Source organism: Actinobacillus lignieresii, assembly GCF_900444945.1.
Taxonomy (GTDB): domain Bacteria; phylum Pseudomonadota; class Gammaproteobacteria; order Enterobacterales; family Pasteurellaceae; genus Actinobacillus; species Actinobacillus lignieresii.
Map to the genome: position 1 here is coordinate 1,942,843 of NZ_UFRM01000001.1, position 54,709 is coordinate 1,997,551.

Annotated in this window: 70 protein-coding genes and 3 tRNA genes (2 of these 73 running past the window's edge); 49 read left to right on the forward strand and 24 right to left on the reverse strand. The window is 41.3% G+C overall.

The features are described from left to right. The 3 genes in view from nanA to nagA are tightly spaced (at most 51 nt apart) and all read left to right on the forward strand, a layout consistent with a single transcriptional unit that may run on beyond the window. Nucleotides 1–239 carry the end of an N-acetylneuraminate lyase gene (gene nanA / locus DY200_RS09095; protein WP_115587760.1) on the forward strand. Its footprint begins 640 nt before the window's first position, so the window shows 239 of its 879 coding nt (coding positions 641–879); its start codon lies off the left edge, out of view; it ends in the stop codon at nt 237–239. A 49-nt stretch (nt 240–288) separates the two neighbouring features. Continuing rightward, nucleotides 289–1,092, forward strand: a complete 804-nt coding sequence (gene nagB / locus DY200_RS09100; RefSeq protein ID WP_005599267.1) for a glucosamine-6-phosphate deaminase — start codon at nt 289–291, stop codon at nt 1,090–1,092. 51 nt (nt 1,093–1,143) lie between these two features. Then, nucleotides 1,144–2,289, forward strand: a complete 1,146-nt coding sequence (nagA, locus tag DY200_RS09105; protein ID WP_115587761.1) for an N-acetylglucosamine-6-phosphate deacetylase — start codon at nt 1,144–1,146, stop codon at nt 2,287–2,289. A 141-nt stretch (nt 2,290–2,430) separates the two neighbouring features. On the opposite strand, the gene fumC is transcribed toward nagA, so the two are convergent. Next, entirely contained in the window at nt 2,431–3,825 is a 1,395-nt protein-coding gene (gene fumC / locus DY200_RS09110; RefSeq protein WP_012263385.1) for a class II fumarate hydratase, read from the reverse strand. Nucleotides 3,826–3,980: 155 nt separating this feature from the next. Continuing rightward, nucleotides 3,981–4,643 carry a TfoX/Sxy family DNA transformation protein gene (locus tag DY200_RS09115; RefSeq protein ID WP_115587762.1) on the reverse strand — a complete coding sequence of 221 codons (663 nt, stop codon included), beginning with the start codon at nt 4,641–4,643 and terminating at the stop codon, nt 3,981–3,983. A 407-nt stretch (nt 4,644–5,050) separates the two neighbouring features. On the opposite strand from DY200_RS09115, the gene rpsJ reads away from it, so the two are divergent. From rpsJ to rplS, 32 genes are all read left to right on the forward strand, one after another. Continuing rightward, complete coding sequence (gene rpsJ / locus DY200_RS09120; protein ID WP_001181005.1) at nt 5,051–5,362, forward strand: 30S ribosomal protein S10; 312 nt, start codon at nt 5,051–5,053, stop codon at nt 5,360–5,362. 25 nt (nt 5,363–5,387) lie between these two features. Next, nucleotides 5,388–6,014: a 50S ribosomal protein L3 gene (gene rplC, locus DY200_RS09125; RefSeq protein WP_005599280.1), complete on the forward strand. Its 627-nt coding sequence runs from the start codon at nt 5,388–5,390 to the stop codon at nt 6,012–6,014. Between the two features lie 15 nt (nt 6,015–6,029). Continuing rightward, nucleotides 6,030–6,632, forward strand: a complete 603-nt coding sequence (rplD, locus tag DY200_RS09130; protein WP_005599282.1) for a 50S ribosomal protein L4 — start codon at nt 6,030–6,032, stop codon at nt 6,630–6,632. After that, a complete protein-coding gene (rplW, locus tag DY200_RS09135) occupies nt 6,629–6,934 on the forward strand; it encodes a 50S ribosomal protein L23 (protein WP_005711171.1) in 306 nt (101 codons plus the stop codon). Before rplD ends, rplW begins: the two co-directional genes overlap by 4 nt. A gap of 20 nt (nt 6,935–6,954) precedes the next feature. Beyond that, nucleotides 6,955–7,776 carry a 50S ribosomal protein L2 gene (gene rplB / locus DY200_RS09140; RefSeq protein ID WP_014992368.1) on the forward strand — a complete coding sequence of 274 codons (822 nt, stop codon included), beginning with the start codon at nt 6,955–6,957 and terminating at the stop codon, nt 7,774–7,776. A 27-nt stretch (nt 7,777–7,803) separates the two neighbouring features. Further along, nucleotides 7,804–8,079: a 30S ribosomal protein S19 gene (rpsS, locus tag DY200_RS09145; RefSeq protein ID WP_005539416.1), complete on the forward strand. Its 276-nt coding sequence runs from the start codon at nt 7,804–7,806 to the stop codon at nt 8,077–8,079. A 10-nt stretch (nt 8,080–8,089) separates the two neighbouring features. Beyond that, on the forward strand, nt 8,090–8,422 hold the full coding sequence (gene rplV, locus DY200_RS09150; RefSeq protein ID WP_010945717.1) for a 50S ribosomal protein L22: 333 nt from the start codon (nt 8,090–8,092) through the stop codon (nt 8,420–8,422). A gap of 18 nt (nt 8,423–8,440) precedes the next feature. After that, nucleotides 8,441–9,148, forward strand: coding sequence for a 30S ribosomal protein S3 (gene rpsC, locus DY200_RS09155; protein WP_005599293.1), 708 nt, complete (start codon nt 8,441–8,443; stop codon nt 9,146–9,148). Between the two features lie 13 nt (nt 9,149–9,161). Then, nucleotides 9,162–9,572 carry a 50S ribosomal protein L16 gene (gene rplP, locus DY200_RS09160; RefSeq protein ID WP_005599294.1) on the forward strand — a complete coding sequence of 137 codons (411 nt, stop codon included), beginning with the start codon at nt 9,162–9,164 and terminating at the stop codon, nt 9,570–9,572. Then, nucleotides 9,572–9,763, forward strand: coding sequence for a 50S ribosomal protein L29 (gene rpmC, locus DY200_RS09165; protein ID WP_005599295.1), 192 nt, complete (start codon nt 9,572–9,574; stop codon nt 9,761–9,763). The genes rplP and rpmC overlap by 1 nt, the downstream gene beginning before the upstream one ends. Further along, the gene (rpsQ, locus tag DY200_RS09170; protein WP_005599296.1) at nt 9,763–10,017 is read left to right on the forward strand and encodes a 30S ribosomal protein S17; all 255 of its coding nucleotides are present in this window, start codon (nt 9,763–9,765) and stop codon (nt 10,015–10,017) included. Before rpmC ends, rpsQ begins: the two co-directional genes overlap by 1 nt. Before the next feature lie 240 nt (nt 10,018–10,257). Next, nucleotides 10,258–10,629 carry a 50S ribosomal protein L14 gene (gene rplN / locus DY200_RS09175; protein WP_005619403.1) on the forward strand — a complete coding sequence of 124 codons (372 nt, stop codon included), beginning with the start codon at nt 10,258–10,260 and terminating at the stop codon, nt 10,627–10,629. Nucleotides 10,630–10,639: 10 nt separating this feature from the next. Continuing rightward, nucleotides 10,640–10,951: a 50S ribosomal protein L24 gene (rplX, locus tag DY200_RS09180; protein ID WP_005599300.1), complete on the forward strand. Its 312-nt coding sequence runs from the start codon at nt 10,640–10,642 to the stop codon at nt 10,949–10,951. Between the two features lie 17 nt (nt 10,952–10,968). Beyond that, complete coding sequence (gene rplE / locus DY200_RS09185) at nt 10,969–11,508, forward strand: 50S ribosomal protein L5 (RefSeq protein WP_005619405.1); 540 nt, start codon at nt 10,969–10,971, stop codon at nt 11,506–11,508. A gap of 11 nt (nt 11,509–11,519) precedes the next feature. Next, nucleotides 11,520–11,825 (forward strand): 30S ribosomal protein S14, encoded by a 306-nt coding sequence (rpsN, locus tag DY200_RS09190; RefSeq protein ID WP_005602614.1) that lies wholly within the window; start codon nt 11,520–11,522, stop codon nt 11,823–11,825. A gap of 36 nt (nt 11,826–11,861) precedes the next feature. Further along, entirely contained in the window at nt 11,862–12,254 is a 393-nt protein-coding gene (rpsH, locus tag DY200_RS09195) for a 30S ribosomal protein S8 (RefSeq protein WP_005619408.1), read from the forward strand. Between the two features lie 16 nt (nt 12,255–12,270). After that, the gene (gene rplF / locus DY200_RS09200; protein WP_014992364.1) at nt 12,271–12,804 is read left to right on the forward strand and encodes a 50S ribosomal protein L6; all 534 of its coding nucleotides are present in this window, start codon (nt 12,271–12,273) and stop codon (nt 12,802–12,804) included. Nucleotides 12,805–12,818: 14 nt separating this feature from the next. Then, nucleotides 12,819–13,172, forward strand: a complete 354-nt coding sequence (gene rplR / locus DY200_RS09205; protein ID WP_005599310.1) for a 50S ribosomal protein L18 — start codon at nt 12,819–12,821, stop codon at nt 13,170–13,172. A 14-nt stretch (nt 13,173–13,186) separates the two neighbouring features. Then, nucleotides 13,187–13,687, forward strand: coding sequence for a 30S ribosomal protein S5 (gene rpsE / locus DY200_RS09210; protein ID WP_005599314.1), 501 nt, complete (start codon nt 13,187–13,189; stop codon nt 13,685–13,687). A gap of 6 nt (nt 13,688–13,693) precedes the next feature. Then, on the forward strand, nt 13,694–13,873 hold the full coding sequence (gene rpmD, locus DY200_RS09215) for a 50S ribosomal protein L30 (protein WP_005599315.1): 180 nt from the start codon (nt 13,694–13,696) through the stop codon (nt 13,871–13,873). Nucleotides 13,874–13,877: 4 nt separating this feature from the next. Beyond that, nucleotides 13,878–14,312: a 50S ribosomal protein L15 gene (gene rplO, locus DY200_RS09220; RefSeq protein WP_005602615.1), complete on the forward strand. Its 435-nt coding sequence runs from the start codon at nt 13,878–13,880 to the stop codon at nt 14,310–14,312. Nucleotides 14,313–14,315: 3 nt separating this feature from the next. Further along, a complete protein-coding gene (secY, locus tag DY200_RS09225; protein WP_043991919.1) occupies nt 14,316–15,638 on the forward strand; it encodes a preprotein translocase subunit SecY in 1,323 nt (440 codons plus the stop codon). A 24-nt stretch (nt 15,639–15,662) separates the two neighbouring features. Beyond that, a complete protein-coding gene (gene rpmJ / locus DY200_RS09230; RefSeq protein WP_005599318.1) occupies nt 15,663–15,776 on the forward strand; it encodes a 50S ribosomal protein L36 in 114 nt (37 codons plus the stop codon). 136 nt (nt 15,777–15,912) lie between these two features. Next, a complete protein-coding gene (gene rpsM / locus DY200_RS09235) occupies nt 15,913–16,269 on the forward strand; it encodes a 30S ribosomal protein S13 (RefSeq protein WP_005599322.1) in 357 nt (118 codons plus the stop codon). Between the two features lie 16 nt (nt 16,270–16,285). Continuing rightward, nucleotides 16,286–16,675 (forward strand): 30S ribosomal protein S11, encoded by a 390-nt coding sequence (gene rpsK, locus DY200_RS09240; protein WP_005599323.1) that lies wholly within the window; start codon nt 16,286–16,288, stop codon nt 16,673–16,675. A gap of 28 nt (nt 16,676–16,703) precedes the next feature. After that, on the forward strand, nt 16,704–17,330 hold the full coding sequence (rpsD, locus tag DY200_RS09245) for a 30S ribosomal protein S4 (protein WP_005599325.1): 627 nt from the start codon (nt 16,704–16,706) through the stop codon (nt 17,328–17,330). A 65-nt stretch (nt 17,331–17,395) separates the two neighbouring features. Beyond that, nucleotides 17,396–18,385: a DNA-directed RNA polymerase subunit alpha gene (locus tag DY200_RS09250; RefSeq protein WP_005619415.1), complete on the forward strand. Its 990-nt coding sequence runs from the start codon at nt 17,396–17,398 to the stop codon at nt 18,383–18,385. A 35-nt stretch (nt 18,386–18,420) separates the two neighbouring features. Further along, entirely contained in the window at nt 18,421–18,804 is a 384-nt protein-coding gene (gene rplQ, locus DY200_RS09255) for a 50S ribosomal protein L17 (protein ID WP_115587763.1), read from the forward strand. A 236-nt stretch (nt 18,805–19,040) separates the two neighbouring features. Next, a complete protein-coding gene (gene rpsP / locus DY200_RS09260; RefSeq protein WP_005599334.1) occupies nt 19,041–19,289 on the forward strand; it encodes a 30S ribosomal protein S16 in 249 nt (82 codons plus the stop codon). 33 nt (nt 19,290–19,322) lie between these two features. Then, complete coding sequence (gene rimM, locus DY200_RS09265; RefSeq protein WP_005599336.1) at nt 19,323–19,850, forward strand: ribosome maturation factor RimM; 528 nt, start codon at nt 19,323–19,325, stop codon at nt 19,848–19,850. A 57-nt stretch (nt 19,851–19,907) separates the two neighbouring features. Continuing rightward, nucleotides 19,908–20,663: a tRNA (guanosine(37)-N1)-methyltransferase TrmD gene (gene trmD, locus DY200_RS09270; protein WP_005599344.1), complete on the forward strand. Its 756-nt coding sequence runs from the start codon at nt 19,908–19,910 to the stop codon at nt 20,661–20,663. A gap of 25 nt (nt 20,664–20,688) precedes the next feature. Continuing rightward, complete coding sequence (gene rplS, locus DY200_RS09275; protein WP_005599346.1) at nt 20,689–21,039, forward strand: 50S ribosomal protein L19; 351 nt, start codon at nt 20,689–20,691, stop codon at nt 21,037–21,039. A 170-nt stretch (nt 21,040–21,209) separates the two neighbouring features. Here the strand turns inward: rplS and DY200_RS09280 are convergent, their stop codons facing one another. Continuing rightward, on the reverse strand, nt 21,210–22,403 hold the full coding sequence (locus DY200_RS09280) for a ribosomal protein uL16 3-hydroxylase (protein ID WP_115587764.1): 1,194 nt from the start codon (nt 22,401–22,403) through the stop codon (nt 21,210–21,212). A 215-nt stretch (nt 22,404–22,618) separates the two neighbouring features. Between DY200_RS09280 and DY200_RS09285 the strand changes: the two genes are divergently transcribed. Genes DY200_RS09285 through DY200_RS09310 form a run of 6 tightly spaced genes read left to right on the forward strand, consistent with a single transcriptional unit; the run spans nt 22,619 to nt 28,020 of the window. Next, nucleotides 22,619–23,734, forward strand: a complete 1,116-nt coding sequence (locus DY200_RS09285) for an ABC transporter substrate-binding protein (protein WP_005599350.1) — start codon at nt 22,619–22,621, stop codon at nt 23,732–23,734. Between the two features lie 2 nt (nt 23,735–23,736). Then, the gene (locus tag DY200_RS09290) at nt 23,737–24,774 is read left to right on the forward strand and encodes a FecCD family ABC transporter permease (protein ID WP_115587765.1); all 1,038 of its coding nucleotides are present in this window, start codon (nt 23,737–23,739) and stop codon (nt 24,772–24,774) included. A 15-nt stretch (nt 24,775–24,789) separates the two neighbouring features. Beyond that, nucleotides 24,790–25,557 (forward strand): ABC transporter ATP-binding protein, encoded by a 768-nt coding sequence (locus tag DY200_RS09295; RefSeq protein WP_039709400.1) that lies wholly within the window; start codon nt 24,790–24,792, stop codon nt 25,555–25,557. Between the two features lie 9 nt (nt 25,558–25,566). After that, nucleotides 25,567–25,998 carry a pseudoazurin gene (locus tag DY200_RS09300; protein WP_005602629.1) on the forward strand — a complete coding sequence of 144 codons (432 nt, stop codon included), beginning with the start codon at nt 25,567–25,569 and terminating at the stop codon, nt 25,996–25,998. A gap of 8 nt (nt 25,999–26,006) precedes the next feature. Beyond that, nucleotides 26,007–27,113 carry an ABC transporter substrate-binding protein gene (locus tag DY200_RS09305; RefSeq protein ID WP_115587766.1) on the forward strand — a complete coding sequence of 369 codons (1,107 nt, stop codon included), beginning with the start codon at nt 26,007–26,009 and terminating at the stop codon, nt 27,111–27,113. Nucleotides 27,114–27,168: 55 nt separating this feature from the next. Continuing rightward, nucleotides 27,169–28,020 carry an ATP-grasp domain-containing protein gene (locus DY200_RS09310; RefSeq protein ID WP_115587767.1) on the forward strand — a complete coding sequence of 284 codons (852 nt, stop codon included), beginning with the start codon at nt 27,169–27,171 and terminating at the stop codon, nt 28,018–28,020. Between the two features lie 42 nt (nt 28,021–28,062). Here DY200_RS09310 and torD read toward each other — a convergent pair whose 3' ends face one another. The 3 genes from torD to DY200_RS09325 are packed head-to-tail and all read right to left on the reverse strand — an operon-like array spanning nt 28,063 to nt 31,775. After that, complete coding sequence (gene torD, locus DY200_RS09315) at nt 28,063–28,662, reverse strand: molecular chaperone TorD (RefSeq protein ID WP_115587768.1); 600 nt, start codon at nt 28,660–28,662, stop codon at nt 28,063–28,065. Then, the gene (gene torA, locus DY200_RS09320) at nt 28,662–31,145 is read right to left on the reverse strand and encodes a trimethylamine-N-oxide reductase TorA (protein ID WP_115587769.1); all 2,484 of its coding nucleotides are present in this window, start codon (nt 31,143–31,145) and stop codon (nt 28,662–28,664) included. Before torA ends, torD begins: the two co-directional genes overlap by 1 nt. 9 nt (nt 31,146–31,154) lie before the next feature. Then, complete coding sequence (locus tag DY200_RS09325) at nt 31,155–31,775, reverse strand: pentahemic C cytochrome (protein WP_115587770.1); 621 nt, start codon at nt 31,773–31,775, stop codon at nt 31,155–31,157. A gap of 190 nt (nt 31,776–31,965) precedes the next feature. On the opposite strand from DY200_RS09325, the gene glyQ reads away from it, so the two are divergent. The 5 genes from glyQ to xerC all read left to right on the forward strand — a co-directional run bounded on the left by glyQ (nt 31,966) and on the right by xerC (nt 37,434). Then, nucleotides 31,966–32,880, forward strand: coding sequence for a glycine--tRNA ligase subunit alpha (glyQ, locus tag DY200_RS09330; protein WP_005602638.1), 915 nt, complete (start codon nt 31,966–31,968; stop codon nt 32,878–32,880). A 114-nt stretch (nt 32,881–32,994) separates the two neighbouring features. Beyond that, nucleotides 32,995–33,366 (forward strand): endonuclease domain-containing protein, encoded by a 372-nt coding sequence (locus tag DY200_RS09335; protein ID WP_115587771.1) that lies wholly within the window; start codon nt 32,995–32,997, stop codon nt 33,364–33,366. Between the two features lie 581 nt (nt 33,367–33,947). Next, nucleotides 33,948–36,017, forward strand: a complete 2,070-nt coding sequence (glyS, locus tag DY200_RS09345) for a glycine--tRNA ligase subunit beta (protein ID WP_115587772.1) — start codon at nt 33,948–33,950, stop codon at nt 36,015–36,017. Nucleotides 36,018–36,132: 115 nt separating this feature from the next. Continuing rightward, nucleotides 36,133–36,423: a DUF5377 family protein gene (locus tag DY200_RS09350; RefSeq protein ID WP_115587773.1), complete on the forward strand. Its 291-nt coding sequence runs from the start codon at nt 36,133–36,135 to the stop codon at nt 36,421–36,423. 90 nt (nt 36,424–36,513) lie between these two features. Continuing rightward, entirely contained in the window at nt 36,514–37,434 is a 921-nt protein-coding gene (xerC, locus tag DY200_RS09355) for a tyrosine recombinase XerC (protein WP_172539919.1), read from the forward strand. Between the two features lie 3 nt (nt 37,435–37,437). On the opposite strand, the gene DY200_RS09360 is transcribed toward xerC, so the two are convergent. The 5 genes from DY200_RS09360 to DY200_RS09380 all read right to left on the reverse strand — a co-directional run bounded on the left by DY200_RS09360 (nt 37,438) and on the right by DY200_RS09380 (nt 40,786). Beyond that, nucleotides 37,438–37,827: a YbaN family protein gene (locus DY200_RS09360; protein ID WP_115587775.1), complete on the reverse strand. Its 390-nt coding sequence runs from the start codon at nt 37,825–37,827 to the stop codon at nt 37,438–37,440. A gap of 63 nt (nt 37,828–37,890) precedes the next feature. Continuing rightward, nucleotides 37,891–38,682 (reverse strand): glycosyltransferase family 2 protein, encoded by a 792-nt coding sequence (locus tag DY200_RS09365; protein WP_005605841.1) that lies wholly within the window; start codon nt 38,680–38,682, stop codon nt 37,891–37,893. After that, entirely contained in the window at nt 38,679–39,377 is a 699-nt protein-coding gene (gene lpxH / locus DY200_RS09370) for a UDP-2,3-diacylglucosamine diphosphatase (RefSeq protein WP_115587996.1), read from the reverse strand. Before lpxH ends, DY200_RS09365 begins: the two co-directional genes overlap by 4 nt. A gap of 66 nt (nt 39,378–39,443) precedes the next feature. Then, nucleotides 39,444–39,968 (reverse strand): DUF1523 family protein, encoded by a 525-nt coding sequence (locus DY200_RS09375; RefSeq protein ID WP_115587776.1) that lies wholly within the window; start codon nt 39,966–39,968, stop codon nt 39,444–39,446. Nucleotides 39,969–39,997: 29 nt separating this feature from the next. Further along, nucleotides 39,998–40,786: a TatD family hydrolase gene (locus DY200_RS09380; protein WP_115587777.1), complete on the reverse strand. Its 789-nt coding sequence runs from the start codon at nt 40,784–40,786 to the stop codon at nt 39,998–40,000. 813 nt (nt 40,787–41,599) lie between these two features. Between DY200_RS09380 and DY200_RS09390 the strand changes: the two genes are divergently transcribed. Continuing rightward, nucleotides 41,600–42,493, forward strand: coding sequence for an IS256 family transposase, variant Zn-binding type (locus DY200_RS09390; protein ID WP_425320817.1), 894 nt, complete (start codon nt 41,600–41,602; stop codon nt 42,491–42,493). Between the two features lie 105 nt (nt 42,494–42,598). Here the strand turns inward: DY200_RS09390 and DY200_RS09395 are convergent, their stop codons facing one another. The 11 genes from DY200_RS09395 to rpe form a co-directional block, all read right to left on the reverse strand. Beyond that, complete coding sequence (locus DY200_RS09395) at nt 42,599–44,539, reverse strand: MacB family efflux pump subunit (protein ID WP_115587778.1); 1,941 nt, start codon at nt 44,537–44,539, stop codon at nt 42,599–42,601. Continuing rightward, nucleotides 44,539–45,702, reverse strand: coding sequence for an efflux RND transporter periplasmic adaptor subunit (locus DY200_RS09400; protein WP_115587779.1), 1,164 nt, complete (start codon nt 45,700–45,702; stop codon nt 44,539–44,541). The genes DY200_RS09395 and DY200_RS09400 overlap by 1 nt, the downstream gene beginning before the upstream one ends. A 132-nt stretch (nt 45,703–45,834) precedes the next feature. Continuing rightward, entirely contained in the window at nt 45,835–46,611 is a 777-nt protein-coding gene (locus tag DY200_RS09405) for a MipA/OmpV family protein (RefSeq protein WP_115587780.1), read from the reverse strand. A 324-nt stretch (nt 46,612–46,935) separates the two neighbouring features. Continuing rightward, nucleotides 46,936–47,919: a DNA polymerase III subunit delta' gene (locus DY200_RS09410; protein ID WP_043991924.1), complete on the reverse strand. Its 984-nt coding sequence runs from the start codon at nt 47,917–47,919 to the stop codon at nt 46,936–46,938. Nucleotides 47,920–47,921: 2 nt separating this feature from the next. After that, a complete protein-coding gene (gene tmk, locus DY200_RS09415) occupies nt 47,922–48,548 on the reverse strand; it encodes a dTMP kinase (protein ID WP_115587781.1) in 627 nt (208 codons plus the stop codon). Between the two features lies 1 nt (nt 48,549). Next, nucleotides 48,550–49,584, reverse strand: coding sequence for an endolytic transglycosylase MltG (gene mltG / locus DY200_RS09420; protein ID WP_115587782.1), 1,035 nt, complete (start codon nt 49,582–49,584; stop codon nt 48,550–48,552). 119 nt (nt 49,585–49,703) lie between these two features. After that, nucleotides 49,704–49,779 (reverse strand) — tRNA-Lys (locus DY200_RS09425). A 34-nt stretch (nt 49,780–49,813) separates the two neighbouring features. Further along, nucleotides 49,814–49,889, reverse strand: a tRNA-Lys gene (locus tag DY200_RS09430). 23 nt (nt 49,890–49,912) lie between these two features. Beyond that, nucleotides 49,913–49,988 (reverse strand) — tRNA-Lys (locus tag DY200_RS09435). 196 nt (nt 49,989–50,184) lie between these two features. Next, nucleotides 50,185–50,418, reverse strand: coding sequence for an acyl carrier protein (gene acpP / locus DY200_RS09440; RefSeq protein WP_005599419.1), 234 nt, complete (start codon nt 50,416–50,418; stop codon nt 50,185–50,187). 264 nt (nt 50,419–50,682) lie between these two features. Continuing rightward, complete coding sequence (gene rpe / locus DY200_RS09445; protein WP_005599420.1) at nt 50,683–51,357, reverse strand: ribulose-phosphate 3-epimerase; 675 nt, start codon at nt 51,355–51,357, stop codon at nt 50,683–50,685. A gap of 221 nt (nt 51,358–51,578) precedes the next feature. Here rpe and DY200_RS09450 point away from each other — a divergent pair, with 221 nt between their 5' ends. Both DY200_RS09450 and ykgO read left to right on the forward strand, forming a co-directional pair. Beyond that, nucleotides 51,579–51,857, forward strand: a complete 279-nt coding sequence (locus DY200_RS09450) for a type B 50S ribosomal protein L31 (protein ID WP_005602672.1) — start codon at nt 51,579–51,581, stop codon at nt 51,855–51,857. 3 nt (nt 51,858–51,860) lie between these two features. Beyond that, a complete protein-coding gene (ykgO, locus tag DY200_RS09455; RefSeq protein WP_005599425.1) occupies nt 51,861–51,986 on the forward strand; it encodes a type B 50S ribosomal protein L36 in 126 nt (41 codons plus the stop codon). 104 nt (nt 51,987–52,090) lie between these two features. On the opposite strand, the gene mrcB is transcribed toward ykgO, so the two are convergent. Continuing rightward, nucleotides 52,091–54,493 carry a penicillin-binding protein 1B gene (mrcB, locus tag DY200_RS09460; protein ID WP_115587783.1) on the reverse strand — a complete coding sequence of 801 codons (2,403 nt, stop codon included), beginning with the start codon at nt 54,491–54,493 and terminating at the stop codon, nt 52,091–52,093. A 77-nt stretch (nt 54,494–54,570) separates the two neighbouring features. Beyond that, nucleotides 54,571–54,709 carry the end of a 1,4-dihydroxy-2-naphthoyl-CoA synthase gene (menB, locus tag DY200_RS09465; protein WP_005599432.1) on the reverse strand. Its footprint extends 719 nt past the window's final position, so the window shows 139 of its 858 coding nt (coding positions 720–858); its start codon lies off the right edge, out of view; it ends in the stop codon at nt 54,571–54,573.

A 54,709-nucleotide genomic window follows, 5' to 3' on the forward strand; every position in this document is an offset into this window, starting at 1 on the left:
CGCGCGCTCGTCAAATTTTTGAATTGACCAAACAAGGTAAATTGGCGGAAGCGTTAGCGGTACAACACGTGACCAATGATTTGATTGAAGGCATTTTAGCGAACGGTTTATATCTCACCATTAAAGAGTTACTTAAATTACAAGGTGTGGAAGCCGGTTATTGCCGTGAACCGATGACCGCTAAAGCAACCGACAAACAACTTGAAGTGGCAAAAGTGCTTTATGCAAAATTTTTATAAAATTTGACCGCTTGTGATATAGCTATAACAACAATAATTAGGAAATCTTATGCGTCTTATCCCGTTACAAACCAGTGAGCAAGTAAGCCGTTGGGCAGCTCGCCATATTGTTGAACGAATCAATCGATTTCAGCCGACCGCTGATCGTCCTTTTGTGTTAGGTTTGCCGACCGGCGGTACGCCGTTACAAACCTATAAAGAATTGATTCGCTTATATCAAGCCGGCGAAGTGAGCTTTCAGCACGTGGTGACCTTTAATATGGACGAATATGTCGGCTTACCTAAGGAACATCCGCAGAGTTACCATACCTTTATGTACCGTAACTTCTTTGATCATATCGATATCCAACCGCAAAATATCAATATTTTGAACGGCAATACCGAGGATCACGATGCGGAATGTCGCCGTTATGAAGAGAAAATCAAGTCATACGGCAAAATTCACTTATTTATGGGCGGCGTCGGTGTGGACGGTCATATTGCGTTTAACGAACCGGCTTCCTCTTTGGGTTCTCGTACTCGTATTAAAACCTTGACCGAAGATACCTTAATCGCCAATTCGCGCTTTTTTGATAATGATATTACTAAAGTGCCGAAATACGCTTTAACCGTCGGTGTGGCGACATTACTCGATGCGGAAGAAGTGATGTTGCTGATTACCGGCTATAATAAAGCGTTGGCGTTACAGGCTTGTGTCGAAGGCTCGGTAAACCATATGTGGACAGTTAGTGCCTTACAACTGCACAAACGAGGCATCGTAGTGTGTGACGAACCGGCAACGCAAGAACTCAAAGTCAAAACCGTGAAATATTTCACCCAATTGGAAACGCAAGCGATTCAAAGCGTGTTGTAAGTTTTAAGGTCTGTTACACTATAAACAGACCTTTTCATTTGGAGAACAAGAATGAAATATGCTTTTACTAATAGCGTGATTTATACCGCCAAAGAGGTGCTTTACGGACACGCTGTGGTTATTGAAAATGACAGAATTCAAGCGATTGTTCGTGAAGAACAATTAGCGGACGATATCCAACGTATCGATTTACAAGGGCATAATCTTACCGCCGGTTTTATTGATTTACAGCTAAACGGCTGTGGCGGCGTAATGGTAAATAGTGAACCGACCGTCCGCACTTTTGAGATTATGCAGCAAACCAATTTACGTTCCGGCACGACAAGTTATTTGCCGACCTTTATTACTGCGCCTGATGAGGGAATGAAGCAAGTAGTGGCGGCGATGCGTGATTATTTGCAGAAATATCAAAACCAAGCGCTCGGCTTGCATTTGGAAGGCCCTTATCTCAGCCTTGAGAAAAAAGGTGTACACCGTGCCGAATATGTGCGTGAAATCAGCACCGAAATGCAGCAGTTTTTATGTGATAACGCTGATGTGATCACCAAAATTACCTTAGCGGCGGAAAACCCGACCGCAAAAGCAATTCCTGAGTTTGTGAAGAGCGGCATCATTGTGTCGGTCGGGCATTCGAACGCCACTTATGAAGTGGCAAAACAAGCGTTTGCCAACGGTGCGACCTTTGCTACCCATTTACACAATGCGATGTCGCCGATTAGTTCCGGACGTGCAATGGGCGTTGTCGGTGCGGTGTTAGACAGCGATGAGGTTTATACCGGTATTATTGTGGACGGTTTACACGTCGAATTCGGTAATGTCAAAATCGCCAAACGAGCTAAAGGCGATAAACTTTGTATCGTTACTGATGCCACCGCAGCGGCAGGTTCGGATATCGAACAATTTGATTTTGTCGGTACGACCGTATATGTGCGTGACGGCAAATGCTATGACGCTAACGGCACTTTAGGCGGAGCATCCATTACGATGATCGAATCGGTTAAAAATGCGGTGCAAGAAGTCGGTATTCCGTTAGATGAAACGCTAAGAATGTGTAACTACTATCCGGCGAAAGCGATTGGTGTTGATGATCGTTTAGGTTCGATTGAAGCGGGGAAAATTGCGAATCTGACCGTCTTTACCAACCGTTTTGAAGTTATCGGTTGTGCGGTAAACGGCGAATGGAACGCTTTTAGCTAAGATTCAATAAGTATTGAATGAAACAAGCGGTTAAATTTCGAGAAAGTTTTGCAAAAAAACACTGAAATTTAACCGCTTGTTCTACAACTTGACATAGTAAAAAAGGCTATCGTTTGATAGCCTTTTCATATAAGTGTTAGCTTATTTTAAGCTACCCACCATATCTTCCGGACGAACCCACTCGTCGAATTGTTCTGCGGTCACTAAGCCTAAGTTAATCGCTTCTTCTTTTAAAGTTGTACCGTTTTTATGTGCGGTTTTCGCAATTTTCGCCGCATTTTCATAACCGATATGCGTATTTAATGCGGTTACCAACATTAATGATTGGTCAAGCTGTTGCTTAATGCGTTGGTAATTCGGTTCGATACCTGTCGCACAATGTTCGTCAAACGAGATACAAACGTCCGCTAAAAGTTGCGCGGATTGTAAGAAGTTTGCCGCCATTACCGGTTTAAATACGTTTAATTGGAAGTGACCTTGGCTACCGGCAAATGAAATAGTGGTATCGTTACCTAATACTTGTGCCGCAACCATCGTCATCGCTTCGCATTGAGTCGGGTTTACTTTACCCGGCATAATTGATGAACCCGGTTCGTTTTCAGGAATTAAAATTTCGCCGATACCGGAACGAGGGCCTGAAGCTAATAAACGAATGTCGTTCGCAATTTTGAATAAAGACATCGCAATTTGTTTTAACGCACCATGTGTTTCAACGATTGCATCGTGAGTTGCTAATGCTTCGAATTTATTTTCCGCCGTGATAAACGGTAAACCGGTAAATTTTGCAATATATTCGGCAACTTTCACATCATAGCCTTTCGGTGTATTTAAGCCGGTACCTACCGCCGTACCGCCTAATGCCATTTGACGTAAATGCGGTAAAGTGTTTTTCAGTGCGATTAAACCGAAATGTAATTGTGCCGCATAAGCGGAAAATTCTTGACCTAATGTTAATGGCGTCGCATCCATTAAGTGCGTACGGCCGATTTTTACTACGTCTTTAAATGCTTCCGATTTTGCCGCAAAGGTTTTTTGTAAACGTTCTACCGCAGGGATAGTTTGTTCAACCACTTTTTTATAAGCGGCGATGTGCATTGCTGTCGGATAAGTGTCGTTTGACGATTGTGATTTGTTTACGTCATCATTCGGGTGAATAACCGATTTCTCACCTAATTTACCGCCGTGAATAACATGCGCACGGTTTGCAATAACTTCATTTAAGTTCATATTGGATTGCGTACCGGAACCGGTTTGCCAGATTACAAGCGGGAATTCTTCGTCTAATTTACCGGCAAGGATTTCATCACAGGCTTGAGCGATTAAATCACGTTTTTCCGCAGGCAATACGCCTAAATCTGTGTTGGCAAATGCCGCAGCTTTTTTCAAGTAACCGAACGCTTCAATAATTTCTTTAGGCATTGACGCTTCGGGACCGATTTTAAAATTATTACGTGAACGCTCGGTTTGTGCCGCCCAATAACGATTAGCAGGTACTTGAACTTCGCCCATGGTATCTTTTTCAATACGGAATTCCATTGTGTTCTCCTATGGATAAAAGTAGATTTTACTTAAATAAACTAACAAGTTATAGGTAGGATGGTAGCATTGAGATAATCAGAAAGGAACCGGCTTACAGTATTCCTTCCCGGTTTTTTTATTGATTTTGTGACATGGATCATAAATAAAGCAAATTAGCTAGCCTGTGAGATAGTGAAGCGTTTACGTAGGCCTGCGTTATAGAGAGATAAATCGGCTTCAATTAATAGGGATTGTTTTTCTTGCTTGGATAACATATAGATATATTTATGTTCGAGCGCAGCGTAGAGTTTAAAGAGGAGTAATTCGGTTACTTCCAAGCCTAGCATTATCAGTTTTACAAACGCATTAATTACGCCTACGTTTTTTAAATCATCTACGGTATAAATCTCAATACGCGCCAATAACCTTTCTATATTGATATTCAAATTAGGAAGCAGACGAATTTTATTTTTATTTTGAGAAATCAATTTGGCCTTTGCAGTTTGATATTCTTCGATAGCAGAGAGAATCCAATGAGTATATAAATGAAGATTGTGAATAATAGAAGAAGGTATAAGATAAAAAATATGAGATTGTTGCTTACCGATACGGCGATCAATTAAAAAATGTATCGGTATGGTTCTTATAATTTCCGGATAGAATTGAGCGGATCTTCTTAAGTATAGTCGATCGTTTTTATGATCATAGAGGGCGAACATAGTATCGTCTTTAAATATTCCTAAGCCTAAGTAAGAAAAATAGCTTTTGAAGTTAATTTCTCCAAGAGGACTAAAAATCTCCTTAAGATATTGGAACTTTTTTGGGGATATTGCCATTATGTTTCTCCTTTTTTATATATGATTATTTTTTAATGAGTGAAATTTATGTATATTTTGCAAAATAAATTATTTAATGTCAATAATGTAAATATAATAAAGAGTAAAAATACGCCCGATTCGCTTTAAACGGCATTTTTCAGAAAAATAAAATTAAGTCTTGCTTTTAAGTGTTTTTTACACTAGAATACCGCCACTTTAACGCTCATCGTATTTACGATGTAGATGCGAAGATTTTTAGAGTCGCTTGGTGTAATCATTTATCAAGCGGTACTACAGATATTGTAGTACATACAATGTTTCCGATTTGGAAACTATATAGGTATAACTGCGCTCCCTTATGCTATATGGTTTAAGTGGTAGTTCGGTTTTTTTATTAGCTAAATTTTAATTGGAGCTCTGGTCTAATGCAGAACCAAAGAATCCGTATCCGCTTAAAAGCATTTGATCATCGTTTAATTGATCAATCTACTGCGGAGATCGTAGAAACAGCTAAACGTACTGGTGCACAAGTTCGTGGTCCAATTCCTTTACCAACTCGTAAAGAACGTTTTACTGTATTGATTTCTCCACACGTGAACAAAGATGCACGTGACCAATATGAAATCCGTACTCACAAACGTTTAGTTGATATTGTTGAGCCAACAGAAAAAACTGTTGATGCATTAATGCGTTTAGATCTAGCTGCTGGCGTTGATGTTCAGATTAGTCTAGGTTAATTGGGAATTTTAAGAGGTTATTACAATGATTGGTTTAGTCGGTCGTAAAGTTGGTATGACCCGCGTTTTCACTGAAGACGGCGTGTCAATTCCAGTTACCGTTATCGAAATCGAAGCCAACCGTGTTACTCAAGTTAAAACCCTTGAAAACGATGGCTATTCTGCAATTCAAGTTACTACCGGTTCGAAAAAAGCGAATCGCGTAACTAAGCCGGAAGCAGGCCATTTCGTGAAAGCAGGTGTTGAAGCTGGTCGCGGTTTATGGGAATTTCGTACTGAAGGTGAAGAATTCACTTTAGGTCAAGAAATCAATGTTGACATCTTCACAGATGTTAAAAAAGTAGATGTTACCGGTACTTCTAAAGGTAAAGGTTTCCAAGGTGGTGTTAAACGTTGGAACTTCCGTACCCAAGATGCTACCCACGGTAACTCTTTATCACATCGTGTACTTGGTTCTATTGGTCAAAACCAAACTCCGGGTCGTGTGTTTAAAGGTAAAAAAATGGCAGGACACTTAGGTGCTGAGCGTGTAACCGTTCAATCACTTGAAGTTGTTCGTGTAGATGCTGAGCGTAAATTATTATTAGTTAAAGGTGCCGTTCCGGGCGCAACTAATAGTGATGTTATCGTAAAACCGGCAGTTAAAGCATAAGTCTAGGAGATAGAGATGGAATTACAAGTTGTAGGTGCAAACGCACTAACTGTTTCTGAAACTACCTTCGGACGTGAGTTTAACGAAGCGTTAATCCACCAAGTAGTTGTTGCATATGCAGCAGGTGCTCGTCAAGGTTCACGCGCTCAAAAAACTCGTGCTGAAGTGTCTGGTTCAGGTAAAAAACCTTGGCGTCAAAAAGGTACAGGTCGCGCACGTTCAGGTGATATCAAATCACCAATCTGGCGTTCAGGTGGTATCACATTCGCTGCGAAACCACAAGATCACAGCCAAAAAGTGAACAAAAAAATGTACCGTGGTGCAATCAAAAGCATCCTTTCTGAATTAGTTCGTCAAGAACGTTTAGTGGTTGTTGAGAAATTCGAAATCGAAGCGCCAAAAACTAAAGTATTAGTACAAAAATTAAAAGATTTAGCGTTAAACGACGCTTTAATCATTACTGCAAACTTAGATGAGAATCTATTCTTAGCAGCACGTAACTTATACAAAGTAGATGTTCGTGATGTTCAAGGTATCGATCCGGTAAGTTTAATCGCTTTCGATAAAGTGGTTATCACTGCTGATGCGGTAAAACAAATTGAGGAGATGTTAGCATGATTCAACAAGAACGTTTGCTAAAAGTGCTTAAAGCACCACATATCTCTGAAAAAGCGACGAATAATGCTGAAAAAGACAACACTATCGTTTTCAAAGTAGCATTAGATGCTAACAAAGTTGAAATTGCTAACGCAGTTGAACAATTATTTGAAGTGAAAGTGGATTCTGTACGTACTGTTGTTGTTAAAGGTAAAACTAAACGTCACGGTGCTAAATCAGGTCGTCGTAGTGACTGGAAAAAAGCTTATGTTACTCTTCAAGAAGGTCAATCACTTGACTTCGTTGAAGGTGCGGCAGAGTAATTACGGAGGAGAATTTATAAATGGCTATCGTTAAATGTAAGCCGACCTCCGCTGGTCGTCGTCACGTAGTTAAAGTTGTTAACGCAGAATTACATAAGGGTAAACCTTATGCACCTTTATTAGATAGCAAATCTAAAACTGGTGGTCGTAACAATTTAGGTCGTATCACAACTCGTCACATTGGTGGCGGTCACAAACAACACTACCGTTTAGTGGATTTCAAACGTAACAAGTTAGATATCCCTGCAGTAGTTGAGCGTTTAGAATACGATCCAAACCGTTCTGCGAACATTGCATTAGTGCTTTATAAAGATGGTGAACGCCGTTATATCTTAGCACCAAAAGGTTTATCTGTTGGTGATACGATTCAAGCAGGCGCTTCAGCTCCAATTAAAGCTGGTAATGCGTTACCAATGCGTAATATCCCAGTAGGTACTACAGTTCATAACGTTGAATTAAAACCTGGTAAAGGTGGTCAAATTGCACGTTCTGCTGGTGCTTATGTACAAATTATCGCTCGTGAAGGTAACTATGTAACTTTACGTCTTCGTTCAGGCGAAATGCGTAAAGTATTAGCTGAGTGTACTGCAACCATCGGTGAAGTAGGTAACTCAGAGCATATGCTTCGCGTTCTTGGTAAAGCTGGTGCTAACCGCTGGAGAGGCGTTCGCCCTACAGTTCGTGGTACTGCGATGAACCCGGTAGACCACCCGCACGGTGGTGGTGAAGGTCGTAACTTCGGTAAACACCCTGTTACACCTTGGGGCGTTCAAACCAAAGGTAAGAAAACTCGTCACAACAAACGTACTGATAAATACATCGTACGTCGTCGTGGCAAATAATTTTATTCAATAATATAGGATAGTCCAATGCCACGTTCCCTCAAGAAAGGTCCTTTCCTTGACCTACACTTGTTGAAGAAGGTAGAGAAGGCGGTGGAAAGCGGGGATAAAAAACCAATTAAAACTTGGTCCCGTCGTTCAATGATCATTCCATCAATGATTGGTTTGACCATCGCAGTCCATAATGGTCGTCAGCACGTTCCAGTTTATGTATCAGACGAAATGATCGGTCATAAATTAGGTGAATTTGCACCGACTCGTACATACCGCGGTCATGCCGCAGATAAGAAAGCTAAGAAATAAGAGGTAAAAGATGGAAACTATTGCTAAACATCGTTACGCTCGTACCTCTGCACAAAAGGCTCGCTTAGTTGCTGACTTAATTCGCGGTAAAAAAGTTGCGCAAGCATTAGAAATTTTAACTTTCACAAACAAAAAAGCATCAGCTTTAGTTAAGAAAGTATTAGAATCAGCTATTGCAAACGCAGAGCACAATGATGGTGCAGATGTAGACGATCTTAAAGTTGCTAAAATCTTCGTAGATGAAGGTCCAAGCATGAAACGTGTAATGCCACGTGCAAAAGGTCGTGCAGATCGTATCTTAAAACGTACAAGCCACATTACTGTGGTTGTGTCAGATCGTTAATCGGTAGGAGAATAACAAATGGGTCAGAAAGTACATCCTAATGGTATTCGCCTTGGTATTGTTAAACCATGGAACTCTACTTGGTTCGCGAATACACAAGATTTCGCTGATAACTTAGACGGCGATTTCAAAGTACGTAAATTCTTAAACAAAGAGTTAGCGAACGCTTCAGTATCACGTATCACTATTGAACGTCCTGCAAAAAGCATTCGTGTAACTATCCACACAGCTCGTCCTGGTATCGTTATCGGTAAAAAAGGCGAAGATGTTGAAAAATTACGTAACGCAGTATCTCAAATTGCTGGCGTTCCGGCTCAAATCAACATCGCTGAAGTGAAAAAACCTGAGCTAGATGCTAAATTAGTAGCAGATAGCATCGCTTCTCAACTTGAACGTCGTGTAATGTTCCGTCGTGCAATGAAACGTGCGGTACAAAACGCAATGCGTTTAGGTGCTAAAGGTATCAAAGTTGAAGTTAGCGGTCGTTTAGGTGGTGCAGAAATCGCTCGCTCAGAGTGGTATCGTGAAGGCCGTGTGCCATTACATACACTTCGTGCAGACATCGACTATAACACTGCGGAAGCTCACACAACTTACGGCGTAATCGGCGTTAAAGTGTGGATCTTCAAAGGTGAAATCCTCGGTGGTATGGCTGCAGTGATTGAATCTGAAAAAGAACCAGCGGCACAGCCTAAAAAGGCGCCACGTGGCAAAGGTCGTAAATAAGGAGAATCACTGAATGTTACAACCAAAACGCACAAAATTCCGTAAAGTACACAAAGGCCGTAACCGTGGTATCGCGGGCGGTACAGAAGTGAGCTTCGGTACATTCGGTTTAAAAGCAGTTGGTCGCTGCCGTTTAACAGCTCGTCAAATCGAAGCGGCACGTCGTGCAATGACACGTGCAGTTAAACGTCAAGGTAAAATCTGGATCCGTGTGTTCCCAGACAAACCAATTACTGAAAAACCATTAGAAGTCCGTATGGGTAAAGGTAAAGGTAACGTTGAGTACTGGGTAGCTTTAATCCAACCGGGTAAAGTTTTATATGAAATGGATGGTGTTTCTGAAGAAATCGCACGTCACGCATTTGCGTTAGCGGCAGCGAAATTACCAGTTAAAACCACATTTGTAACTAAGACGGTGATGTAATGAAAGCTCAAGAACTACGTAACAAAAATGTTGAAGAGCTGAATGCTGAATTAATCAACCTTTTAGGTGAACAATTCAAATTGCGTATGCAAGCAGCCACCGGTCAGCTTCAACAAACCCATCAGTTAAAACAAGTGCGTCGTAGTATTGCACAAGTTAAAACTGTATTAACCGAAAAGGCGGGTGAGTAATGACTGATAAAATTCGTACAGTACAAGGTAAAGTAGTTAGCGACAAAATGGACAAATCATTTGTAGTTGCTATCGAACGTACAGTGAAACACCCTTTATACGGTAAATTCATTCGTCGTACTACTAAATTACACGTACACGATGAAAACAACGAAGCTAAATTAGGTGATGTAGTAGAAATTAAGGAATGTCGTCCTGTTTCAAAAACTAAATCGCACACTTTAGTTCGTGTTGTAGAAAAAGCAGTAGCTTAATCTACAAATTTATTGATAAACAAGCGGTGTAATACCGCTTGTTTTTTTGCAAATCTTAAGCCCTAAAGCTAAACTGTTAGGGCTTTTTTATTTGTGATTTTTAAGCGAAATATAACCGCTTATTTGTAAAATTTTATTTGATTTATAATAGGTTATTGAGGTATAATTCGCCACCTGCTTACATAGGGTAAGTGGGTTTTCGTCCCGAAAGGGTGTTTTTTAATTTAACGGAGCACTAATATGATCCAAGAACAGACTATGCTGGATGTTGCTGATAACTCAGGGGCTCGTAGCGTAATGTGTATCAAGGTTCTAGGTGGATCGCACCGTCGTTACGCTGCTATTGGCGACATTATCAAAGTTACTGTAAAAGAAGCAATTCCACGCGGTAAAGTTAAAAAAGGTGATGTGTTAAAAGCAGTTGTTGTGCGCACCAAGAAGGGTGTTCGTCGCCCAGATGGCTCAGTTATTCGTTTCGATGGTAACGCTTGTGTAATTTTAAACAATAACACTGAGCAACCAATCGGTACTCGTATTTTTGGACCTGTGACTCGTGAACTTCGTTCTGAGAAGTTTATGAAGATCATTTCATTAGCTCCAGAAGTACTGTAAGGGGAATGTAATGGCTGCTAAAATCCGTCAAAATGATGAAGTAATTGTTCTTACCGGTAAAGATAAGGGCAAACGTGGTAAGGTAACTCAAGTGTTACCAAACGGTAAAGTGATTGTTGAAGGCGTTAAAATCATCACTAAACATGAAAAACCGGTTCCTGCTTTAGGTAAAGCTGGTGGCTTAGTGAAGAAAGAAGCTGCAATTGATGCGTCAAATATTGCAATTTTCAATCCGAAAACAAATAAAGCTGACCGTGTAGGTTTTAGATTCGAAGACGGTAAAAAAGTACGTTTCTTCAAATCTAATAATGAAATTATTTAATTAACTGGAGTAATGCGATGGCGAAACTGCATGATTACTACAGAGATCAAGTAGTTAATGAATTAAAAGCTAAATTCAACTACTCATCTGTCATGCAAGTCCCACGAATCGAAAAGATTACCCTGAATATGGGTGTGGGTGAAGCATTGACCGATAAAAAACTTTTAGATAACGCAGTAGCGGATCTAACAGCAATTAGCGGTCAGAAACCTTTAATTACTAAAGCGCGCAAATCTGTTGCAGGCTTTAAAATCCGTCAGGGATATCCAATCGGATGCAAAGTAACCCTACGTGGCGAACGTATGTGGGAATTCTTTGAAAGATTGATTACTATCGCTGTTCCACGTATCCGTGACTTCCGTGGTTTAAATGCGAAGTCATTCGACGGTCGTGGTAATTACAGTATGGGTGTTCGTGAACAAATCATTTTCCCAGAAATCGACTATGATAAAGTAGATCGTGTACGTGGTTTAGATATTACTATCACCACAACTGCGAAAAGCGATGAAGAAGGCCAAGCTTTATTAGCTGCTTTCAATTTCCCATTCCGTAAATAAGGTAGGTTATCGTGGCAAAACAATCAATGATTGCACGTGATGTTAAACGTGCTAAATTAGCTGATAAATTCTACGCTAAACGTGAAGAATTAAAGAAAATCATCTCTGATGCAAATTCTTCAGACGAAGATCGTTGGGCGGCAGTGTTAAAACTACAAACACTTCCGCGCGATTCAAGTCCTAGCCGTCAGCGTAACCGTTGCCGCCAAACTGGTCGTCCACACGGTGTACTTCGTAAGTTTGGTTTAAGCCGTATTAAGGTACGTGAAGCTGCAATGCGCGGTGAAATTCCAGGCCTTAAGAAAGCAAGCTGGTAATAACCTCTTTTAATTTGGAATCATGGGAGTAAATACATGAGCATGCAAGATCCAATCGCAGATATGCTGACCCGTATTCGTAACGGTCAAGCTGCGAATAAAGTTGCAATCAGTATGCCTTCATCTAAGTTAAAAGTTGCTATTGCAAGCGTTTTAGCTGAAGAAGGTTATGTTGAGAGCTTCAAAATTGTTGAAGGTTCTAAACCTGAATTGGAAATCACTTTAAAATATTTCCAAAACAAACCGGTTGTAGAAAGTATCCAACGCGTAAGCCGTCCTGGTCTTCGTATTTACAAACGTAAAGACGAATTACCAAAAGTTATGGGTGGTTTAGGTATCGCAGTTGTTTCTACATCTAAAGGTGTAATGACCGACCGTGCAGCGCGTCAAGCGGGTCTCGGCGGTGAAATTATCTGTTACGTAGCATAATAGAGAGGTAGGAAGAATGTCTCGTGTTGCAAAAGCACCTGTTAATATTCCTGCCGGTGTTGAAGTAAAACTCAACGGTCAGCTATTAACAGTTAAAGGTAAAAACGGCGAGTTATCTCGTGAAATTCATAATGCAGTTGAAGTAAATCAAGATGCTAACGCATTAACTTTCGCACCACGTGCTGGTGTTGCAAATGCAGATGCTCAAGCAGGTACTGCTCGTGCACTTGTTAATGCTATGGTTATCGGTGTTACTGAAGGCTTTACTAAGAAATTGCAATTAGTCGGTGTTGGTTATAGAGCACAAATGAAAGGCAACGTAGTTGCTTTAAGTTTAGGCTATTCACACCCAATTGAACATACGTTGCCAGCTGGCGTAACTGGTGAATGTCCGTCTCAAACAGAAATTGTTCTTAAGAGTGCAGACAAACAGTTAATCGGCCAAGTAGCAGCTGATATTCGTGCATATCGCCGTCCAGAGCCTTATAAAGGCAAAGGTGTACGTTACTCGGATGAAGTAGTTCGTACAAAAGAAGCGAAGAAAAAGTAAAGTAAGGTAACACTATGGATAAGAAAGTAGCTCGTATCCGTCGTGCAACCCGTGCACGTCATTTAATGAGAGAGCAAGGTGCAACCCGTCTGGTTGTGCATCGCACGCCTCGCCATATTTATGCGCAGGTTATTGCACCTAATGGCTCAGAAGTACTAGCAGCAGCTTCAACTGTTGAGAAAGTAATTAAAGAGCAAGTTAAATATACTGGTAATAAAGACGCAGCTGCAGTAGTTGGTAAATTAGTTGCAGAACGTGCTTTAGCTAAAGGTATTCAAGCAGTTGCATTTGATCGTTCAGGTTTCAAATACCACGGTCGTGTGCAAGTATTAGCAGACGCTGCTCGTGAAGCTGGTCTACAGTTCTAATAGAGGAATTTGAGATGTCAAACATCGAAAAACAAGCTGGTGAACTGCAGGAAAAGCTAATCGCGGTTAACCGTGTATCAAAAACCGTAAAAGGTGGTCGTATCATGAGCTTCACTGCTTTGACAGTAGTAGGCGATGGTAACGGTCGTGTTGGTTTTGGTTACGGTAAAGCACGTGAAGTTCCAGCAGCGATCCAAAAAGCGATGGAAAAAGCTCGTCGCAATATGATTAACGTAGCTTTAAACGAAGGTACATTACAACATCCTGTTAAAGGTTCACACACTGGTTCACGCGTATTCATGCAACCGGCTAGCGAAGGTACTGGTATCATCGCCGGTGGTGCGATGCGTGCTGTCTTAGAAGTGGCGGGTGTTCGTAACGTTCTTTCTAAAGCATACGGTTCAACCAACCCAATTAACGTTGTTCGCGCAACAATCGATGCGCTTGCAAATATGAAATCACCTGAAATGGTTGCTGCTAAACGCGGTAAAACCGTTGAAGAAATTTTGGGGTAATTGAATATGGCAAAAACAATTAAAGTAACTCAAACTCGTAGCTCTATTGCTCGTTTACCGAAACATAAAGCAACGTTAAAAGGTTTAGGTCTTCGTCATATTCGTCATACAGTTGAATTAATCGATACTCCGGCAGTTCGCGGTATGATTAATCAAGTGTCATATATGGTTAAAGTGGAGGAATAATAGAATGCGTTTAAATTCTCTTTCTCCAGCTGAAGGTGCTAAGCACAGTGCTAAACGTTTAGGTCGTGGTATCGGTTCTGGTTTAGGTAAAACTGGTGGTCGCGGTCATAAAGGTCAAAAATCTCGTACAGGCGGCGGTGTTCGTCGTGGTTTCGAGGGTGGTCAAATGCCTTTATACCGTCGTTTACCAAAATTTGGTTTTACTTCATTAAAGTCATTCCATGTTGCTGAAATTCGTTTAAACGACTTAGCTAAAGTAGATGGTAACGAAGTAACTTTAGAATCACTTAAAGCTGCAAACGTAATCACTAAAGATATTTTATCTGTAAAAGTAATTTTAGCGGGTAAAATTGAAAAAGCGGTTGTAGTTAAAGGTTTAGGTGTAACTAAAGGCGCTAAAGCTGCTATCGAAGCTGCTGGCGGTTCTATCGAGGAATAATAGATGGCAAAGCAACCAGGGTACCAAGGTAGTACACAAAAAGGGACTGGCGAGCTTAAATCAAGATTATTATTTGTTTTAGGTGCGTTAATCGTTTTCCGTATCGGTTCTTTTATACCTGTTCCTGGCATTGATGCTTCTGTATTATCCGAATTAGTTCGACAACAGCAAGGCACCATCATTGACATGTTCAATATGTTCTCTGGTGGTGCTTTAAGCCGAGCGTCTATATTTGCATTAGGTATTATGCCTTATATTTCGGCGTCAATTATTGTTCAATTATTGACAGCGATTCATCCTCCTTTAGCAGAGCTGAAGAAAGAAGGTGAGGCAGGACGTCGTAAGATTAGTAAATATACTCGTTATGGTACATTGTTATTAGCATTTATTCAGTCTATTGGTATTTCAATTGCCCTACCGAATATGTTACAAGGATTAGTTCCTAATCCAAGTATCTTATTCTATGTAACTTCTGTAATCAGCCTAGTTACGGGAACAATGTTCCTTATGTGGTTAGGTGAGCAAATCACTGAGCGCGGTATCGGTAACGGTATCTCTTTGATTATCTTTGCAGGTATTGTTGCAGATTTACCGGCAACAATTGGGCAAACAATTGAGCAAGCTCGTCAAGGCGAAATTTCTCCACTTGTTCTTTTATTAGTAGCTATAATTGCATTTGCAGTAACATATTTTGTTGTCTTTGTTGAACGCGGACAAAGAAGAATTGTGGTAAATTATGCAAGTCGCCAGCAAGGCAGAATGATGGCGCCGGCTAGATCATCTCATTTACCATTAAAAGTTAATATGGCAGGTGTAATTCCTGCGATTTTCGCTTCAAGTATCATTTTATTCCCTGCAAGTATTACGCAGTGGTTTGGTCAAAGCGAAGGACTTGAGTGGTTATTTGACTTATCACAATTATTACAGCCAGGACAACCGTTATATCTTGTGTTATTCACAATGGCAGTAATCTTCTTTGCATTCTTCTATACGGGAATGCAATATAATCCTCGTGATACGGCGGATAATTTGAAGAAATCAGGTGCGTTTGTACCAGGTTATCGACCAGGCGAACAAACATCACGTTATATTGATAAAGTAATGACGCGTTTAACCTTAATCGGTGCGTTATATATTACTTTTGTTTGTTTGGTTCCTTATATCATTACATCTCTATGGAAAGTACCATTCCAATTAGGCGGTACTTCACTATTAATCGTAGTGGTAGTTATTATGGATTTCATCGCACAGGTTCAAAGTCATTTAATGTCATTACAATATGACTCTGTGTTGAAGAAAGCCAATTTGAAAGGCTTAGGGCAATAGTCCCTTAGATCAAAAGGATAAGCAATGAAAGTTCGTGCTTCAGTTAAGAAATTATGCCGTAACTGTAAAGTTGTTAAACGTGAAGGTGTTGTTCGCGTAATTTGTAGCGATCCTAAACACAAACAACGTCAAGGTTAATTAGTATTCTTTCTTGCAAAGAACCCGCTGAGCAGGTATACTGCTCAGCTCATTCGTCCTGATATGCTGTTTGAGTATCCTGAAACGGGCTTTTCAAGATCAGCATATCAATAAACTTAAATAATAGGAGTGCATAGTGGCCCGTATTGCAGGCATTAACATTCCTGATCAAAAACACACTGTAATCGCATTAACTGCAATTTACGGTATCGGTAAAACTCGTGCTAAAGCTATCTGTGCAGCGACGGGTATTGCTGAAGATGTAAAGATCAGAGAATTGTCTGAAGAGCAGATTGAAAAACTGCGTGAAGAAGTTGGTAAATTTACTGTCGAAGGTGATTTACGTCGTGAAGTAACATTAAGCATCAAACGTCTTTTAGACTTAGGTTGCTATCGTGGTTTACGTCATCGTCGTAGTTTACCGGTACGTGGTCAACGTACTAAGACTAATGCGCGTACTCGTAAGGGTCCACGCAAACCGATCAAAAAATAATCGGAGTAGATAAATAATGGCTAAAACACCAGTTCGCGCACGTAAGCGCGTTAAAAAACAGATTGCAGATGGCGTAGCTCATATCCACGCATCTTTCAATAACACAATCGTGACTATTACTGACCGTCAAGGTAACGCTCTTGCATGGGCAACCGCAGGTGGTTCAGGTTTCCGTGGTTCTCGTAAATCAACTCCGTTCGCTGCGCAAGTGGCTGCTGAACGTTGTGCTGAAGCTGTTAAAGAATTCGGCTTAAAGAACTTGGAAGTTATGGTTAAAGGTCCGGGTCCAGGTCGTGAATCAACAATCCGTGCATTAAATGCAGCAGGTTTCCGTATCACGAATATTACTGATGTGACTCCGATTCCTCATAACGGTTGTCGTCCACCGAAAAAACGTCGCGTTTAATTGACGTTAGAATAATTGGAGAAAGAAAATGGCAAGATATTTGGGTCCTAAGCTCAAGCTAAGCCGTCGTGAAGGTACTGATTTATTCCTTAAATCAGGCGTTCGTGCGATTGAATCAAAATGTAGAAATCGTCTTGATGTAGCACCAGGTCAACACGGTGCACGCAAGCCACGTTTATCTGACTACGGTAGTCAGTTACGTGAAAAACAAAAAGTTCGCCGTATCTATGGTATCTTAGAACGTCAATTCCGTAATTACTATACAGAAGCAAACCGCTTAAAAGGTAATACCGGTGAGAACTTATTAGTATTATTAGAAGGTCGTTTAGACAACGTAGTTTACCGTATGGGTTTTGCTGCAACTCGTGCTGAAGCGCGTCAGCTTGTAAGCCACAAATCTATCGTAGTAAACGGTCGTGTAGTGAATATTCCTTCTTATCAAGTTTCTGTTGATGATGTGGTTGCTGTTCGTGAGAAATCTAAAAAACAAGCACGTATCAAAGCATCATTAGAATTAGCAACTCAACGTGAAAAACCGACTTGGTTAGAAGTTGATGCAACTAAGATGGAAGGTGTATTTAAACGTACTCCTGAACGCTCTGACTTATCAGCAGATATTAACGAACATCTGATCGTTGAGCTTTACTCTAAATAATAGTTAATTTTTAAAATTACATTATTAGATTAGTAAATAAAGCTTAAAAACAAAGAGAGGATAAAATGCAGGGTTCTGTGACAGAATTTTTAAAGCCGCACTTAGTGAATATCGAACAAGTTAGTTCTACTCACGCAAAAGTGACCTTAGAACCGTTAGAACGTGGTTTTGGCCATACATTAGGTAACGCACTTCGTCGCATTTTACTTTCGTCTATGCCGGGTTGTGCCGTTACAGAAGTTGAAATTGATGGTGTATTGCATGAATACAGCAGCAAAGAAGGCGTACAAGAAGATATTCTTGAAGTATTGTTAAACCTTAAAGGTCTAGCGGTAAAAGTGTCGGGTAAAGATGATATTATTTTGACACTAAATAAGTCTGGAATTGGCCCTGTAACTGCAGCCGACATTACGCATGATGGTGACGTAGAAATTGTAAATCCACACCATGTTATCTGTCATTTAACAGATAAAGACGCATCAATTAGTATGCGTATTCGTGTTCAGCGTGGTCGTGGTTATGTACCGGCATCTGCTCGCGTACATTCTCAAGATGAAGATCGTCCAATCGGTCGTTTATTAGTTGATGCTCGTTTCAGCCCAGTAGATCGCATTGCTTATAATGTGGAAGCTGCGCGTGTTGAACAGCGTACTGACTTAGATAAACTTATCATTGAGATGGAAACAAATGGCACAATCGATCCAGAAGAAGCCATTCGTCGCGCTGCTACAATTTTAGCAGAACAGTTAGATGCATTCGTTGATTTACGTGATGTTCGTCAGCCTGAAGTGAAAGAAGAAAAACCGGAGTTCGATCCGATTTTACTTCGTCCGGTAGATGATTTAGAGCTGACAGTTCGTTCTGCTAACTGTTTGAAAGCAGAGACAATTCACTATATCGGTGATTTAGTACAACGTACAGAAGTCGAGTTATTAAAAACACCTAATCTTGGTAAGAAATCACTTACTGAGATTAAGGATGTGCTTGCTTCTCGCGGCTTATCACTGGGTATGCGCCTTGAGAATTGGCCTCCGGCAAGTATTGCCGAAGACTAATTTTAGGTATTAGATTTTCTAAGAAGGAATAGGTTATGCGCCATCGTAAGAGTGGACGTCAATTAAACCGTAACAGCAGCCATCGCCAAGCGATGTTCCGTAATATGGCAAGTGCTTTAATCGGTCATGAGATCATTAAAACAACTTTGCCTAAAGCTAAAGAGTTACGTCGTGTAGTTGAACCATTAATTACTTTAGCAAAAGAAGACAGCGTTGCAAATCGCCGCTTAGCTTTTGCTCGTACTCGCAACGTAGAAACAGTTGCTAAATTATTCAATGAATTAGGTCCACGTTTTGCACAACGTGCGGGTGGTTATACTCGTATCTTAAAATGTGGTTTCCGTGCAGGCGATAACGCTCCAATGGCTTACATTGAGTTAGTTGATCGTCCGGAAGTTGCTGAAGCAGCTGCGGAATAATAGCTTAAACAGCTTATCTGAAAGCCCGAGTTATCTCGGGCTTTATTTTTTTCCGATATTCTTGAGTTTTTCTTAGTGTCCGCTTTGCAATTGCAAAGATCTGTTCTTGTAATTTCGTAGAAAATCAGTATAATTTATCCGCTTTTTCTATCTTAAATTTAGATACTAAAGCAATTTTAGTACCCTCACCTCGAACGAGGGTTTTATTTTTACTATCAACATTTTAGAGGAAGGTTATGGTAACCATTCGTTTAACTCGTGGCGGAGCTAAAAAACGCCCATTTTATCAAATCGTGGTAGCAGACAGCCGTTCACCACGTGACGGTCGTTTCATCGAGCGTATCGGTTTCTTCAATCCATTAGCTGCAGGCCAAGCTGAACGTTTACGTTTAGACGTGGCTAAAGTTGATGCTTGGGTTGCTAAAGGTGCTGATCTTTCAGACCGTGTTGCATCTTTAGTAAAAGAAGCTCGTAAAGCGGCTTAATTTTTTAAAAATTTTGCAAAGTAGGTGGGTAGTATGAGCGAACAAAAAATTGAAGTTGTCGGAAAACTAGGATCAACCTATGGGATTCGTGGCTGGTTACGCCTCTATTCATCAACTGAAGAAACCGAAAGCATTTTCGATTATCAGCCTTGGTTCTTAAAAATTAAGGGACAATGGCAACCAATCGAATTAGAAAGTTGGCGTTACCATAACAACGATTTGATTGTGAAATTAAAAGGTAGCGATGACCGTGAGAGCGCACAGCTGCTGACTAATGCCGAAATCGGTGTAGATCTATCTGTGTTTCCTGAATTGGAAGAAGGAGATTATTACTGGCACGATTTAATCGGCTGCCAAGTGATAAACCTTGAAGACTATAGCATGGGCGTTGTAACCGAATTAATGGAAACAGGTTCTAACGATGTTTTGGTTGTACGCGCTAACAGTAAGGATGCTTTTGGCAAGCAAGAACGATTAATTCCGTTCTTATATGAACAAGTAGTTAAAAGAGTAGATCTCGCCACTAAGACAATTACGGTGGATTGGGACGCTGGTTTCTAACCTCAGGTATGCGGTGCAGCTTTAACTTTAAGTAGTAAGAACATTTGAGGATAAATTATGTGGATTGGTATCATTTCACTGTTCCCCGAAATGTTTAAAGCAATTACCGATTTTGGGGTGACAGGACGTGCGGTAAAACAAGATCTTCTGCAAATTCAATGCTGGAATCCTCGCGATTTCACGTTTGATAAACATAAAACGGTTGATGATCGCCCTTACGGCGGCGGACCGGGAATGTTAATGATGGTGCAGCCTTTGCGTGATGCGATTCATGCAGCAAAGCAGGCGGCAAAAGCGGAAGACGGTGTAGAGGCAAAAGTTATTTATCTCTCACCGCAAGGGCGTAAGCTGGATCAACAAGGTGTGAAGACACTGGCTTCAAATCAGAAACTGATTTTAATTTGTGGACGATACGAAGGGGTTGATGAACGATTGATTCAAACGGAAGTTGATGAAGAATGGTCGATCGGTGATTATGTGCTTACAGGGGGCGAATTGCCTGCAATGACGTTGATTGACGCCGTTGCGAGATTTGTGCCCGGAGTGTTAGGTAAACAGGCCTCTGCAGATGAAGATTCATTTGCGACAGGTTTATTGGATTGTCCGCATTACACTCGCCCGGAAATGTTAGACGGCATTCCTGTTCCCGAAGTGCTGATGTCGGGTCATCACGAAAATATTCGTAAATGGCGATTAGAACAATCGCTTGAACGAACGTGGTTAAGACGCCCTGAGCTATTGGATAGCCTAGCTCTGACTGACGAACAACGCGTGTTGTTAGCTAAAATTAAGAAACAACACAAAATCAGTTAATTCTAGGATTTAGAAGGTTTTTAAAATGAGTAACATCATCAAACAAATCGAACAAGAACAGTTAAAACAAAACGTACCTAGCTTCCGTCCGGGTGACACATTAGAAGTTAAGGTATGGGTAGTAGAAGGTAGTAAAAGACGTTTGCAAGCGTTCGAAGGCGTGGTTATTGCAATTCGTAACCGTGGCTTGCATTCTGCATTCACTCTACGTAAAGTATCAAACGGCGTAGGCGTTGAACGTGTATTCCAAACTCACTCACCGGTAGTTGACAGTATTTCTGTTAAACGTAAAGGTGCGGTACGTAAAGCTAAACTTTACTACTTACGTGAGCGTTCAGGTAAATCTGCACGTATCAAAGAGCGTCTTGGCGAATAATTCGAACAAGCTTAATGCGAAAGATAAAAAGGCTTGGGGTAACCCAAGCCTTTTCTTTTATATGGTAAGTGGTTGTTTTCGGTTAATTTTTTGCAAACTTTGCGCTAAATCAGGCCGCTTGTAAAAAATAAAAGGCAGGAATATCCCCGCCTTTATGATGAAATAACGAATTATTCCGCTTCTTCTAAAATAACCCAACCGTTGTCCAGCCAATCGCATAGCGTATCGAGTAATAATTCCAGCTCTTCTTGATCTTTGGCTTTAGACGCCAGTTTATTCCAAGAAACCGCATCACCGTTAGCGATACGAATTAATAGGTTTTGTTCCGCTTCATTTAGCTCGTCAATCCATTCACCGTTTACATAAATACGTTGAGGATTTTCGGTATAAAGCATTTTGACATTGGCATCTTGTTGGATCCAACCGCCTTCTTCTAAAATACCTTGTACTTCATCCGGGTAGTATTCATTATCCGTTTGCAATAATTCATAGCGACGAGAACTTACCGCAGCAGCAACGCTGTGGGTAAAGATTTCATCAAATTGATCAGAGTTTTGTAATAAGTCGATTAATTGATGTTTCAGCACTTTCACCATTTTTGGATCAAGTAACGCATTCGGTTGTTCATGTGGCACAAGGCGGAATGGGATATTAAATTCCGAGCCGGCAATCACTTCCGAATGGTGTTCTAATGTTTTGCAGAAATTCTCGAGTAAATCCGCCGCATTCGGGTAGCGTAAGCCGAATGAGAATGTTAGCCCTTCGGTTTCGGATACGCCATAGTGAGCCATACGAGAAGGCACGTAAAGCACGTCACCCGGATTCATCACTTCGTCTAACACCAATTCGCCCATATCATCAAAAATACGAATCGGCTGATTCGGTTTAAATTCGGTGGAAGGATCACACCACTTACCTAGCTGCCAACGGCGTTGGCCGTAACCTTGTACGAGAAAAACATCGTATTCATCATAATGCTTACCAACCGTACCGCCTTTAGGCGAACAAGAAACCATAATGTCGTCACGTTGCCATTGAGGTAAGAAGCTAAACGCTTGCCACAATGCACCGAGTTCCGGCGACCATTGTTCCAAATTTTGTACCATAACAGAGAATTGGGCCGGCAGATCTTGTAAATCGCTTTCCGCAAACGGACTGGTTTTAACCGACCATTGCTCATTTTCACATTTGATTAAGCGAGCAGTGATTTCCTCTTCCAGCGCTAACTCCATAATATCTTCCGGCTCGAATAATCCGACAATTTGCGGCAAGCCGTTACGGATTAACAGCGGTCGTTTTTGCCAATAATCACGTAAGAAAGTTTCCGGGCTAATATTTTCAGGTAAGCAGAATGGAATGTTCATAGATGCTCCTTATGTTTTTCTCTCTGATTAAAACTATTCTACCTGATAAACGCTTGAATATCTTGTGTTATATCAGCTTATTTAGCCATTAAATATTTAACTTTTGTGATAAAGCTCACAAAATTTGATAAAAAACAACTAATAATGATTTTCATTTGATTAAAATAGACTAGAATGAATACTATGATATTTAGGATGGCTTTTAAGGTGGGTTTATGTTCCAAAGAATCAAATTAACAGCGGTTGCATTTGCAACGTTATTTGCATTATCCGGTTTCGCTAATGCCAAGCCGACTGAAATTACCGATGTCCTTGAACGTAAAGTAACGGTTGAATTGCCGGCTAAACGAGTGGTATTGGCTTTTAATTATCAAGATTATATGGCAGTCGGTGGCGAAAAAGCATTAGACAATGTAGTGGGCTTTTCTAAAGCGGTTTGGTCCGATTGGGCGCCTGCAAGCTGGGCGGAATTCAGCAAAGCGGTACCGAAATTAAATCAGTTGGAAGATATTGGTGAAGTGGAGGTCGGAACGTTCTCAATCGAGAAAATTTTAGCGCTGAAACCGGACTTCGTGTTAATGGCGGATTGGCAATTTAAAGCGTTAGATTCGGATTTAGAACCGCTAGAAACAGCAGGTATTCCGGTTGTCGTAGTGGATTATTTAGCGCAAACGGTTGATAAACACGTGAAATCTACCGAGATTATCGGTCAATTAACCGGACAAGAAGCCAAAGCAAAACAGTTAAACGAAGAATACAAGGCAATTGTGAAAGAGATTCAAGATCGTGTTGCAAAGGCTAACTTACCGAAACCAAAAGTGTATGTTGAATTTGGAAATAAAGGGCCGGCAGAGCATAGTTTTACTTTCGGTAAAAGTATGTGGGGCGCAATGATTGATTTGGTCGGTGCGGAAAATATTGCTAAAAATGCGGTGGAATTTTATAGCCCGATTAACCCTGAATTAGTGGTAGCGGCTAAACCGGACGTGGTAATTATTTCCGGACGAGAAACCGAACTGAAGAAAAATCCGGAAGCAATGGTAGCGGGCTTTAATATTGATAAACAAGAAGCGCAAAAACGCTTAGCCGGCTTTGCGAAACGCCCGGGTTGGTCTGAATTACCGGCGATTAAAAATCAGCGTTTATACGGCGTATATCATGCCAATTCGCGTACGCTTTCCGATAGCGCTTCAATTCAATTTGTGGCAAAAGCGATTTATCCTGAGCTATTCAAGGATTTAGACCCGACCAAAACCTATCAAGAGTTTTATCGTAAAAACTTGCCTCTCGTGCCGCAAGGGACCTTCTATCTCTACCCAGAGAGTAAATAGGCATGAGTCATTTAACGGTTGAAAAGATCGTTCAAAACCAACGCAAGCTGGAACGCAAGCGTTGGTTTATCGTTCTTACTTTCCTTGCAATCAGTTTAATCGGTTTGGTATTTGATATTGTCACCGGCCCTTCTATGTTGCCATTGGATGAAGTGGTCAAAGCGTTATTACGTTTTGAAGATGTGGAAACCACCACGAACGTTATCGTTTATGACTTACGTTTACCCATGGCATTAATGGCGTTGGTAGTCGGGGCGGCATTAGGTGTTGGCGGTGCAGAAATTCAAACCTTGCTGAATAACCCGATGGCAAGCCCCTATACCTTAGGTTTAGCCGCAGCGGCCGGTTTAGGCGCTTCAACGGTCATTGCATTTGGCGGTTTCGGTTTACCTTCTGCGTTTGCCGTGCCGTTAGGTGCTTTTGTGATGACCATGTTGGCATCCGGTATTTTGTTTATATTTGCCTCAATGCGCCGTTTTAGTTCGGCGATGTTAGTGTTAGTCGGTATTGCGTTATTGTTTTTATTTCAATCATTGTTATCGCTAATCCAATTTATTGCCGCACCGGAAATTTCGCAACAAATTCTGTTTTGGTTATTCGGCAGTTTAACTAAAGCGACTTGGGAAAACCTCTCAATTGCGACGGTAGTAACGATTGTATGCGTTAGCTTACTTGCAAAAGATTTATGGAAATTGACCGCTTTACGTTTAGGTGAGGCACGTGCGCTCAGTCTAGGGATTAATCTGCAACACTTACGTTTAAAAACGTTAGTCTTAGTGGCGATTATGACCGCAACTGCGATTAGCTTTGTTGGTATTATCGGTTTTATCGGCTTGGTCGCACCGCACGTGGCGCGGATGTTATTGGGCGAAGATCAACGGTTTTTTCTGCCGGGCGCAATGTTAATCGGTGCGGCATTTTTATCGGTTGCTTCGGTATTATCCAAAGTGATTGTACCCGGCGCATTGTTTCCGGTGGGGATTATTACCTCATTTGTCGGCGTACCTTTCTTCTTTTGGATTGTGCTTACTAAGAGATAACAAGCGGTAGAATTTATGTTAAAACTTGCAAATGTTCATATTAAAAGAGGTTCGCTTGTGATTGCCGACCAGTTGGATTTGTCTTTAGAGAAAGGGAAAGTCTATACGGTATTAGGCCCGAACGGTGCCGGTAAATCCTCATTATTAAAAACGATTTTTGGAGAAATCGGCTGTAAAGGGCATATTCATTATGCGGATCAGACTCTAAATAAACGAGCTATTTCGGCATGGCGTAAATGTATCGGTTATATGCCGCAAGATACGCAAGTTGATGCATCGCTGACTGCTTTAGAAGTGATTTTGCTTGGCAGAATGGAAGCGTTAAATATGCATATCAGTGATGAATTATTAACTGAAGTCGCTAGCATTATGCAGAAACTCGGCATTGCGCATCTTGCTCACCAAGATGTGATGCAATTAAGCGGTGGGCAACGACAAATGGTGATGTTTGCCCAAGTATTACTACGTCAGCCGGAAATCTTATTGCTAGATGAACCGGTCAGTGCGTTGGATATGCACCATCAAATCAATTTATTGGAACACGTTTGCCAATATACACAACAAAATAATCTGATTACGATTATGGTGCTACACGATTTGAGCCTTGCCGCCCAATTTTCCGATCACGTGATTTTATTGGGAGACGGTAAGTTACAAGGTTTCGGCGAGGCGAAACAAGTGCTACAAGCGGATCTTATTCGCCGGTTATATAACGTTGAAATTGAAATTTTATATGACAGTACCGGACAACCGGTAATTCGTCCGTTACGTCAATTACATTAGGAGCAGAATATGAAAAAAGTATTATTAGCGACTTTACTCGCTTTTTCAGGTAGTGCATTTGCCGCAGATCACGAAGTGAAAATGTTAGATCACGGTAAAGACGGCGGTATGGTGTTTGAACCGGGCTTTGTGAAAGCGGAGATCGGTGATACGGTGACTTTCGTGCCGACTCATAAAGGTCACTGGGTACAAAGTCGAGCGATACCAGAAGGAGCGGAAAAATTCCTTTCAAAAGAGAATGAAAAATTTACTCTGACCTTAACGCATGAAGGGGTTTATGTGTATGTTTGTCCTCCGCATCGTACGATGAATATGAGCGGTATTATTCAGGTAGGTAAACCGACTAATTTAGAAAATGCGACTAAAGAAATAGAGAAAATCGAAAAGCGTACCACAGAGAATAAAGGACGCTTGTTTGAATATCTCGATCAAGTGAAATAAGGATTACGATGAAAAAGCAGTATTTTAAACGGCTTATTGCCAGTACGTTATTGTTTGCCGGCATCTCAGCGCAAGCGGAAGTAAAAGTGTTACAAGACGTATTGGATCGTCAAGTGAAAGTTGATGTACCGGCGAAACGTGTGGTACTGGGCTTCTATTATCCGGACTATATTGCCGCAACCGGTTCGGAGAATTTTAAACATGTCGTCGGTATTTCACGTGAGTTTTGGGAAAAATTTAACCCCGGTAGCTGGGCTTTATTTAGTAAAGCGTTACCGAATTTAGCGGAAATGGCGGATATCGGTAACATCAATGCCGGTACCTTCTCGTTGGAAAAAACCTTAGCATTAAAACCGGACGTATTAGTGTTAGCCGATTGGCAATATCAAACGATTGCCGCCGATATTCCTCGTATCGAGCAAGCCGGTATTCCGATTGTCGTGGTGGACTTCAATGCGCAAACCGTAGAGAAACACACGAAAAGCATCCAACTTTTCGGACAACTCGCCGGTACGGAAACACGTGCAAATCAGATCGCCAGCGAATATGAACAAGGTATCAAAGCGATCCAACAACGTGTGGCGGCAAGCGGTCAAAAACCACCGAAAATTTACGTTGAATTCGGCAACAAAGGTCCGGCGGAATATAGCTTCACTTTCGGTAAAAATATGTGGGGAGCGATTGCGAATACAGTTGGTGGCGACAATATTGCTGCGCCGTTTATTGAAAACTGGGGGCCGATTAATCCGGAGCAATTTTTAGCGTCTAATCCGGAGGTGGTGATTATTTCCGGTACGGAAATGGGTACTGATAAAAATGCTGAAATTATGGCGATGGGGATTAATATCAGCGAAGCGGATGCGCAAAAACGCCTTGCCGGTTTTACTCAGCGTGCCGGTTGGTCGAACGTACCGGCGGTGAAAAAAGGCAATGTGTACGGCATTTATCACACTGCGTCTCGTTCGATTACCGACTTAGCCAGTGCGCAATTTATGGCAAAAACGCTTTATCCGGAACAGTTTAAAGATATTGATCCGGAGAAAACCTATTTGGATTTCCACCGTCAATATCTGCTGGTTGTACCGCAAGGCACATTTTTTATTAAGTTAAAATAACCATTCAATTTAATGGCAAGCGGGCTTTGGCTCACTTGCCTTTTTTGAGCCGATTATGTCACATTCGATAGCCATTACTACCTGCCAAACTTATCCCAATCTTCCCGAGAATTTACAACCGCTGGTTCGTTTACTACAGGCTAACGAACTGCAAGTCAAAGTAGATTGCTGGCAAAATCAGCCGCAAGCTGATGTTATCTTACCGCTTTGTGCGTGGGACTACGCCCAACAACCGGAACGCTTCCGCCAATGGCTGCAACAAGCGGTTGAATTCGGGCAAAAATTTGCAAACCCCATGCGGTTAATGGATTGGAATATGCACAAAAGCTATTTACTGGATTTACAACAAATGGGTGTAGATGTGATTCCGAGCCAACTGTTATTGGCGGATCTCACCCAAATCCAGACCGCTTGTCAGCCGTACCACCAAAACGGACAAGCTGTGGTGATCAAACCGGCGATCGGGCAGAGTGGTAATGCGGTCATCAAATGGCAAGCGGATCAACCGATACCGGATTTTAGCCCCTATTTAGGACAACAAATCCTGTTACAACCCTATATTGAGGAAGTGGCGGAGAATGGCGAAACCAGTTTGATTTTCTTTGCCGGTGAGTTTAGCCATGCGGTAAGGCGCCAACCGCCCAAAGGCGAATGGCGGGCAAATTCAGCTTACGGCGTAGCAATCTTACCGGTAGTTCCTCCACAAAATATTATTCGACAAGCACGAGATGTTTTGATGAGATTGCCTGAAATGCCAAGCTATGCACGGGTGGACGGCACCATTATTGGTGATCGATTTTTGCTGAATGAATTGGAATTGATCGAACCGGCATTGTACCTGCATACGGATCCGCAAGCGGCGGCACGATTTGCACAGGTACTTATGCAAAAAATAACAGAAATTTGACCGCTTAACGGACACCAAATCAGTGTCCATTAAGCTTTGTGGTTAAGTAATATCTTGTTGTAGAAAACCAAGTAATAAATTACTAATGATTTGATAAAACGCGGTACTACTGTGAATTTGGGCGGTTTTCTCCGCCCATTGTGGTAACCAGCCAAGTAATTGCTGTCGGATAAATTGCTGCTGAACTTGAACCGGCTGTTCCGTTTCAATCAGTTTGATCAACACTTCTAAATAAATACAGAGGTGATCACTCGGTTCATTATGTAACCGATTGATTTTAAGCTGAAATTTCGTTAGCCATTGATCCATTAGCGCAAGATTTTCACTGAGATCCCGTTCATCCAAATAGTAAGAGGCGTACGGCAGCGCACTTAATTTGCCCTCCAATAAAAAGCATTGTGCAAAATCTGCCGCCAGTTCTAAGCGAGGTGAATCGTAAGCGGTTAATTTTGCCAATTCATTTTGCAAGTCGGTAACCTGTGGCTGAAAGCCAAGCTCGGCAAGAAATGCAAAAAATGGGGCAAATTGACCCGCTTGTAATGCCTGTAACTGCGGCTCCGATAGCTCTTTGGCGAGTAACGAATGGAACCAACGATAACAAAATAGTCGCTCTTCCGAACTGAGTAATTGCGAGTGTGCCATTAACGAGTTACCTCTGTCGGGCCGCTGAAACCATTCGCTGCCGGTGCATCGCCTTGCCATTTTTCCACATTCACTAAACAAGTACTGACAGACGTTGCTTGCGATAAACTTGAAGCGCCGATATCCAGTGTTAGCGTATTCGGGCAGCCGTAAGTATCAATCGCTCCTATGCTTTCATCAAGCGGTGAGAACCACGCTCCTTCTTGTAAACGCACGACACCGCTTGGGAAGTTATCGGATAACACCGCACCGACCAGCACTTGCCCGCGTTCGTTATAGACACGCACTAAATCGCCGTCTTTAATACCTAATTTCGCTGCGTCTTGCGGATTCATATAAAACGGCTCTCGTCCTTGCACGCTGTAGGTTTCACGCAACGATTTGGCTTCACACAATTGTGAATGTAAGCGTTTATCCGGATGCACGGATTGTAGCCAGAACGGATATTTATCCGATTTCGGCCCACCGTGCGAACGTTCCGCTTTTTCAAACCACATCGGGTGACCTTTACAGTCGGCATAACCGAAACTCGCTATTTTACGGCTAAAGATTTCAATAAAGCCGGAAGGTGTGCCGAGTGCGTGTAATTCCGGATCTTCACGGAAATCGGCGTGACGTACCCAAGGTTTGCCCTCTGGGAACAGTACATAGCCTTTTTGCCAAAATTCAGCGAAAGGCGGCATCGCAAATTTGCCGCGGTTTGCATTGCGACAATCTTTGTATAGACGTTCTAACCACGCCATTTCGTCCATACCTCGGCAATATTCTTTTTCTTTGCCGAAGCGACGACATAAGTCTTTGAAAATTTCAAAATCAGGGCGAGATTCATATAACGGCTCAATCAATTTTTGCATCGCCAAAACGCCTCGGTTGCTGTAAGAACCGTAGGCATCAATATCGTTACGTTCAAACGGCGTACAAGCCGGTAAAACAATATCGGAGAAACGACAAGTTGCCGTCCAGCTATAGTTAATCGACACCACGGTTTCCAATTTTTGGAAGGCACGTTTCATCTTATTCAAATCGGATTGTCTGCTCCATTGGTTACAACCGGAGAAAATCGCCATTTTATACGGCGCATAGGTAATTTTTCTGCCGTTGTAGTCAATGGTTTCACCGGAGTGAAGTAAAGAATCGGTGGTACGGGCAACCGGAATCACCTCACTATAGCCTTGGTAATCTTTATTGGTATATTTAGCGACTTGATCCTTATCCAGAGTAGATGGGAATGCCCCCGGCATTGCCGCACCGGAACTGGATACGCCGATAGAACTGTAATGGTGTGCATAACTGATACCACCGCCGGCAAGCCCGATTTGTCCGAGCATAGCGGCTAAAACCGCGCCCATCCAGTAAGGCTGTTCACCGTGTTGCTGGCGTTGAATCGCCCAACCGAAAATCAGTTGGGTACGTTTGCCGGCTAACATACGGGCAAATTTGCGGATTTCTTCCGCTTCAATACCGCAAATCGGTGCCGCCCATTCGGCTGTTTTCTCAATTTTGTCTTCGGTTTCGCCAAGTAAGTAAGGCACAAATTGCTCAAAACCGAGCGTGTACATATCAATAAACGCTTTATCGTATAAATTCTCACGATATAAGGTGTGAGCAATCGCCAACATAAACGGTACGTCCGCTTGCGGATTGATATAAAGCTGTTTACAGCCAAGGAAGTTTTGCGTTTTGCTTTTTACCGGATCAATGCTAATCACATTGATTTTTTGTTCCGCCACTTTCTGTTTAAGCTGTGCTAAGTAGCCGTAAGATTCGTGCGTTTCGCAGTTCCAGCCGACTTGTAAGTTTTTGACCGGATCGCTTGCCCAGAAAATTAAATTCTCGGTTTCTTTAAGAATGACTTCCCATGATGTCCCTTGTGAATACACTTCGGTTGAACCTAACACATAAGGCAAAATGGTTTGCCCCGCACCGGTGGAGTAATCGCCGACCGTGCCAACGCTCGAGCCGTGCATCGCAATCGCACGGATCATATGGTTACCGCAGCTATGGAATTGACCGGAAGAACGCCAGCCGACATTGGCGGTATGTAATGCCCAAGGGCCGTAATTTTGCTGAATACGCTCAAGTTCTTCATAGAACAGGTCAAGTGCTTCGTCCCAACTGACACGCACAAAACGGTTATTGCCACGTTGTGTTCTGTTGCTGTTGTGACGGTTTTTGAGCCAATCCAAGCGCACCATTGGATAACGAATACGTGCTTCACCGTACACTAAGTCTTTGATGCCGTTAATCATTTCGGTCGGATGCTTATCCAGTTCGAACGGCTTAATTTCGGCAATGCGACCGTTTTCAATTTTTGCTCGCACCGCCCCCCATTGCGCACCGGTAATTTTCCAGCCGTTTTCGACCGCTTGTGAAGCTTCGGCATTTGCTCGCGGCACAAGGAAATTCGGCATTGCCATAGAAGCTGCCATCAGCGACATATTTTTTAAGAATTGACGGCGTGAAGTTGAAAGTGATGATGACATACAAACTCCTTATTTAGCGGCTTTCGGTTGGCTGTCTGAAGCGTGCATTTGCAAATAACGTAGCACTTGTTTACGGGTCGGCTCGTCCATATCAGTAAAGCCAACCATACCGTTAAATACGGCAACCCATTCATTCGCATCGTGCATTTTGGTATCACGTTGTTTGTGGCAAACGCTACATTCGGTCTTAAAGGTTTGTTCCGCATTCGCCCAAAAATCGGTCAGACTATCGGTGAATTTAGAATTTTTGACCCACGCTTGTAATTTGACTTTCTGCCACACTAAACCGGTAAGTGGATCTTCTTTGCTCTCAAGCACTTCAAACGTCGGGTTATTTTGCATAAAGCTTTTATCTATTACCGCATCGGTAATTTGTTTCGCAAATTGGTTGTACCAAATACGCCCCACTCCTTTGTTTTTACGCCACATTTCCAACTCAATTTGTGAGGCATCTTGTTTGGATTGCAACAGTTTAATCGGCACACCGGCTTCAAGCTGTCCAATGGATTGTTTGAGTGATTCGTCAGCGAAAAGGGCTAATTCGGAGGGAGTGTAAGCGGTTGAATTTTGGGCAAAACTTGCAGAACAAAATGTCAGCAAACTTACGCCAAGCAGCCAAACAGATTTCATAAAAACCTCGGAGAATAATGTTTAATTATTAGACTAGTTTAGCAAATATAACGTTAAAGCTATATTGATATAAGTCATAAAATAATAACTATTCTTATTAAGAAAGAAATTTGCAAAAAATTTCCAAAAATCGACCGCTTACAGGCTATAATAACCAGTATTTTTGAACGAATTTTTTAGGAATCGCAAAATGACAACAAAATTTAATGTAAAAACATTCCAAGGTATGATTTTAGCCCTACAAGATTATTGGGCAAACGTAGGTTGCACCATTGTTCAGCCGTTTGATATGGAAGTGGGTGCCGGTACTTCTCACCCGATGACCGCACTTCGTGCTTTAGGTCCTGAGCCAATGGCATTCGCTTACGTTCAACCTTCACGCCGCCCGACGGACGGTCGTTACGGCGAAAACCCAAACCGTTTACAACACTATTACCAATTCCAAGTGGTCATCAAACCGTCTCCGGATAACATTCAAGAACTCTATTTAGGCTCACTTAAAATGTTAGGCTTCGACCCAACGCAACACGATATTCGTTTTGTGGAAGACAACTGGGAAAACCCGACTTTAGGTGCGTGGGGCTTAGGCTGGGAAGTTTGGTTAAACGGTATGGAAGTAACCCAATTCACTTACTTCCAACAAGTTGGCGGTTTAGAGTGTAAACCGGTTACCGGCGAAGTTACTTACGGTTTAGAGCGTTTAGCGATGTATATTCAAGGCGTGGATAGCGTGTACGATCTCGTATGGTCAGACGGCCCACTCGGTAAAACCACCTATGGCGATGTGTTCCACCAAAACGAAGTAGAGCAATCAACCTACAACTTTGAATACGCAGACGTAGATTTCTTATTCAAAGCGTTCGAACAATACGAAAAAGAAGCGACTGAATTATTAGCTCTCGAAAAACCGTTACCATTACCGGCTTACGAACGTATTTTAAAAGCGGCACACAGCTTCAATATGCTAGACGCACGTAAAGCGATTTCCGTAACCGAACGCCAACGTTATATCTTACGCATCCGTACCTTAACTAAAGGTGTAGCAGAAGCGTATTATGCAAGCCGTGAAGCGTTGGGTTTTCCGGGGTGTAATAAGCAGGTTTAAATCTCCTCCTACCTCCTCTTTACTAAAGAAGGGGAATGTTGTGAAGAATAGAGATCTTACATTTAAGATGAGTTGTTCCCCTCTTTTGTAAAGAGGGGTTAGGGGAGATTAAAAATGCAACCCTACTCAAAATCTCTAAAAGAACTTTCACAAAAATTGCGTTCTGATCAAACGGACGCAGAGAGGAAACTATGGCAACGGATAAACCGAGATCAGCTTTTGGACTTTCGCTTTAATCGGCAAAAGCCGTTGCTAAATTATATTGTGGATTTTTACTGCCCGAAAGCGAAGTTGATTATTGAGCTAGACGGCAGTCAGCATTATGAACCCGATTATCAGGAAAAAGACCGTTTGCGTGATGAGGAGTTAAATTCACTTGGTTTTACCGTAATGCGGTTTAGTAATGACGAAGTATATTTTGAAATTGAATCGGTGGTGGAGCAGATTTATTTGTTTTTGGAGAATGTTAGGGCAAATCTCCCTTAACCCCTCTTTACTAAAGAAGGGGATCAGATCTCCAAGAATTTAGAGACTTGTGTTCTTAATCGATGATTGGAAATTTGAAATATAAGCGGTGGGGATTTGTAGATTTTTTGCAAATTTGAGGTAGTACAAATCTCCCCTAGCCCCTCTTTACTAAAGAGGGGGATCGGATCTCCAAGAATTTTGAGATTTATGTTCTTCATCAACAATAGAAATTTTAAAATGCGGATTAGTCCATAAAACTTAATTTCTGCACAAACCCAGTCCCCCTCTTTGGCAAAGAGGGGTTAGGGGAGATTTGGCAGAGGTGAAATAGCTGGTATTAGCCGATCGCAAACAAATTTTTAGTGCGAAATATCTGCCTTATTTGCCGACTGAGTTGGAATTGAAAGAACAGGTGGAAAGGGCGAGAGAACGATTAACTTTTGTATCCTAGCACTTACGTACTAGGTTAAGAATAATGTTGTCGCTCTGCGACAAATTAGGTTGCGGAGCAACCACACAATACCTAACCTTACACGTTAGTGTGAGGAATTTGACAGAATTCAAAAAACGAACTTATATAAAATTTTAAGAGATAAACAATGACAACACAAAACTTCCTCGCCGAGATCGGCACTGAAGAGTTGCCACCGAAGGCACTCAAAAAATTAGCGACCGTATTTGCGGAGAATGTAGAAAACGAGTTAAACCAAGCGGGTTTATCATTCGAGAAAGTGGAATGGTTTGCTGCACCACGCCGTTTGGCGGTGAAGGTGTTGGGTTTGGCGACGGCTCAACCAAGCAAAGAAATTGAGAAACGTGGTCCTGCGGTATCGGCAGCGTTTGATGCAGACGGCAATCCGACCAAAGCGGCAGAAGGCTGGGCGAGAGGCTGTGGTATTTCTGTTGATCAGGCAGGGCGTCTGGCTACTGATAAAGGCGAATGGTTAGTTCACCGTGCGGTGATTGAAGGTCAGCCGACTAAAAATTTATTGGTGGACATTATTTCTCGTTCTTTAGCGAATTTACCAATTCCAAAAATGATGCGTTGGGGCGATAAAACCGAGCAATTCGTGCGCCCTGTGCATACGGTTACCTTATTCTTTGGTGGTGAGCTAATCGAAGGCGAAATTTTAGGTGTGAAAATCGCAAATGTTGTGCGTGGACACCGTTTCTTAGGCGAGCGTGAATTTACCATTTCGCACGCAGATGAATACCTTACGGCATTACGTGAAAAAGGTATGGTGGTTGCCGACTTCAACGAGCGTAAAGCGTTGATTCTTGCAAAATCGCAAGAAAAAGCGACCGCTTTAGGTGGCGTGGCAGACATCGAAGAAGACTTATTAGATGAAGTAACTTCATTGGTTGAGTTTCCGAATGTATTAACCGCAAAATTTGAAGAGCGTTTCCTTGCTGTGCCTGCGGAAGCCTTGGTTTACACCATGAAAGGCGACCAAAAATACTTCCCGATCTATGATAAAGATGGCAAATTATTACCGCACTTTATCTTTGTTTCAAACATCAACCCAGAAGATCCAACTGCGATTATCGAAGGTAATGAAAAAGTGGTTCGTCCACGTTTAACCGATGCGGAATTTTTCTTCAAAACCGACTTAAAACAGCGTTTGGAAGACCGCTTGCCACGCCTTGAAACCGTGTTGTTCCAACAACAATTAGGGACACTGCGTGACAAAACCGCTCGTATTGAAGCCTTAGCGGGCGAAATTGCCGCTCAAATCGGTGCGGACAAAGTGAAAGCGGAACGTGCGGGCTTACTTTCTAAATGCGACTTAATGACCAATATGGTGTTTGAGTTTACCGACACGCAAGGCGTAATGGGTATGCACTATGCTCGTCACGACGGCGAAGACGAAGAAGTGGCGGTGGCATTGAACGAGCAATATATGCCACGTTTTGCCGGCGATGAATTGCCGAAATCATTAGTCGCTTGCTCAGTAGCATTAGCGGACAAATTCGACACGCTCACGGGGATTTTCGGTATCAGTCAAGCACCAAAAGGTAGTGCCGATCCATTTGCATTACGTCGTGCGGCATTAGGCTCGCTCCGTATTATCGTGGAGAAAAATTTACCGCTTGATTTAGAAGATTTGGTGCGTAAATCAGCGGCATTGTTTGGCGATAAATTAACAAACGCAAATGTAGTTGAAGATGTAGTGGACTTTATGCTCGGTCGTTTCCGTGCGTGGTATCAAGACGAAGGTATTGCGGTGGACGTTATCCAAGCGGTATTAGCTCGCCGTCCAACTCGCCCAGCGGACTTTGATGCTCGTGTGCGTGCGGTATCGCACTTCCGTACCTTAGATTCAGCGGAAGCATTAGCAGCGGCGAACAAACGCGTAAGCAATATTTTAGCGAAAGTGGAAGGTGAAATTTCAACAGAAATCGACCGCACTTTATTAGTAGAAGCGGAAGAAAAAGCGCTTGCAGAACAAGTAATTAGCTTACAAACGGAATTAGCTCCGGCATTTGCAAACGGCGAATATCAAACCGCACTTGATCGCTTAGCGAGTTTACGTGAAACGGTGGATAACTTCTTTGAAAAAGTGATGGTAAACGCAGAAGATGCAAATCTTCGCCGTAACCGTCAGGCAATTCTAAATAATTTACGTAACTTGTTCTTGCAAGTAGCGGATATTTCCGTTTTACAATAGTTAGTTTGAATTAGACCGCTTAAACAAGCGGTCTAATTTTAGGTTTAATTTGCAAATATATCGTTACGATTCGATACTAAAGTTCTCGCAAACACAGCAATCATAAGGAAACAATATGTCAGTAAAAACCGAAGTTTTATTCAGCAATCATTGGAATGTCCGCGTAAGTGATCCGGGCGAAGAAGGTAACGTGAATCACTTCTTTGAAACGGTACTTATTACCTTGGAAGCAAAAATTAACGGTGCGCAAGTAGAATATGAATTTACCCGCAAAGTAGAAGAAAATATCAAAATTCAGCGTAGCTTCACCGATGTAAGCGAACTTTTTGAATTTTTAGGCGATTATCTAAGTCCGGTGGCGTTAGGTAATGTCGGCGTACGTATCGGTCAGCTTAATTTGGCGTAATTGAATCAAGCGGTTGTTTTTGCAAAAAATTTTGCAAATTTGACCGCTTGTTTTCCTTTCTCGTTTACTTCCTTTAAACGTGTCATCGTTATGATTAATTCACAAAATACGCTCTATCTGCAAACTAAGCCCTATTGGGATTACTTACGTATCGAAAAACAAGCCAGCCAACATACATTGAGTAATTATCAGCGTCAGCTTTTAGCGGTAAGCGATATGCTTAGTCAAGCCGGTATTAGCACATGGCAAGAGGTGAATAGTGCGACGGTGCGTTGGATTATCGCGCAAAGTAATAAGCAGGGCTTAGGGGCAAAGAGTATCGCTTTACGTTTGGTTGCGTTACGCCAATGGTTTAGTTATTTGATTCGACAAGAAAAGATGTTGGTTAATCCGGCGGTTGGCATTAAAGCACCGAAAGCAAGCAAGCGTTTACCGAAGAATATTGATGCGGAACAAGTCGGGCAACTATTAACCAGCGATAGCCATGAGCCGAGTGACTTGCGTGATCTGGCTATGATGGAATTGATGTACAGCTCCGGCTTGCGTCTATCCGAGTTGCAAGGGCTTGATTTGGGCGATATGGATTTAGCCGGACGAGAAGTGCGTTTATTGGGTAAAGGGAATAAAGAACGTATCGTGCCGATTGGTTCGAAAGCCCTTGAAGCGTTAAATCGTTGGTTGGCGGTAAGAAATCAATTTAAACCGCAGGAAAATGCGGTATTTTTGAATAGGCGCGGCGGTAGATTGTCACACCGTTCAATTCAGCTTGTTATGCAAAAATGGGGCGAGAAACAGGGCTTGGAAAGCCATTTGCATCCGCATAAATTGCGCCATTCGTTTGCCACTCATATGTTGGAAGCCAGCGGCGATTTACGTGCGGTACAAGAATTACTCGGACATAGCAATCTTGCCACTACCCAAATTTATACACATTTGGATTTTCAACATCTTGCCAAAATTTATGGTGCGGCTCACCCGAGAGCTAAACGCAAAAAGCAAGACGACGATTAAAGGCTAAGCATTTGAACGGCTATCTCTTGTTTCCGGCGGAATAGTAGTGATTTTGCAGAAAAAGTACCAATATTGGCAAATAATCACGGCAATTAAAGTTAATTTGCCCCAAATATTCGGTAATGCGAAAAAGGAAACAAGGCAAAACGGGGCGGAAATTAACAAAATCGTGACTTTTTGCTTCATAGTCATCGCACGTTTTTCATCATATTCCTTCAAATATTTTTGATAAATTTTAGTGCGCATAAACCATTGTTGTAAGCGAGGCGAACTTTTGCCGAAGCAAAACAACGCAAGCAATAAAAACGGCGTAGTCGGTAAGCCCGGCAGAATTGCGCCTAAAATGCCAAGCCCGATACATAAGAATCCTGTGATAATGTAGAAAAGTTTCATGCTAATTACAGTTGATAATTAATCTCAATTAGAGATATTAGACGGATTCTGCCTATTTTTCAACTAATTCCATTGAATATTCAGCGGCTTTATCCCGATTTTTTTAGTCGTGAGGCATTCTTGTAACTGTTGCACTTGTTGGCAGATCTTTTCGGTCACGGCTTCGGCTTGCAGCATTTTTTCTTGAGTAACCTCCGCCGGATGTTGATTAAATAAAATCGCATCCAGTAAACGTTCCGCATACATCCCTTCGTGGTAGTAATGTAAAACACCGGCATCGTTAAATGCGGTTGCGACCATACTGATTTTAGTCGTGGCAATGCCCAAAGCTCCGTCTTCACCACCTAATTCTCGAAACAGCTGATGTTGCGGAAAGCCGCCGCAAGCCAGAAAGAATGCACGGCGAAACACGGTATTCCCGCCGCATGTCATTCGCATATGTTGCCAAGCGTATTCAAAGTTAGCGTGAGCGGTATAACGTTCGGGGAATTCTATCGGTTTAAGTGCCAATCGGACGACGGCGGCTTCCGGTCGAAAAGTAAAAATCCCTTCGGCAATTTGCAAGGCATGATCTTCGTAGGCATCATCCGCATCTAAAAACGCGATAAAGTCGGCTTCGCTTTGTAATGCGCCCCAATTTCTAGCTTTAGCGACACCGCCGTTTTTCGGCATTGATTCGACACGAATTTTATGCGGTACTTGCGCTTGCAGATGTTGAGCTAATGCGAGTGTATTATCGGTTGAGGCATCGTCAATTAGCCATAACGTACCTAATTCCGGTTGGTTTAACGCACTCTGTACCGCACGCATTAACGTCTGTTCGGCGTTATAGCAAGGAATAATCACATCTATCATATAAACTCAAATCCCTGTTCATCAAATTTTAAAACGGAAGCGTAATCCGCTTTCCAGTCACCGAGGACGATGCGGGTAAATTCCACCTCAGAATGCACCGCTTGGCGGTGGGTATGGCCATGAATCAGATAAGTTGCGCCAAAGCGTTTTACCGTTTCGGCGGTAAATGCCGGATTCACATCCATAATATCGGCGGATTTAGATTGTTTATCTTGTTTACTCTTCGCACGAATTTTTTGCGCGATACGAATTCGCAGAGAGAGCGGTAAACGTAAAAAGAGCCATTGCAGCCATTTCTGATGCACTTTACGGCGGAATTGTTGGTATTTCACATCATCAATACAAAGCGTATCACCGTGGCAAATCAGCGTTTTGTGACCGTATAAATCTAACAGATGATAATCGGGCAGAATTTCAATACCGGTTTCTTGCGCGAAGCGTTTGCCTAATAAGAAATCACGGTTTCCGCAAATAAAATAGCATTTTACACCGCTTGTAGTGAGGGTTTTTAGGGCGGTTTTCACTTGGTCGATAAGAGCGGATTGTTCGTCATCGCCAATCCAGAAATCAAAGAAATCGCCTAAGATATACACACTTTCCGCAAGCGGTGCTTTTTGTTGCATAAATTGCAAAAAGTGTTCGGTAATCTGAGGTTGTGACTCATTGAGGTGTAGGTCTGCAATAAAATAAATCATTTTGCTCGCAATAAAAAAACGGTTCAATTTGCAAAATTTTAGCAAAATTGAACCGCTTGGAATAGGTTATTCGCTACGGAAGATACCGCGAATAAATTGAATGGAGAGGAAGAAGAGCAGTGCTAATACGCCGTAGAGAATATAACTGAAAATCGGCATTGCGCTGCTTTCGCCTTCGGCTAACGGTTTGATTGACACAATGTTTCTAAACTCGTTTAAGAAGTTAATACGCCAGCCGTAATATTTAATTTGCACCAGTTGTTTTTCGTTCGCATACGCTTGGGCTTTAGCTTGAATATCGGCAGAACCGAATTTGAAATAAGGCGGTAAGCCCCAGCCGGTATCTTCGTTACGGTACACCATCACTTTTTTAGTTTCCGGATGTTCGGTAAACAAGAAATATACGTCACGTACTTCGCCGTCCGCCGGATTGGATTTACTGATAATACCGTCTTTATCCATACGACGTACTTCCATCCCGGTTACCGTTGTGGTTTCATAACTTGGCATTGCATAATTGACCGCACCGCCCAACACAATAAAAAATGAGAGTGAGACGAGAATCAGAAAATATTTTAAAATCGCTTTCATTCGAGTTCCTTTATTTAACCTTTACGGCTTTAGAGTTTAATCTTGAATAAGTTTTGCACATTTTCAGTGGTAATGCGAGCTAATTCTTCAGTCGAAACGCCTTTTAGTGCGGCAAGATACTCGCAAGTTTCACGCACATAGGCAGGCTGATTCGGCTTACCACGGTACGGAATCGGCGCAAGATAAGGCGAATCGGTTTCAACCAATAAACGATCGAGCGGCACTTTACGTACCACATCACGCAATTCTTCCGCATTACGGAACGTGATAATCCCTGAAATCGAGATATAGAAACCGATATCCAACGCACGTTTTGCCATATCCCAATCTTCGGTAAAGCAGTGTAATACGCCGCCGCAATTTTCTGCCTTGCTCTCAATCAGCATATCCATCGTGTCTTGGCGAGCCGATCGGGTGTGGATAATAAGTGGCTTATTCACTTTATTGGCAATTTCAATTTGTTGCGAAAACAACGATTGTTGTAACGCTTTGGTTTCCGGCGTGTAGTGGTAATCTAAGCCGGTTTCGCCGATAGCCACCACTTTTTCATCTTGTGCGAAGGTAAGTAATTTATCGTAATCAAATGGCTCTTCTTCTACATTCAGCGGATGAACGCCACAAGAAAGCGAGACATCATTACGATGCGCAGTTAAGGCTTTCATCGCCTCAAAACGCCCAAGCGTGGTACAAATCGAAATAAAGTGGTGTACACCACGCGCTTTAGCATTTTCGATTACCTGGTCCACGTTTTTATGGCGAGTTTCGTAATCTAAGGCATCTAAATGACAATGTGAGTCGATAATAAATAAGTCTTTCAATGTTTTTCCTACATATAATATTTGCGAGCTATTATGTAATGATTTGAATATTCAGAGATATATAGAAAAGAGATTTATCTCTAAAAGGCAAATGTAGCATAGTAGACATAAAAGTTAGCTTTATTTTTGTTAAACTACTATGTTGCTATAATTCATCTTGTGGTTCTTTTTTTAATTTACCCTCCTATCTTATTTGTTGTCTTTTCAATATTTAATTCGGGGTATTTCTCCATACATAAAAACATAACTCATATAACGTTTTATACCTGTATAGGTACTTCTAACATTATGATGTTTATAAGGAAAATAACTGCTCTCATTCGGTTTCTCTGAACGCTCATTTAAAAATACTTGATCTAATAACGAATACGAATTGGCTTTAATTTCCTTCCTATATGAGATTGACATTTTTTTCTTGATCTCATAATGCTTGCGATTAAATGAGATTGACTCATTTACGTGGGGTATTCATTAAATCTTTCAGCAAATCATGCCGGCTAGGTAATTGATTGAATAATATGACTTTTTTCCCTTAAGCAATTTATCATTTTTTGTAATAAATGATCCTTTCGGCTTTTACTATTTAATGATAAGTAGAGGCTGTCAATCAATACTATGACACTAAAATCCTGGTGAAAAAAGGAGGTGTTGATAATTAAGTTTAAATATTTATATTCAACACATAATATTAAAGGCGTTGACTATAAGGTTTTAATCTTTGGGATAGTGGACAAAATTGAGTCTACAAAATGGGTTAAAACCTTGTACTATAAGGCTTTAACCCACTTTTTATAAAAATGACTAAAAAATTGTATTTTCTGCTCATCTTTTAACCTCAAAAAATATGGCAAAATTAATGGTGTTCAACGCTATAAATGTCTTGATTGCCATCGTAATTTTGTTGCATCCAAACGACTTAATTCACAAGAAATTTGGTTTAAGTATACCTCGCTAAAACAAACCATTCGGCAGCTTACTATTGAATATCAATGTTCTGAAAGAACCATCAGAAGACATCTTCAAAAATCCATCAAAGCTGAGCAAAAACCTTTACCCGAAACCATTAACATCGTGATGGATACCACACATTTTAAACAGCGTTTTGCCGTATTGGTTTTAGTGGATTCACTCTCTTCCAAACCGGTCTACTTTCGTTTTATTCCCGCTGAGAAAAATCAGTATTATTTCGAAGCTATATCAGAATTAATGGAAAAAGGCATTAAGATTCAATCGATTACCTGCGATGGTAGGCGAGGGTTATTAAATGCTTATCTTGATATTCCAACTCAGATGTATCATTTTCATCAAGTTGGGAGAGGGATATTTTATTTAACGAAATCACCCAAATCTCCGGCTGGGAAAGCGTTATTGGAGCTATACTATTCACTTAAATCTTATACAAAAGAGACGCTTAATCAAGCATTACTGCAATGGCTGAATGAGTATAAAACTTACTTTAACGAACGCTCGGAGCATAATGCAAAACGGTTTAAACACAAACGATTAAGAAGTGCCTATTGGAGTCTAAAACGTAGCATAAATTATTTATTTACCTATCAAGATTATCCTGAACTGCATATTGCACATACGACGAATTTAGTCGAGTCATTTTTTAAGCTGATGAAAGCAAAATTAGCTCCTCACCAAGGATTGACTGATGAACATAAGATGGTGTTTATAAAGGATTTTATTTGCCAGCGAAGTTAAAAATAAAGCCATAACAGACTCAAAAATGTCCATTATGGCTATATCATGGGGAAATTAGACTCAATTTTGTCCACTATCCCCAATCTTTTGGTTTATTATGCCTTTTTATTCTCTTGATAATGCTTCTATTGGTTTTAAACGAGCTGCATTTCGGGCAGGAAAATAGCCAAAGATAATGCCGATTAAGGATGAACATAAAAATGCAATAAAGAAAGAGGAAAAGGTGAATTGCATTTTGATACTATCTGTTAATAAAGAAAAAACTAAGCCAAACAACAATGATAACAATATACCAATAATGCCGCCGATCAGACTAACTGTCGCCGATTCAATTAGAAACTGATGTAGTATATCCTTTTCTTTGGCGCCTACTGCGATGCGGATACCGATTTCTTTGGTTCGTTCAATCACTGAAACTAACATAATATTCATAACTCCTATACCTCCAACTACCAGCGAAATAAAAGCGATAGATGAAATCATTAAAGTTAGGGCTTGTGTAGTGCGATTTAAGGATTGCAAGAACTTGCTACTACTGAAAGTAAAAAAATCCTTTCTGCCATGCTTTGCTGCCAATAAATCCACAATAGCCTTATCGGCTGCTGCTGGTACAAAATTTTCTCGTAACTGCACTGTAATTTGTTGAAAATAGGGTTGGTTACGTAAGCGAGCAGCCATAGTGTTGTACGGTAACCAAATAGTGGTTCGTTGCCCTTCAGTTGTTTGGGAGGCGGACTCAACAACACCGATAATCGAAATAGGTACATCACCGATAAAAACTATATTGCTTTCTGCAATTTTTGTGCCGAAGATTACATCTCGTGATTTTTTATCAATTATGCCAACAGCTTGATAAGTATCTACATCTTGTTGGTTAAAAAATCTGCCACTTAGTAATTTGTAGTTTTTTAACATAAAGAAATCTTGGCTAACACCATTTATCGTTGCATTGGCAGTTTTATTTAAGAAACGAATTGGCAATTCTAACGATAAGTTCGGAGTCGCACCTTTCACATAGGGTTGTTGGCGTAATAAATTTACGTCACTGCTATTTAACGTTTGAATTTTATATGCTTCGGTATCTCCCCAATTTTTACCAGGAAAAATATCTATTGTGTTGCTACCTAAAGAGCTAAATTCATTCAAGACTTTATGTTTGGTTCCTTCTCCTAATGCTACTACACATACGACAGCAGCAATGCCAATAATTATACCTAACATAGTCAAAAACGTCCTAATTTTATGAGCACGCATCATACTGAATGCCATCACAAAAGATTCTTTATAGCCTCGTAGCGACATCAAGCAGTTTAGACTTTGCCTTTCCTGCTTTGTTGAGGGGGAGAGGCTATTCTTGCAGTATGAACTATTATCTGCAATAATTTCGCCATCTTTGATTTTGATAATTCTGTTAGCATTTTGCGCAATATTCATATCATGAGTAATTAGGATAATTGTGTGTCCTTGCGCATTTAATTCTTTCAACACATTCAATACTTCTTGGCTGCTTTGGCTATCTAATGCTCCCGTAGGCTCATCAGCTAAGATTATCTCTCCTCCATTCATCAATGCTCGAGCAATACTAACTCGTTGCTGCTGCCCGCCAGAAAGTTGAGAAGGTTTATTTTCCAGTTGTTTTTCCAACCCTAATCGACATAGCAGCTCCTTCGCTCGTTCAGTTCTTCTATATTTATCTGTTGCCGAATAAATAGCAGGAACTTCTACATTTCCGATTGCGCTTAGATGTGGCAACAAGTGATAACGCTGAAAAACAAAACCGAAATGACTACAACGTAACTCTGCTAACTCATCATTGCTCAAAGAGGCGATATTTCGCCCTCGAAACCAATATTCACCACAATCTGCTATATCCAATGCACCTAAGATATTCATTAAAGTGGATTTGCCAGAGCCAGAAGCTCCGACAATAGCAATCATTTCGCCCGCGTATACTTTTAAATTAACTGATTTCAATACTGTTGTTTCGGTATTGCCATTGCGATAACGACGCTCAATATTTTTTAATTCAATTAATGGTTGTTTCATTATAATCCTATGCTATAAATTTCGGCATCGTTAGATGCAGGAGTTGTACTAACGGGCAGTAGGACTTTATCGCCTTCTACTAACCCTTCGATAATTTCTACTTTCGCTTCGTCTTTCAGTCCTGTTCTCACTACAACTTGCTCTTTTTGGCCATGTTTACGCAAGACCGTGACATAATATTGCTCCGGCACAATCATTTCCCCTAGGGCTGATAAAGGAATATTCAATACATTTTCACGTTTATCTAACATAATCGTTACAGTGGCAGTCATAGAAATACGCAGTCTATGATCAGGATTAGGCACTTTGAAAGTAGCATAATAATAAATTGCATTGTTTGTATTTTCTTTAGTGTCTGTAATATGAACGGGAGCCAGTTTTACCATATCAAGTTGCCCGTGAAATTGGGAATCACTCTCTCCCAATAGCGTAAAGGAAGTTGGAGCACCATCTTGTATATGAATTACATCTGCTTCTGAAATTTTGGTGTTGACTTTCATAGTATCAATATTAGCTAATTTCATCAGCACTGGTACTTGTTGGGTGGTAGCTAAAGTTTGACCATTTTGCGCAAATACTGAAATTACTGTTGCATCAAGTGGAGAACGAATTTCTGTATATCCTAGTTCGGTTTCAGCTTTTTCCACTCTGATTTTAGCGATATCTAGATTATTTTGCGCAATTTGAAGTTCTGCTTTGGCCGTATCTAATCTACTTTTTGCTTCTTCTGTTTCCTTTTGGCTTGTCGCATTGGTTCGTATCAAACGTTGATAACGTTCCCAATCTGATTGCAGTTGCTTAAGATTAATCTTTTTTGTATCCAAATTAGCAGAAGCGTTTGCTAGCTCAGCTTTTGCTAGTTTTAATTCCGTTTCAGCCAGACGTGGATCAATTACAGCTAATAGCTGACCTTTTTTAACCTTCTGTCCTTCTTGTACTAAAATATGCTTAATCTGCCCAGATACTCGTGCACCAATATCTACTTGTTCAGTCGCTTGCAATGTGCCGCTAGCAATAACTGTTTTTTGAATATTTCCTCGTTCGACGTGAAAAATAATCTCTTGATAATTTTCTTTTTCGCCCCAAAAATATAAATATGATATGCCTAAAAGGAAAGTAAATAGGGTATATTTAATATATTTCTTAATTTTCAAAATAACCACCTTATTATCTTTTATAAAATGACAAAATAACCAATGTAGCTTTTGAATAAGTAACTAAATAATATAGAAACAGGGAGAAACAATTAACTTTATAAAGATAAAGAATGAGTATTCTCCCTAGAATATTCTATTTTAGAACTTATAATAAAGGTTAAGAGATGAAGTAAATTGAGAGTCTCGTTTTATGATAGGAGATTGCTTAATTTCTTTAGAATATTTATTCCAACCGACAGATAAACCCATGCCAAGATTGTTGGTGAAAGCATAATCAGTATTAATACCTATGTGTGTTGCATAAGCTGCTTTAGGTTTATATACGGATGTAATTTTATTACCTAATTCGGATTGTTTAATACCAAAGTAATAATCTGTATATTTAGATGAATAATAACTTGAGCCAATATATGGTGAAATTTTCCAATTTTTCGTCATATTAAACGATTTAAGTAAGCTGACATTACTACTAGCACCACGTTTTCCGCTTTTTCCTTCCATGGATATAAAAGTATCATTTAAGCCGAATAAACTTCCCAAATTATAATTTAAACCCCAACCAAAGGCAAATTGAGTTTTACGAGTTTGAATACTTTGATATCCAGGTAACAAGTCTTTTCCTTTAATTGAAAAACCATCAAATGGGTTAACAAACAGTGATACGCTGAAATTGTCAGTGAAAGATTGTTCATATCCTATTTCGCTAATTCCTGCAGTCCCTCTCATATAAAAATTACCTAAAGAAAGATCAAGTGCTAAAAAGGGATTTGTTGCTACTTTATGTTTAGAATAGTAAATACTACTCTCACGGGCTCCTCCCAATCCAATTTCGGCTCCATTAACATTACTTGCAAAAGTAATAAAAGGAAAGCTAATTAAATAATATTTAAATAATTTGAATTTGCTATGTTTCATAGTTGTCTCCTTTTAGTGAGGTTAAAAAGTAAAACCAATTCTTGCTTGCCAGTTTGTGGCTTTATCCTCTATTAATACTAATTATATTTAATGTACTTTCTATATTTCCTGGCTTAGGATTCGAGCTTTATTAAAGCCTAAGCTCATATAATAATTCTCCATGTGGCTGATATGCAATATTAAAATGCTCTCTTTGTTATCTGACAGGTATTCTGCTTATTATCTGACAGTTAAATGATGTTTATTGGAGAGTGAAGTTTCGTGTATTCTCTACAGTATGGCTACGTAAAAATTACAAGGTTGTGGGTAGACATGCTATTTTATTTATTCAAACGTCTCTAGCGCTAGCTTTGTCAGGTAGTTAAGTAACATCAATTCCAAATTCATCGCATTTACTTGCTGTAAGTCCTGGCGGGTTTGTTGCAGAATTTGGTGACCTTTTAGCAGCGCTTGGGCGGAGAGTTGTTGGCTAAACGGCAGAATACCGGCTTGTAAGTCCGGATTTGTCCAACCGATTGCAATATCCATTTTGGCTTTTAACGCATCAGCAAAAAAGCTATCCAACCATTCTAATTGCTGCAATACCAGTTCCTTTTCTTTATCAAATGCGGTGAAGAGGAGCAATACATCTCGGCTTTTAAAGAAACGCCAAAAAGTTTGTAAAAAGGTTTTGCGGGCTTGCAAGCGGTCGTTTTCTAAAAAAGTTTTGCAAATCAGCGGGCGTTGATGACATAAACGCATCGCAATTTCACAAGAGGAAAAATCAACACCGCTACAGTTTGCTTGCAACCAATCTAACGCAATATCCGTTTCCGGCGGATGAATTAACCACGTTTGGCAGCGACTTTGAATGGTCGGGAGCATTGCACCTTGTAGTGGTGCTTCAAGCAGAAAATAAACGCTGTTATGCGGTTCTTCAAGCGTTTTTAAGAGTGCATTGCTGCTTGCTTCGGTTAAACGTTCCGCACCACGAATATATACCACCGCATTGCCACCTTGTTGCGAGAAGTTTTGCAATTTGGCATTGGCTTCACGCACTTGATCAATACCGATATCTTTACCGTCAATCGGCTCTAAAATATGGAAATCAGGGTGGTTTCCGGCAGCAGTCAATAAACAACTTTTACACTGTTGGCAAGCTTGTTCCCTGTGCGGATTTTGGCAAAGTAGCCAATGCGCAAAATGACGAATAAGCGTTTCCGTCCCTAAACCCGAATCGGTTTTAAATAACAGGGCGTGATGACCACGCCCATGCAAAAAGGATTCTGTAAGTTGTTGATAAGTGTGTTGAAGCCAAGGATATAGCATATTTATTTTGCAATTTTTAAGAAGTTTTCGACCGCTTGTTGAATGTCAGCGGCAACTTGTTCGATAGATTGTTCCGCATTAATAATTACCGCTTTCTCGTTATTTTGTGTCAGTTCCAAATAACGTTGGCGTGTGCGATAAAAGAAATCGAGGCTTTGCTGTTCGATACGATCCAGTTCACCGCGACCACGTGCGCGAGCTAAGCCGACCGCAGGATCGATATCAAGATAAATGGTCAAATCCGGCTCAAATTTGCCTAACACGGTTTCTTTCAAGGTTTCGAGTAAGTGACGATCAATTTGGCGGCCACCACCTTGATAAGCCTGAGAAGACATATCGTGACGATCGCCCAACACCCATTTGCCTTCTGCCAATGCCGGTTTAATCACGTTTTCGACTAACTGAATGCGTGCTGCATATAACATCAGTAATTCGGCTTTATTGCTAACTGCCTCTTCGGTTTCGTGTTTGATTAAATGGCGTAACTTTTCCGCTAACGGTGTACCGCCGGGTTCACGGGTTTGTACCACGTTTTTGCCCGCTTTTTCCAACTGAGCTAAAATCACTTGGTGTGCAGTGGTTTTGCCTGCACCCTCTAAACCTTCCAGAACAATAAATTTTCCACGCATCTTATTTTTTCTCAAGTTTTCTGTTTCGTTCAACCTTGATCCATTCACGAACCGCTTGATTGTGTTCGTTTAAGGCTTTACTAAATTTGTGTCCGCCGCTGCCGTCTGCTACAAAATAAAGATACGGCGTATTATCCGGTTGGGAAACCGCTTTTAATGCCGCTTCGCTCGGCATTGCAATTGGTGTTGGCGGTAAACCGTCAATCACATAAGTATTATAAGGCGTGGCTTCTTCTAAATCTTTGCGGCGAATATTACCGTTGTAACGATCGCCCATGCCGTAAATTACGGTCGGGTCGGTTTGTAATTTCATTTTTAATCTGAGGCGATTAATAAACACGGAAGCCACTTGTGGGCGTTCACTCGCAATAGCGGTTTCTTTTTCCACAATAGAAGCCAAAATCAGCATTTCATACGGGCTTGCAAGCGGTAGATTTTCCGCTCGATTTTGCCAAGCGCTATCTAATGCTTTTTGTTGCTTTTGATAAGCACGTTTAAGTAAGGCTAAATCGCTTGAGTTTGGTACGTAGCTGTAAGTATCCGGTGCAATCCAGCCTTCAAGCTTCTCATGATTAATACCAAGCAATTGAGCAATTTCCGCTTCGGATTTTCCGGTTAGCGTGTGTTGCATATAACTTGCTTTCGCAAGTTGTTCACGCCAAACCTTAAAGGTTTTACCTTCGATAAATTGTACGTTAAGTTGGACTTCTTTGCCGGAACTTAAATGTTTCAGCAAATCTTCAACCGTGTTAAGTCCATTCAGTGAGTAAGTACCCGCTTTGAATTTGCTGAGTTCGGGTTTAAAACGCATTAAGTAGGGTAGTAAGCTCACATCATCGTGATTAACGATACCTTGTTCTTCCAGTAATTGCGCCAGCTTTTGGCTAGATGTGCCTTTTTCTAACAGGAAGAATTGATCTGCTTTAGCGGTGATTGGATGTTGTGCTAAATCAGAGAGTTTTTGATAGCCGTAGAATGCGCCGCCTAAAGTGATAACACCAATTAAGCCGAGTGAAATAAGAAGTTTTTTGATCATTAAATAAAATTCGCTGTAAGTAGGGTGTTGAATAATCGTAATAAAAATGCTGTGAATTTTACACTATAAACACACAATAAGCGGTGATTTTTTCAATAAAATTTGTAAGGAAGTAAAATTGGTGGGTCGTGAAGGATTCGAACCTTCGACCAACGGATTAAAAGTCCGCTGCTCTACCGACTGAGCTAACGACCCGTTTCAGATTTGACTGATTTGGTAAGTTCTAAAGTGGTGGGTCGTGAAGGATTCGAACCTTCGACCAACGGATTAAAAGTCCGCTGCTCTACCGACTGAGCTAACGACCCTTTAGAAGATGTCGCAAGTTAAATGGTGGGTCGTGAAGGATTCGAACCTTCGACCAACGGATTAAAAGTCCGCTGCTCTACCGACTGAGCTAACGACCCTTAACGTTGCGTAACAGGCGCATATAATACGGATTTAAACAAAATGGTCAAGTGCTTTTTGGCAAATTTATCTTGTTTGAATGGTTTGTAAACGATTTTACTTATTTTTGAGCAATATACTTTATAGTAATCGGGGAAGAAAAGAGATTAGGTATAAAAAATAAGGCGGTTAAAAAACCGCCTTATTTTTTTGAAATTATGCGTTAGCTTTTGTCACGTAGTCAATCGCTGATTGAACTGTTGTGATTTTTTCAGCTTCTTCATCCGGGATTTCGATATCGAATTCTTCTTCTAAAGCCATCACTAATTCAACGGTGTCTAAAGAGTCTGCACCTAAATCTTCAATGAATGAAGCTTCCGGTTTAACGTCTTCAGCTTTAACACCTAATTGATCAACGATAATTTTTTTTACGCGTTCTTCAATGCTCATTTTGTTTTTCCTATGTGAAATTCGCCTAAATGCGAGAGTTAAATAGTGTAGAGAAAAAAATACTAAATTCAACGCTTTTTAAGAAAGGTCAAACCAGCCGTTTTCCCACACAAGTATAAAATAGTTCGCTTGTGCAAGCGAAAAGCGATGGATATTCTAACATTATGTATAGGGTTTATCCATAGCTGATTGTTATTCGCTCGGGAATTTATCGGCTAAAAGCGGTTAATTTTCACTAATTTTTTGCGAAAATAACCGATTTTATTATACCTGCGCTAATTCCCGACGCATTTGATCAATCACCGCTTTATAGTTCGGTTGATCGAAAATTGCAGAGCCGGCGACAAAGGTATCCGCACCTGCGGCGGCAATCTCGGCAATGTTGTCGATTTTTACGCCGCCGTCGATTTCTAGACGAATCGGATAACCGCTTTTATCAATACGACGACGTGCTTCTTGCAGTTTTTCTAAAGTCGCCGGAATAAATTTTTGCCCGCCGAAGCCGGGATTTACCCCCATCAGCAAAATCATATCCACTTTATCCATCACGTAATCCAGATAACTGAGCGGTGTTGCCGGGTTGAAAACCAAACCGGATTTACAGCCGTGATCGCGGATCATTTGCAAAGTACGATCAATATGATCGGTCGCTTCCGGATGGAAGGTAATGTAGTTTGCGCCGGCTTTGGCAAAATCCGGAATTAAACGTTCGACCGGTTTTACCATTAAATGTACGTCGATTTCCGCAGTAATACCGTAATCACGCAGTGCTTTGCAGATAGCGGGTCCAAAAGTCAGATTCGGCACGAAATGATTATCCATCACATCAAAATGAATAATATCGCCGCCTGCTTTTAATACTTCTGCAACGTCTTCTCCCAAGCGAGCCAAGTCCGCAGACAGAATGGACGGAGCGATTAGAAACGGTTGTCGAGCCATAATGCTTCCTCATAAATAGAACTGGAATTTTATTGGTATAGACTACCATAAAATAAGAGAAGAAAAGGCGATCCAGATCGCAAAATTTCATTTTGAAATGTACAAAAAATCATCAACGACATAAAAACCATAAAAAAATTATAGAAATAAAAAAGATTATCAGGTAGGATATACCCACTTTTTATTTATGGAAATAAATGAAACCTCTGGAGGATTTTAAAATGAAAAAAGGGATTCACCCTGAAAATTATCGTGAAGTATTATTTTATGACGGTTCGGTACAAATGGGCTGGATTATTCGTTCTTGTGCGGCGACGACAAAAACGATGGTGTGGGAAGACGGTAAAGAATATCCGTTTTATCCGTTAGATACATCGTCAGCGTCACACCCGGTTTATACGGGTAAACGTCGTGAAGTGAATACGGAAGGTCGCGCAAGTAAATTTAACGAACGCTTTAAAGGTATGGCAGGTTTAGCCGCTAGAAATAAGGATAGATAATCGATGAAAATTTTAAACTCATTAAAAACGGCGAAAACACGCCATCCGGATTGCCAAATCGTACGTCGTAAAGGCAAACTTTATGTGATTTGTAAAAGCAATCCTCGCTTTAAAGCACGCCAACGTTAATTTGATTTGAGATTCACTTAAATAAAAACGCATATTCAATCATCATTGAATATGCGTTTTTTGATCCGCGTTTCGTAAAAATTTCACGTTTTTCGACCGCTTGCTTATTCGGTCGGTGCGACTTCTTCCGCCGGTAAGACTTGTTGATCCGCAGCCACATCGGCTTTGGTATTTTCCGTTTTGGTTTTATCTAATGAAATCGCTTCCAATACGGTCGGTTTGGCGGTTTCGACCACATTACCGGCATTAGTACAGTAGTGCTGACCCCGATCTCGCCACATTGGAATTTGACGGTTCGGATCGCAATTAATCGTACCGTAGCCATTGATGCCCACCCATTGCATACTTTTCGCTTTTGGCAATTTAAATGCGGTCGGTAAAGCACGTTCCAAATATTGTTTATACACGAACAATGCACCGCTGGAACCGGTTAAATTGGTATCGGTATTATTATCTTTCCCTAACCATACGGTGGTGACGTTTTCACCGTCCACTCCGACGAACCAAGTATCGCGCGCATTATTGGTCGTCCCGGTTTTTCCGGCTAAACGTAAATGAGCGAATTCGTTTTGTAAGCTGCGAGCCGTACCTCGTTCCACCACTTGTTGCATAGCATATAGTGTTTGAATTGTTGCCTCTTGCGGTAATACTTGGCGGCTGACTTCTTCGATATTGCGCTGGTAAAGCGGGCTACCGTCATGCGACATAATGGCTTCAATCGTCGTAAGCGGTGTTTTTAAACCGTTATTTGCCAATACTTGATAAGACTTGGTCACATCATACGGCGAAATAGAGTACGAACCGAGCAACATCGAAGGGTAAGCCGGAATATCGGCTTTATCCCAACCCATCTCTTTTTGCTTCGCAATCACGTTCTTTAAGCCGACTTTCATACCGATATTCACGGTCGGAATATTTAACGAGCGCACTAACGCATCCATTAACATGACCGAACCGCTAAAGCGTTTATCATAGTTTTTCGGTGTCCAAGGCGGAGAGCCTTTGGTATAAATGGTGATCGGTTGGTTTTGGATCGGCGTATTTAAACGGAAATTCTTCGGATCAGAAAGTGCGATCGCATAAATCGAAGGTTTGACCAATGAACCGATTTGGCGTTTAGTCTGAATCGCACGGTTAAAACCGGCAAATTGGGTTAAACGGTCTCCGACAATCGCACGCACTTTACCGGTTTTATATTCCGCCACCACGATTGCGGATTGTAAATCTCTGATTTTACTATTCGACTCTTCCAGTTTTTCCAATCCGTTAATTACCGCCTGTTCCGCCGAACGCTGCTGCTTTCTGTCTAATGTCGTGAAAATCTTCGCACCGGAAAGCTGCGCATATTTGCTTTCGCCGAGTTCCGCTTTTAGATCAAGATTTAACGCTTGCATAAATGCCGGTTGTTGGCGGTAAATCGTGCCTTTTTCTTTTACGCCGAGCGGTTGTTTTACCAATAATTCATACTCCGGCTGGGTAATCGCTTGGTTTTCTAGTAATAATTTTAACACCACATTACGACGTTCAAGTGCGGCTTCCGGATGTCGCCACGGATTATAGAGCGAAGGTCCTTTCACCATACCGACCAATAACGCCATTTGTGACGGGGTGATTTCTTGAATCGGACGACCGAAATAGAATTGGCTTGCCAAGGCAAATCCGTGCACTTGATAGCTACCGTTTTGACCTAAATAAATCTCGTTTAAGTAAGTTTCAAGAATGCGGTTTTTATCGTAGCGAAAATCCAAAATGAGCGACATTAACGCTTCATTCACTTTACGCACGATGGTTTTTTCGCTGGTTAAAAACAGGTTTTTAACTAATTGTTGAGTAAGCGTACTCGCACCTTGTACCGTTCTGCCCGCCTGATAGTTTGCCATTAAGGCTCGCGCAATGCCTAGCGGGCTGATACCGTCATGCTGATAGAAACGCTTATCTTCGGTTAGAATTAACGCTTGAATAAGGAAATACGGGTATTGCTGCAAACGTAACGCTTGGCGTTCTTCGTCATTATCCGAATGCAGCATTGCAATTAATTTCGGGTCGAGTCGAAACTCGTTAATTAATCGACGCTGAACTAAATCTTCGATATGCGTCAGTTTGTCGTTGTCAAAACGTAAACGCAAAATACGTTGTGCTTCCGGTGTTTCAGGAAACGGGAAAGCACGACGTAATAAAACGAGCGTATTGTTTTCAATTTTGAAATCGCCCGGCGTCGCAATTTGAGAAACCTGGCGATAACCGTTATCCAATAACACTTGTTTGATCGCTTCAAGCGATAATTTATCTTCAACGCTGACACTTTCGATACGGCTATAAACTTCCGCCGGTAATTGCCAAACTTGCCCGTCCATTTTCGCTCGAATACGTCCGTCGAGATAAATCCCGTAGAATGCGGCAAAGCAAGCGCCGACAAGCCCTAATTTAAGGCAGGTCGGAATAAAAAACGGCTTTTTCTTTGACGGAGTTTCGTCTTGTTCCGGTGTTTGAGTTTGGTTGTTTGACATAAAATTATTTGCAAAAAAGTCAGCGAATCGGACCGCTTGTCAGCACCTCCCCGTTATAGGGGAGGCAATAGAAGGCATTACGGATTACGTTTAAATTTACTGAAGTCAGGTTCACGTTTTTCATTGAATGCGTTACGACCTTCCTGACCTTCTTCCGTCATATAGAACAACATGGTTGCGTTGCCCGCTAATTCTTGTAAACCGGCTTGACCGTCA

What these genes read in the sequence shown, in the direction of transcription:
- rpsH (WP_005619408.1), top strand. Translation starts at nt 11,862, where the DNA reads ATGAGCATGCAAGATCCAATCGCAGATATGCTGACCCGTATTCGTAAC.
- rplF (WP_014992364.1), top strand. Translation starts at nt 12,271, where the DNA reads ATGTCTCGTGTTGCAAAAGCACCTGTTAATATTCCTGCCGGTGTTGAA.
- DY200_RS09115 (WP_115587762.1), bottom strand. Translation starts at nt 4,643, where the DNA reads ATGGCAATATCCCCAAAAAAGTTCCAATATCTTAAGGAGATTTTTAGT.
- rpsS (WP_005539416.1), top strand. Translation starts at nt 7,804, where the DNA reads ATGCCACGTTCCCTCAAGAAAGGTCCTTTCCTTGACCTACACTTGTTG.
- DY200_RS09310 (WP_115587767.1), top strand. Translation starts at nt 27,169, where the DNA reads ATGTCACATTCGATAGCCATTACTACCTGCCAAACTTATCCCAATCTT.
- DY200_RS09365 (WP_005605841.1), bottom strand. Translation starts at nt 38,682, where the DNA reads ATGATAGATGTGATTATTCCTTGCTATAACGCCGAACAGACGTTAATG.
- rplE (WP_005619405.1), top strand. Translation starts at nt 10,969, where the DNA reads ATGGCGAAACTGCATGATTACTACAGAGATCAAGTAGTTAATGAATTA.
- rpmJ (WP_005599318.1), top strand. Translation starts at nt 15,663, where the DNA reads ATGAAAGTTCGTGCTTCAGTTAAGAAATTATGCCGTAACTGTAAAGTT.
- glyQ (WP_005602638.1), top strand. Translation starts at nt 31,966, where the DNA reads ATGACAACAAAATTTAATGTAAAAACATTCCAAGGTATGATTTTAGCC.
- rplQ (WP_115587763.1), top strand. Translation starts at nt 18,421, where the DNA reads ATGCGCCATCGTAAGAGTGGACGTCAATTAAACCGTAACAGCAGCCAT.
- nagA (WP_115587761.1), top strand. Translation starts at nt 1,144, where the DNA reads ATGAAATATGCTTTTACTAATAGCGTGATTTATACCGCCAAAGAGGTG.
- torD (WP_115587768.1), bottom strand. Translation starts at nt 28,662, where the DNA reads ATGGCACACTCGCAATTACTCAGTTCGGAAGAGCGACTATTTTGTTAT.
- rplO (WP_005602615.1), top strand. Translation starts at nt 13,878, where the DNA reads ATGCGTTTAAATTCTCTTTCTCCAGCTGAAGGTGCTAAGCACAGTGCT.
- DY200_RS09450 (WP_005602672.1), top strand. Translation starts at nt 51,579, where the DNA reads ATGAAAAAAGGGATTCACCCTGAAAATTATCGTGAAGTATTATTTTAT.
- rpsC (WP_005599293.1), top strand. Translation starts at nt 8,441, where the DNA reads ATGGGTCAGAAAGTACATCCTAATGGTATTCGCCTTGGTATTGTTAAA.
- DY200_RS09325 (WP_115587770.1), bottom strand. Translation starts at nt 31,775, where the DNA reads ATGAAATCTGTTTGGCTGCTTGGCGTAAGTTTGCTGACATTTTGTTCT.
- DY200_RS09290 (WP_115587765.1), top strand. Translation starts at nt 23,737, where the DNA reads ATGAGTCATTTAACGGTTGAAAAGATCGTTCAAAACCAACGCAAGCTG.
- rpsD (WP_005599325.1), top strand. Translation starts at nt 16,704, where the DNA reads ATGGCAAGATATTTGGGTCCTAAGCTCAAGCTAAGCCGTCGTGAAGGT.
- DY200_RS09350 (WP_115587773.1), top strand. Translation starts at nt 36,133, where the DNA reads ATGTCAGTAAAAACCGAAGTTTTATTCAGCAATCATTGGAATGTCCGC.
- acpP (WP_005599419.1), bottom strand. Translation starts at nt 50,418, where the DNA reads ATGAGCATTGAAGAACGCGTAAAAAAAATTATCGTTGATCAATTAGGT.
- DY200_RS09360 (WP_115587775.1), bottom strand. Translation starts at nt 37,827, where the DNA reads ATGAAACTTTTCTACATTATCACAGGATTCTTATGTATCGGGCTTGGC.
- rpmC (WP_005599295.1), top strand. Translation starts at nt 9,572, where the DNA reads ATGAAAGCTCAAGAACTACGTAACAAAAATGTTGAAGAGCTGAATGCT.
- lpxH (WP_115587996.1), bottom strand. Translation starts at nt 39,377, where the DNA reads ATGATTTATTTTATTGCAGACCTACACCTCAATGAGTCACAACCTCAG.
- DY200_RS09405 (WP_115587780.1), bottom strand. Translation starts at nt 46,611, where the DNA reads ATGAAACATAGCAAATTCAAATTATTTAAATATTATTTAATTAGCTTT.
- glyS (WP_115587772.1), top strand. Translation starts at nt 33,948, where the DNA reads ATGACAACACAAAACTTCCTCGCCGAGATCGGCACTGAAGAGTTGCCA.
- rimM (WP_005599336.1), top strand. Translation starts at nt 19,323, where the DNA reads ATGAGCGAACAAAAAATTGAAGTTGTCGGAAAACTAGGATCAACCTAT.
- DY200_RS09300 (WP_005602629.1), top strand. Translation starts at nt 25,567, where the DNA reads ATGAAAAAAGTATTATTAGCGACTTTACTCGCTTTTTCAGGTAGTGCA.
- rpsJ (WP_001181005.1), top strand. Translation starts at nt 5,051, where the DNA reads ATGCAGAACCAAAGAATCCGTATCCGCTTAAAAGCATTTGATCATCGT.
- DY200_RS09280 (WP_115587764.1), bottom strand. Translation starts at nt 22,403, where the DNA reads ATGAACATTCCATTCTGCTTACCTGAAAATATTAGCCCGGAAACTTTC.
- trmD (WP_005599344.1), top strand. Translation starts at nt 19,908, where the DNA reads ATGTGGATTGGTATCATTTCACTGTTCCCCGAAATGTTTAAAGCAATT.
- rpmD (WP_005599315.1), top strand. Translation starts at nt 13,694, where the DNA reads ATGGCAAAAACAATTAAAGTAACTCAAACTCGTAGCTCTATTGCTCGT.
- DY200_RS09305 (WP_115587766.1), top strand. Translation starts at nt 26,007, where the DNA reads ATGAAAAAGCAGTATTTTAAACGGCTTATTGCCAGTACGTTATTGTTT.
- rplP (WP_005599294.1), top strand. Translation starts at nt 9,162, where the DNA reads ATGTTACAACCAAAACGCACAAAATTCCGTAAAGTACACAAAGGCCGT.
- DY200_RS09285 (WP_005599350.1), top strand. Translation starts at nt 22,619, where the DNA reads ATGTTCCAAAGAATCAAATTAACAGCGGTTGCATTTGCAACGTTATTT.
- rplD (WP_005599282.1), top strand. Translation starts at nt 6,030, where the DNA reads ATGGAATTACAAGTTGTAGGTGCAAACGCACTAACTGTTTCTGAAACT.
- rplR (WP_005599310.1), top strand. Translation starts at nt 12,819, where the DNA reads ATGGATAAGAAAGTAGCTCGTATCCGTCGTGCAACCCGTGCACGTCAT.
- rplN (WP_005619403.1), top strand. Translation starts at nt 10,258, where the DNA reads ATGATCCAAGAACAGACTATGCTGGATGTTGCTGATAACTCAGGGGCT.
- rpsK (WP_005599323.1), top strand. Translation starts at nt 16,286, where the DNA reads ATGGCTAAAACACCAGTTCGCGCACGTAAGCGCGTTAAAAAACAGATT.
- DY200_RS09375 (WP_115587776.1), bottom strand. Translation starts at nt 39,968, where the DNA reads ATGAAAGCGATTTTAAAATATTTTCTGATTCTCGTCTCACTCTCATTT.
- rpe (WP_005599420.1), bottom strand. Translation starts at nt 51,357, where the DNA reads ATGGCTCGACAACCGTTTCTAATCGCTCCGTCCATTCTGTCTGCGGAC.
- rplX (WP_005599300.1), top strand. Translation starts at nt 10,640, where the DNA reads ATGGCTGCTAAAATCCGTCAAAATGATGAAGTAATTGTTCTTACCGGT.
- torA (WP_115587769.1), bottom strand. Translation starts at nt 31,145, where the DNA reads ATGTCATCATCACTTTCAACTTCACGCCGTCAATTCTTAAAAAATATG.
- tmk (WP_115587781.1), bottom strand. Translation starts at nt 48,548, where the DNA reads ATGCGTGGAAAATTTATTGTTCTGGAAGGTTTAGAGGGTGCAGGCAAA.
- DY200_RS09410 (WP_043991924.1), bottom strand. Translation starts at nt 47,919, where the DNA reads ATGCTATATCCTTGGCTTCAACACACTTATCAACAACTTACAGAATCC.
- mrcB (WP_115587783.1), bottom strand. Translation starts at nt 54,493, where the DNA reads ATGTCAAACAACCAAACTCAAACACCGGAACAAGACGAAACTCCGTCA.
- DY200_RS09335 (WP_115587771.1), top strand. Translation starts at nt 32,995, where the DNA reads ATGCAACCCTACTCAAAATCTCTAAAAGAACTTTCACAAAAATTGCGT.
- fumC (WP_012263385.1), bottom strand. Translation starts at nt 3,825, where the DNA reads ATGGAATTCCGTATTGAAAAAGATACCATGGGCGAAGTTCAAGTACCT.
- rpsE (WP_005599314.1), top strand. Translation starts at nt 13,187, where the DNA reads ATGTCAAACATCGAAAAACAAGCTGGTGAACTGCAGGAAAAGCTAATC.
- rplW (WP_005711171.1), top strand. Translation starts at nt 6,629, where the DNA reads ATGATTCAACAAGAACGTTTGCTAAAAGTGCTTAAAGCACCACATATC.
- rplS (WP_005599346.1), top strand. Translation starts at nt 20,689, where the DNA reads ATGAGTAACATCATCAAACAAATCGAACAAGAACAGTTAAAACAAAAC.
- DY200_RS09395 (WP_115587778.1), bottom strand. Translation starts at nt 44,539, where the DNA reads ATGAAACAACCATTAATTGAATTAAAAAATATTGAGCGTCGTTATCGC.
- mltG (WP_115587782.1), bottom strand. Translation starts at nt 49,584, where the DNA reads ATGATCAAAAAACTTCTTATTTCACTCGGCTTAATTGGTGTTATCACT.
- rplB (WP_014992368.1), top strand. Translation starts at nt 6,955, where the DNA reads ATGGCTATCGTTAAATGTAAGCCGACCTCCGCTGGTCGTCGTCACGTA.
- rpsP (WP_005599334.1), top strand. Translation starts at nt 19,041, where the DNA reads ATGGTAACCATTCGTTTAACTCGTGGCGGAGCTAAAAAACGCCCATTT.
- secY (WP_043991919.1), top strand. Translation starts at nt 14,316, where the DNA reads ATGGCAAAGCAACCAGGGTACCAAGGTAGTACACAAAAAGGGACTGGC.
- rplC (WP_005599280.1), top strand. Translation starts at nt 5,388, where the DNA reads ATGATTGGTTTAGTCGGTCGTAAAGTTGGTATGACCCGCGTTTTCACT.
- rplV (WP_010945717.1), top strand. Translation starts at nt 8,090, where the DNA reads ATGGAAACTATTGCTAAACATCGTTACGCTCGTACCTCTGCACAAAAG.
- rpsQ (WP_005599296.1), top strand. Translation starts at nt 9,763, where the DNA reads ATGACTGATAAAATTCGTACAGTACAAGGTAAAGTAGTTAGCGACAAA.
- xerC (WP_172539919.1), top strand. Translation starts at nt 36,514, where the DNA reads ATGATTAATTCACAAAATACGCTCTATCTGCAAACTAAGCCCTATTGG.
- nagB (WP_005599267.1), top strand. Translation starts at nt 289, where the DNA reads ATGCGTCTTATCCCGTTACAAACCAGTGAGCAAGTAAGCCGTTGGGCA.
- DY200_RS09295 (WP_039709400.1), top strand. Translation starts at nt 24,790, where the DNA reads ATGTTAAAACTTGCAAATGTTCATATTAAAAGAGGTTCGCTTGTGATT.
- ykgO (WP_005599425.1), top strand. Translation starts at nt 51,861, where the DNA reads ATGAAAATTTTAAACTCATTAAAAACGGCGAAAACACGCCATCCGGAT.
- DY200_RS09250 (WP_005619415.1), top strand. Translation starts at nt 17,396, where the DNA reads ATGCAGGGTTCTGTGACAGAATTTTTAAAGCCGCACTTAGTGAATATC.